The 56,604-nt window shown below is 65.8% G+C and carries 55 protein-coding genes and 3 tRNA genes (1 of these 58 only partly in view); 48 read left to right on the top strand and 10 right to left on the bottom strand.

Translation table 11 applies throughout. The annotated features are described in order from the left end of the window. The 9 genes from GPA27_RS14815 to GPA27_RS14775 form a co-directional block, all read left to right on the top strand. Positions 1-236, top strand: partial view of a bifunctional 3-phosphoshikimate 1-carboxyvinyltransferase/cytidylate kinase gene (locus tag GPA27_RS14815; RefSeq protein ID WP_169141381.1) — the 3' end only. The gene continues 1,699 nt to the left of window position 1, outside the view; the window shows 236 of its 1,935 coding nt (coding positions 1,700-1,935); its start codon lies beyond the left edge, outside the window; the stop codon is at positions 234-236. 141 nt (positions 237-377) lie between these two features. Beyond that, entirely contained in the window at positions 378-2,054 is a 1,677-nt protein-coding gene (rpsA, locus tag GPA27_RS14810; RefSeq protein ID WP_169141380.1) for a 30S ribosomal protein S1, read from the top strand. Positions 2,055-2,066: 12 nt separating this feature from the next. Beyond that, entirely contained in the window at positions 2,067-2,351 is a 285-nt protein-coding gene (locus tag GPA27_RS14805) for an integration host factor subunit beta (protein ID WP_015437141.1), read from the top strand. 92 nt (positions 2,352-2,443) lie between these two features. Then, complete coding sequence (locus GPA27_RS14800) at positions 2,444-2,761, top strand: LapA family protein (protein WP_169141379.1); 318 nt, start codon at positions 2,444-2,446, stop codon at positions 2,759-2,761. Positions 2,762-2,766: 5 nt separating this feature from the next. Then, the gene (gene lapB, locus GPA27_RS14795) at positions 2,767-3,942 is read left to right on the top strand and encodes a lipopolysaccharide assembly protein LapB (RefSeq protein ID WP_169141378.1); all 1,176 of its coding nucleotides are present in this window, start codon (positions 2,767-2,769) and stop codon (positions 3,940-3,942) included. A gap of 74 nt (positions 3,943-4,016) precedes the next feature. Continuing rightward, positions 4,017-5,339: a UDP-glucose dehydrogenase family protein gene (locus tag GPA27_RS14790; RefSeq protein ID WP_169141377.1), complete on the top strand. Its 1,323-nt coding sequence runs from the start codon at positions 4,017-4,019 to the stop codon at positions 5,337-5,339. 114 nt (positions 5,340-5,453) lie between these two features. Then, on the top strand, positions 5,454-6,344 hold the full coding sequence (gene cysM / locus GPA27_RS14785; RefSeq protein ID WP_169141376.1) for a cysteine synthase CysM: 891 nt from the start codon (positions 5,454-5,456) through the stop codon (positions 6,342-6,344). 21 nt (positions 6,345-6,365) lie between these two features. Further along, entirely contained in the window at positions 6,366-7,160 is a 795-nt protein-coding gene (locus GPA27_RS14780; protein WP_169141375.1) for a 3'-5' exonuclease, read from the top strand. Between the two features lie 13 nt (positions 7,161-7,173). After that, the gene (locus GPA27_RS14775) at positions 7,174-7,416 is read left to right on the top strand and encodes a GlsB/YeaQ/YmgE family stress response membrane protein (RefSeq protein ID WP_169141374.1); all 243 of its coding nucleotides are present in this window, start codon (positions 7,174-7,176) and stop codon (positions 7,414-7,416) included. 80 nt (positions 7,417-7,496) lie between these two features. On the opposite strand, the gene GPA27_RS14770 is transcribed toward GPA27_RS14775, so the two are convergent. Beyond that, the gene (locus tag GPA27_RS14770) at positions 7,497-9,227 is read right to left on the bottom strand and encodes a nitrite reductase (RefSeq protein ID WP_211165011.1); all 1,731 of its coding nucleotides are present in this window, start codon (positions 9,225-9,227) and stop codon (positions 7,497-7,499) included. A gap of 65 nt (positions 9,228-9,292) precedes the next feature. Beyond that, positions 9,293-10,117, bottom strand: coding sequence for a uroporphyrinogen-III C-methyltransferase (gene cobA, locus GPA27_RS14765; RefSeq protein WP_169141373.1), 825 nt, complete (start codon positions 10,115-10,117; stop codon positions 9,293-9,295). 275 nt (positions 10,118-10,392) lie between these two features. Between cobA and GPA27_RS14760 the strand changes: the two genes are divergently transcribed. The 25 genes from GPA27_RS14760 (at position 10,393) to rpoS (ending at position 32,052) form a co-directional block, all read left to right on the top strand. Then, positions 10,393-10,710 (top strand): c-type cytochrome, encoded by a 318-nt coding sequence (locus GPA27_RS14760; protein ID WP_169141372.1) that lies wholly within the window; start codon positions 10,393-10,395, stop codon positions 10,708-10,710. Positions 10,711-10,756: 46 nt separating this feature from the next. Then, positions 10,757-11,944 carry a cytochrome D1 domain-containing protein gene (locus GPA27_RS14755; RefSeq protein ID WP_169141371.1) on the top strand — a complete coding sequence of 396 codons (1,188 nt, stop codon included), beginning with the start codon at positions 10,757-10,759 and terminating at the stop codon, positions 11,942-11,944. 1 nt (position 11,945) lies between these two features. Next, entirely contained in the window at positions 11,946-13,004 is a 1,059-nt protein-coding gene (gene ahbB / locus GPA27_RS14750) for a siroheme decarboxylase subunit beta (RefSeq protein WP_169141370.1), read from the top strand. Beyond that, on the top strand, positions 13,001-13,483 hold the full coding sequence (locus GPA27_RS14745) for an Lrp/AsnC family transcriptional regulator (protein WP_169141369.1): 483 nt from the start codon (positions 13,001-13,003) through the stop codon (positions 13,481-13,483). The genes ahbB (GPA27_RS14750) and GPA27_RS14745 overlap by 4 nt, the downstream gene beginning before the upstream one ends. Continuing rightward, positions 13,480-13,986 (top strand): siroheme decarboxylase subunit beta, encoded by a 507-nt coding sequence (gene ahbB, locus GPA27_RS14740; RefSeq protein ID WP_169141368.1) that lies wholly within the window; start codon positions 13,480-13,482, stop codon positions 13,984-13,986. The genes GPA27_RS14745 and ahbB (GPA27_RS14740) overlap by 4 nt, the downstream gene beginning before the upstream one ends. Positions 13,987-14,233: 247 nt before the next feature. Beyond that, positions 14,234-15,865, top strand: coding sequence for a nitrite reductase (locus tag GPA27_RS14735; RefSeq protein ID WP_211165014.1), 1,632 nt, complete (start codon positions 14,234-14,236; stop codon positions 15,863-15,865). Positions 15,866-15,936: 71 nt separating this feature from the next. Then, the gene (locus tag GPA27_RS14730; RefSeq protein WP_169141366.1) at positions 15,937-16,545 is read left to right on the top strand and encodes a NapC/NirT family cytochrome c; all 609 of its coding nucleotides are present in this window, start codon (positions 15,937-15,939) and stop codon (positions 16,543-16,545) included. A 47-nt stretch (positions 16,546-16,592) separates the two neighbouring features. Further along, complete coding sequence (locus GPA27_RS14725) at positions 16,593-17,462, top strand: ethylbenzene dehydrogenase-related protein (protein ID WP_169141365.1); 870 nt, start codon at positions 16,593-16,595, stop codon at positions 17,460-17,462. A gap of 93 nt (positions 17,463-17,555) precedes the next feature. Beyond that, positions 17,556-17,882: a cupredoxin domain-containing protein gene (locus tag GPA27_RS14720; protein ID WP_373322763.1), complete on the top strand. Its 327-nt coding sequence runs from the start codon at positions 17,556-17,558 to the stop codon at positions 17,880-17,882. A 105-nt stretch (positions 17,883-17,987) separates the two neighbouring features. Next, positions 17,988-19,193 (top strand): heme d1 biosynthesis radical SAM protein NirJ, encoded by a 1,206-nt coding sequence (gene nirJ, locus GPA27_RS14715; RefSeq protein WP_169141363.1) that lies wholly within the window; start codon positions 17,988-17,990, stop codon positions 19,191-19,193. Between the two features lie 12 nt (positions 19,194-19,205). Then, positions 19,206-20,798 carry a nitrite reductase gene (locus GPA27_RS14710; RefSeq protein ID WP_169141362.1) on the top strand — a complete coding sequence of 531 codons (1,593 nt, stop codon included), beginning with the start codon at positions 19,206-19,208 and terminating at the stop codon, positions 20,796-20,798. A gap of 102 nt (positions 20,799-20,900) precedes the next feature. Beyond that, positions 20,901-20,977 (top strand) — tRNA-Val (locus GPA27_RS14705). A gap of 170 nt (positions 20,978-21,147) precedes the next feature. Then, entirely contained in the window at positions 21,148-23,064 is a 1,917-nt protein-coding gene (gene thrS, locus GPA27_RS14700) for a threonine--tRNA ligase (RefSeq protein ID WP_169141361.1), read from the top strand. Positions 23,065-23,091: 27 nt separating this feature from the next. Next, positions 23,092-23,616, top strand: a complete 525-nt coding sequence (gene infC / locus GPA27_RS14695; RefSeq protein ID WP_169141389.1) for a translation initiation factor IF-3 — start codon at positions 23,092-23,094, stop codon at positions 23,614-23,616. Positions 23,617-23,758: 142 nt separating this feature from the next. Continuing rightward, complete coding sequence (rpmI, locus tag GPA27_RS14690) at positions 23,759-23,956, top strand: 50S ribosomal protein L35 (RefSeq protein WP_015437124.1); 198 nt, start codon at positions 23,759-23,761, stop codon at positions 23,954-23,956. A gap of 12 nt (positions 23,957-23,968) precedes the next feature. Next, positions 23,969-24,328, top strand: coding sequence for a 50S ribosomal protein L20 (gene rplT / locus GPA27_RS14685; RefSeq protein ID WP_018988925.1), 360 nt, complete (start codon positions 23,969-23,971; stop codon positions 24,326-24,328). A gap of 67 nt (positions 24,329-24,395) precedes the next feature. Beyond that, positions 24,396-25,427 carry a phenylalanine--tRNA ligase subunit alpha gene (gene pheS / locus GPA27_RS14680; protein WP_169141360.1) on the top strand — a complete coding sequence of 344 codons (1,032 nt, stop codon included), beginning with the start codon at positions 24,396-24,398 and terminating at the stop codon, positions 25,425-25,427. A 7-nt stretch (positions 25,428-25,434) separates the two neighbouring features. Next, a complete protein-coding gene (gene pheT / locus GPA27_RS14675; protein WP_169141359.1) occupies positions 25,435-27,813 on the top strand; it encodes a phenylalanine--tRNA ligase subunit beta in 2,379 nt (792 codons plus the stop codon). A gap of 7 nt (positions 27,814-27,820) precedes the next feature. Next, positions 27,821-28,132, top strand: coding sequence for an integration host factor subunit alpha (locus GPA27_RS14670; RefSeq protein WP_050417146.1), 312 nt, complete (start codon positions 27,821-27,823; stop codon positions 28,130-28,132). Further along, positions 28,113-28,493: a MerR family transcriptional regulator gene (locus GPA27_RS14665; protein ID WP_169141358.1), complete on the top strand. Its 381-nt coding sequence runs from the start codon at positions 28,113-28,115 to the stop codon at positions 28,491-28,493. Before GPA27_RS14670 ends, GPA27_RS14665 begins: the two co-directional genes overlap by 20 nt. 48 nt (positions 28,494-28,541) lie before the next feature. After that, a tRNA-Pro gene (locus GPA27_RS14660) sits at positions 28,542-28,618 on the top strand. A 165-nt stretch (positions 28,619-28,783) separates the two neighbouring features. Further along, on the top strand, positions 28,784-29,527 hold the full coding sequence (gene surE, locus GPA27_RS14655) for a 5'/3'-nucleotidase SurE (RefSeq protein ID WP_169141357.1): 744 nt from the start codon (positions 28,784-28,786) through the stop codon (positions 29,525-29,527). Continuing rightward, positions 29,524-30,180: a protein-L-isoaspartate(D-aspartate) O-methyltransferase gene (locus GPA27_RS14650; protein WP_169141356.1), complete on the top strand. Its 657-nt coding sequence runs from the start codon at positions 29,524-29,526 to the stop codon at positions 30,178-30,180. Before surE ends, GPA27_RS14650 begins: the two co-directional genes overlap by 4 nt. A 233-nt stretch (positions 30,181-30,413) precedes the next feature. Continuing rightward, a complete protein-coding gene (locus tag GPA27_RS14645) occupies positions 30,414-31,106 on the top strand; it encodes a murein hydrolase activator EnvC family protein (protein ID WP_444541839.1) in 693 nt (230 codons plus the stop codon). A gap of 10 nt (positions 31,107-31,116) precedes the next feature. Beyond that, on the top strand, positions 31,117-32,052 hold the full coding sequence (rpoS, locus tag GPA27_RS14640; protein WP_169141354.1) for an RNA polymerase sigma factor RpoS: 936 nt from the start codon (positions 31,117-31,119) through the stop codon (positions 32,050-32,052). Between the two features lie 27 nt (positions 32,053-32,079). Here the strand turns inward: rpoS and mltB are convergent, their stop codons facing one another. From mltB to GPA27_RS14620, 4 genes are all read right to left on the bottom strand, one after another. Beyond that, the gene (mltB, locus tag GPA27_RS14635; protein ID WP_169141353.1) at positions 32,080-33,090 is read right to left on the bottom strand and encodes a lytic murein transglycosylase B; all 1,011 of its coding nucleotides are present in this window, start codon (positions 33,088-33,090) and stop codon (positions 32,080-32,082) included. Further along, positions 33,087-35,036 carry a transglutaminase TgpA family protein gene (locus GPA27_RS14630; protein ID WP_169141352.1) on the bottom strand — a complete coding sequence of 650 codons (1,950 nt, stop codon included), beginning with the start codon at positions 35,034-35,036 and terminating at the stop codon, positions 33,087-33,089. The genes mltB and GPA27_RS14630 overlap by 4 nt, the downstream gene beginning before the upstream one ends. Further along, positions 35,029-35,901 (bottom strand): DUF58 domain-containing protein, encoded by an 873-nt coding sequence (locus GPA27_RS14625; protein ID WP_256222965.1) that lies wholly within the window; start codon positions 35,899-35,901, stop codon positions 35,029-35,031. The genes GPA27_RS14630 and GPA27_RS14625 overlap by 8 nt, the downstream gene beginning before the upstream one ends. A 146-nt stretch (positions 35,902-36,047) precedes the next feature. Further along, on the bottom strand, positions 36,048-36,965 hold the full coding sequence (locus GPA27_RS14620) for an AAA family ATPase (RefSeq protein ID WP_169141350.1): 918 nt from the start codon (positions 36,963-36,965) through the stop codon (positions 36,048-36,050). Between the two features lie 135 nt (positions 36,966-37,100). On the opposite strand from GPA27_RS14620, the gene GPA27_RS14615 reads away from it, so the two are divergent. From GPA27_RS14615 to bamC, 3 genes are all read left to right on the top strand, one after another. Next, positions 37,101-38,027 (top strand): histone deacetylase family protein, encoded by a 927-nt coding sequence (locus tag GPA27_RS14615; RefSeq protein WP_169141349.1) that lies wholly within the window; start codon positions 37,101-37,103, stop codon positions 38,025-38,027. A 133-nt stretch (positions 38,028-38,160) separates the two neighbouring features. After that, a complete protein-coding gene (gene dapA / locus GPA27_RS14610) occupies positions 38,161-39,039 on the top strand; it encodes a 4-hydroxy-tetrahydrodipicolinate synthase (protein WP_169141348.1) in 879 nt (292 codons plus the stop codon). 24 nt (positions 39,040-39,063) lie between these two features. Then, positions 39,064-40,203, top strand: a complete 1,140-nt coding sequence (gene bamC, locus GPA27_RS14605) for an NlpB/DapX family lipoprotein (protein ID WP_169141347.1) — start codon at positions 39,064-39,066, stop codon at positions 40,201-40,203. A 164-nt stretch (positions 40,204-40,367) separates the two neighbouring features. On the opposite strand, the gene GPA27_RS14600 is transcribed toward bamC, so the two are convergent. Then, positions 40,368-40,655: a hypothetical protein gene (locus GPA27_RS14600; RefSeq protein ID WP_050417131.1), complete on the bottom strand. Its 288-nt coding sequence runs from the start codon at positions 40,653-40,655 to the stop codon at positions 40,368-40,370. A 155-nt stretch (positions 40,656-40,810) separates the two neighbouring features. Further along, positions 40,811-41,299, bottom strand: a complete 489-nt coding sequence (locus GPA27_RS14595) for a DUF7931 domain-containing protein (protein ID WP_169141346.1) — start codon at positions 41,297-41,299, stop codon at positions 40,811-40,813. A gap of 142 nt (positions 41,300-41,441) precedes the next feature. Here GPA27_RS14595 and rlmD point away from each other — a divergent pair, with 142 nt between their 5' ends. The 11 genes from rlmD to motD all read left to right on the top strand — a co-directional run bounded on the left by rlmD (position 41,442) and on the right by motD (position 52,457). Continuing rightward, the gene (rlmD, locus tag GPA27_RS14590) at positions 41,442-42,743 is read left to right on the top strand and encodes a 23S rRNA (uracil(1939)-C(5))-methyltransferase RlmD (RefSeq protein WP_169141345.1); all 1,302 of its coding nucleotides are present in this window, start codon (positions 41,442-41,444) and stop codon (positions 42,741-42,743) included. A 35-nt stretch (positions 42,744-42,778) separates the two neighbouring features. Next, positions 42,779-42,866 (top strand) — tRNA-Ser (locus GPA27_RS14585). A 60-nt stretch (positions 42,867-42,926) separates the two neighbouring features. Next, positions 42,927-43,535 carry a pseudouridine synthase gene (locus GPA27_RS14580; protein ID WP_169141344.1) on the top strand — a complete coding sequence of 203 codons (609 nt, stop codon included), beginning with the start codon at positions 42,927-42,929 and terminating at the stop codon, positions 43,533-43,535. A gap of 63 nt (positions 43,536-43,598) precedes the next feature. Next, on the top strand, positions 43,599-44,054 hold the full coding sequence (locus tag GPA27_RS14575) for a DUF192 domain-containing protein (RefSeq protein WP_246261131.1): 456 nt from the start codon (positions 43,599-43,601) through the stop codon (positions 44,052-44,054). A 169-nt stretch (positions 44,055-44,223) separates the two neighbouring features. Then, positions 44,224-45,363: a flagellar biosynthesis protein FlhB gene (gene flhB, locus GPA27_RS14570; RefSeq protein ID WP_169141343.1), complete on the top strand. Its 1,140-nt coding sequence runs from the start codon at positions 44,224-44,226 to the stop codon at positions 45,361-45,363. Positions 45,364-45,401: 38 nt separating this feature from the next. After that, positions 45,402-47,504, top strand: a complete 2,103-nt coding sequence (gene flhA, locus GPA27_RS14565) for a flagellar biosynthesis protein FlhA (protein WP_169141342.1) — start codon at positions 45,402-45,404, stop codon at positions 47,502-47,504. Between the two features lie 133 nt (positions 47,505-47,637). Further along, positions 47,638-49,104, top strand: a complete 1,467-nt coding sequence (gene flhF, locus GPA27_RS14560; RefSeq protein WP_169141341.1) for a flagellar biosynthesis GTPase FlhF — start codon at positions 47,638-47,640, stop codon at positions 49,102-49,104. Between the two features lies 1 nt (position 49,105). After that, a complete protein-coding gene (locus GPA27_RS14555) occupies positions 49,106-49,921 on the top strand; it encodes a MinD/ParA family ATP-binding protein (protein WP_169141340.1) in 816 nt (271 codons plus the stop codon). 110 nt (positions 49,922-50,031) lie between these two features. Continuing rightward, a complete protein-coding gene (locus tag GPA27_RS14550; RefSeq protein ID WP_169141339.1) occupies positions 50,032-50,811 on the top strand; it encodes an RNA polymerase sigma factor FliA in 780 nt (259 codons plus the stop codon). A 25-nt stretch (positions 50,812-50,836) separates the two neighbouring features. Then, positions 50,837-51,577, top strand: coding sequence for a flagellar motor protein (locus GPA27_RS14545; RefSeq protein ID WP_169141338.1), 741 nt, complete (start codon positions 50,837-50,839; stop codon positions 51,575-51,577). A gap of 10 nt (positions 51,578-51,587) precedes the next feature. Further along, on the top strand, positions 51,588-52,457 hold the full coding sequence (motD, locus tag GPA27_RS14540; RefSeq protein WP_169141337.1) for a flagellar motor protein MotD: 870 nt from the start codon (positions 51,588-51,590) through the stop codon (positions 52,455-52,457). Between the two features lie 24 nt (positions 52,458-52,481). Here the strand turns inward: motD and GPA27_RS14535 are convergent, their stop codons facing one another. Then, entirely contained in the window at positions 52,482-54,188 is a 1,707-nt protein-coding gene (locus tag GPA27_RS14535; protein ID WP_169141336.1) for a cation:proton antiporter, read from the bottom strand. A gap of 139 nt (positions 54,189-54,327) precedes the next feature. Beyond that, a partial coding sequence (gene parC / locus GPA27_RS14530; protein WP_169141335.1) for a DNA topoisomerase IV subunit A occupies positions 54,328-56,604 on the bottom strand: 2,277 nt, incomplete at its 5' end.

Raw genomic sequence — 56,604 nt, 5'->3', positions numbered from 1 at the left:
TATTCCTGACGGCAACGGCGCAGGCGCGCGCCGAGCGCCGCTATAAGCAGTTGATCGAAAAGGGAATGGCTGCTAACATGGAAAGTCTTCTAAAGGATCTTCAGGATCGGGATGCGCGTGATGCCGCCCGGGCCGTGGCCCCCCTGCAGAAGCTGCCGGATGCGGCGCTGCTCGATACCACCGAAATGGGTGTCGAGCAGGCCGTCGGCTTTGTGCTTGACCGGGTTCGTTCCTGACGGAGCGTTTCCGCTGAAGGTGGGTCGCCGGCTCCGGATTCCGGGGCGATCCGTTCTTATCAATCTACCGCTGGTGGCCGCTTTCGGGTGGCTTTTGGATTTCAACTCTTTATGACCTCTGTTTCCTCCGTTTCCGATTCCATGGAAAATTTCGCCGCGCTGCTCGCCGAGAGTGAGGCCCGTCAGGATATGCGTCCTGGCGAAGTGATCACCGCCGAGGTGGTCAGCATCGACCACAATTTCGTGGTCGTGAACGCCGGCCTCAAGTCCGAGAGCTACGTTCCCATCGAGGAATTCCGCGACGACCGTGGTGAACTCGAAGTCCAGATCGGTGACTTCGTTCACGTCGCCATCGACGCCCTGGAAGACGGTTACGGCGAAACCCGCCTGTCCCGCGAGAAGGCCAAGCGTATCGCCGCCTGGAACGATCTCGAGAAGGCGCTCAACGAAGGCACGCTGGTCAAGGGCCTGATTTCGGGTCGCGTGAAGGGCGGTCTGACCGTCATGACCAACAGCATCCGTGCCTTCCTGCCGGGCTCGCTGGTCGACATGCGTCCGGTCAAGGACACCACGCCGTACGAAGGCAAGGAATTCGAGTTCAAGGTCATCAAGCTTGACCGCAAGCGCAACAACGTCGTCGTGTCCCGCCGTGCGGTGCTCGAGGAGACGATGGGCGAAGAACGCGAAAAGCTGCTGGCCAACCTCAAGGAAGGCACCGTCGTCAAGGGTATCGTCAAGAACATCACCGACTACGGTGCGTTCGTCGACCTGGGCGGCATCGACGGCCTGCTGCACATCACCGATCTGGCCTGGCGTCGTGTGCGTCATCCGTCGGAAGTGCTCAACGTCGGCGACGAGATCGATGCCAAGGTCCTCAAGTTCGATCAGGAAAAGAACCGCGTTTCGCTGGGTCTCAAGCAACTCGGCGAAGATCCGTGGGTGGGCATCGCACGCCGCTACCCGCAGGGTACCCGCCTGTTCGGCAAGGTCACGAACATCACCGACTACGGCGCGTTCGTTGAAGTCGAGCAGGGCATCGAGGGCTTGGTTCACGTGTCGGAAATGGACTGGACCAACAAGAACATCCACCCGACCAAGGTTGTCCAGCTGGGCGACGAGGTTGAAGTGATGATCCTCGAGATCGACGAAGATCGTCGCCGCATCTCGCTGGGCATGAAGCAGTGCATGTCGAACCCGTGGGACGATTTCGCGATCAACCACAAGAAGGGTGACAAGGTCCGCGGCCAGATCAAGTCGATCACCGACTTCGGCGTGTTCATCGGCCTGGACGGTGGCATCGACGGCCTGGTGCACCTGTCGGATCTGTCGTGGAGCGATACGGGCGAAGACGCTGTGCGCCGCTTTAAGAAGGGTGACGAAGTCGAGGCCGTGGTGCTGGCGATCGACGTCGAGCGCGAGCGCATCTCGCTGGGCGTCAAGCAGCTGGAAGGCGATCCCTTCACCAACTTCATCGCCACCCACGAGAAGAACAGCCTCGTGCGCGGCACCGTGAAGTCGGTCGACGCGCGTGGCGCCGTGATCGCGCTCAACGATGACGTCGAAGGCTACCTGCGTGCTTCGGAAGCGGCCGCCCATCGTGTCGACGATCTGACGACGGTGCTCAAGGACGGTCAGGAACTCGAGCTGATGATCATCAACGTGGATCGCAAGACCCGTTCGATCAACCTCTCGATCCGCGCGAAGGATCAGGCCGAACAGAGCGATGCGATGCAGAAGCTGGCTTCGGACACCGCCTCCAGCGGTACGACCAACCTGGGTGCGCTGCTGAAGGCCAAGCTGAACGAGCAGAAGCAGTAAATCTGATCGGTCATGACCAAATCGGAGCTGATTGCGAGGCTCGCGGCGCGTTTTCCGCAGCTCGTCGCAAAGGATGCCGATTACGCGGTCAAGATGGTGATCGATGCGATGTCCGATGCGCTTGCGCGCGGGGATCGCATCGAGATCCGCGGGTTTGGCAGCTTTGCGTTGAACTACCGCCCGCCGCGCGTCGGGCGTAATCCGAAATCGGGTGACAAGGTGCACGTGCCAGAGAAGTACGTGCCCCATTTCAAGGCAGGCAAGGAACTGCGCGAACGCGTGGATATCGCGGGTTGAGCGTGCAGTTCCGGAATTTGCCTCGTGATCGACAGGGAAGGCGGCGTGAGCCGCCTTCTTTTTTGTCATTTGCTCGGGGATAATTCAGACCCATGCGTATCCTGATGTGGTTCTTCCGCTTCCTGCTGTTCTTCCTGCTGTTCGGTTTCGCAGTGAAGAACGACCATCTGGTCGGCCTCCAGTTCTTCTTCGGAAGTGCCTGGCAGTTGCCGCTCGTGTTCGTGATCCTGGTGTCCTTCACTGCGGGGGCGCTGCTGGGGGTTACGGCCACCTTCGGTTCGCTGTTGCGCCAGCGGCGCGAGATCGGCCGTCTGCGCCGTCAGCTCGCCCGTGCCGAGCGTGATCGCCAGGCCCCCACGGGCGTCACAGCCCCGCCTGCACCCGAGATGCAGGCACCGGAAACCTTCTGAATCCGATGGACATTGAACTTTGGTGGTTTCTCGCCCTGCCGTTGTTTTTCGCGCTGGGCTGGCTGGCCGCGCGCATCGACATCCGTCAGGTCGTGCATGAGTCGCGCGCGCTGCCGCGTTCCTATCTCTCGGGCCTGAATTTCCTGCTCAACGAGCAGCAGGACAAGGCGATCGACGCCTTCATCGAGGCGGTGAAGATCGATCCCCAGACGATCGAGCTGCACTTCGCGCTCGGCAGCCTGTTCCGCCGGCGCGGCGAGACCGATCGCGCCATCCGCATGCACCAGAATCTCGTCGACCGCGAGGATCTGTCGGAGGAGCAGCGCCTTCAGGCGCTGGCCGAATTGGGGCAGGACTACCTCAAGGCCGGCCTGCTCGATCGTGCCGAGGCGGTGTTCGCGAAGTTGCGCGATTCGCGCCTCAACGACCTCGCCATGCGCTATCTGCTGGAGATCTACCAGCAGGAGAAGGACTGGGCGAAGGCCGTGGAGGCAGCCAAGGCGTTGCCCGACCACGAGAGCCTGATGTGGCGCAAGGAAGTGGCGAATTTCTATTGCGAACTCGCGACGTCGGCTCTGGCGAGTTCGAAGTACGAGGAAACGCAGAAGTATCTCGACGAGGCCTTTTCGATCAATCGGCGCTGCGTGCGTGCAAGCCTGGTCCAGGGCGATCTGTTTGCGGTGCAGGGGCAATACGAGGAGGCGATCGACGTATGGAAGCGCGTCGAGAGCCAGGATCCGATCTATCTCGCGCTGGTTGCGGAGCGCGTCATGGATGCGCACTCGAAGCTGGGTCGTGTCGAGCAGGGGCAGACCTTGTTGCGCTCGTGGCTCGAACGGCATGCCTCGCTGGACCTCCTCGACGAGGTCTTCCACTGGGAGCTGGAAAAGGAAGGTTCGCGCGCCGCGTATGACCTGGTGCGCGAGGAGTTGCGACGCAATCCGACGCTGCTGGGCCTCGACAAGCTGCTCGAGGCTGCGTTGCTGCATGCACCGTCGGAGCAGCGCGGCGACATCGAGATGGTGAAACAACTCATCCACGGCCATACGCGCCGGGTGGCGCGTTACCGCTGCGCCGAATGCGGCTTCAAGGCGCGGCAGTTCCAGTGGCGCTGTCCGGCCTGCGGCGGCTGGGAGACCTATCCGCCGCGGCGTACCGAAGAGTACGATCTCGCGCCGTGAGCGCCACGCGCTGATCGAGATTTCCGGCGGTTCGCGGCATGCGGACCGTTTTTCATTGCAAGTGGGGTTGAGACATGAAGATCACCGTGGTCGGTACCGGGTACGTGGGCCTCGTCAGCGGCGCCTGCCTTGCCGATGTGGGCAACGATGTGCTGTGCTTCGATGTCGACCCGGCGAAGATCCGTGTCCTCGAGGAGGGCGGGATCCCGATCCACGAGCCCGGCCTGCTGGAAATCGTGCGGCGCAACGTCGCCGCCGGACGTCTTTCGTTCACGACCGACGTGGCCTACGCCGCGAAATTCGGTGTGATACAGTTCATCGCGGTCGGTACGCCGCCGGACGAGGACGGGTCGGCGGACCTGCAGTACGTGCTGGCGGCAGCGCGGAATATCGGCCGCCATATGGACGGTTATCGCGTGGTGGTCGACAAGTCGACGGTTCCGGTCGGCACCGGCGACAAGGTCGGCGAGGCGATTGCGGCAGAGCTGCAGGCGAGGGGGGCCGACCTGCCCTACAGCGTGGTGTCGAACCCCGAATTTCTGAAGGAAGGCGCTGCGGTCGCGGACTTCATGCGGCCCGACCGCATCATCGTCGGCGCGAACGACGAGCGTGCGATCGTGCTGATGCGTGAGCTCTACGGGCCGTTCCAGCGCAACCACGAGAAGCTCCTCGTGATGGATGTGCGCAGCGCCGAGCTGACCAAGTACGCCGCGAACGCGATGCTTGCGACCCGCATCAGCTTCATGAACGAGCTGGCGAATCTCGCCGAAGTGCTCGGTGCGGATATCGAACTGGTGCGTCAGGGCATCGGTTCGGATCCGCGTATCGGCTGGCACTTCCTGTACGCGGGCTGCGGCTATGGCGGCTCCTGCTTCCCCAAGGACGTCAAGGCGCTGGTCAGCACCGGCCGCGAGCATGGGCACGACCTGTTGATCCTCAACTCGGTCGAGCAGGCGAACGAGGCGCAGAAGCTGAGGCTGGTGGACAAGATCGTCGCGCGCTTCGGCTCGGATCTTTCGGGAATGCATTTCGGGCTGTGGGGGCTTGCGTTCAAGCCCAACACGGACGACATGCGCGATGCGCCGAGCCGTGTGCTGATCGGGGAGCTGTTCCGCCGCGGGGCGACGGTATCGGCCTACGATCCGGTGGCGATGAGCGAGGCACGTCGCATCTTCGGCGACGAGGGGCGGCTGCGTTACGTCGATCGTCCCATGGCTGCGCTCGATGGGGCGGACGCACTGGTGATCGTCACGGAGTGGAAGGAATTCCGCAGCCCCGATTTCGAGCGCATCCGCGAACTTCTGCGTCATCCGGTGGTGTTCGACGGACGCAACATGTACGACCCGGCGACGATGAAGCGTGCCGGCCTCGAGTATCACGGAATCGGCCGGCGCTGATCCGCGGCCGCCGGGCGCCGCAGGGGCTATAAGCTTATACCGTGGCGCAGGTTATCGATTCGGGGGGCGGCGGCTTAAGATCGGGGCGGACCAACCATTCCGGAACAAGGCAAGATGGATTTCAAGACGCTCGATGACTACGTGGGTCAGACTCCGCTGGTGCGCCTGCAGCGCATCGGAGCGGGGCGTAACAATGTGATCCTCGCCAAACTCGAAGGCAACAACCCCGCGGGGTCGGTGAAAGACCGCCCGGCCCTGTCGATGATCGTGCATGCGGAGCGGCGCGGCGACATCCGCCCGGGCGATACGCTGATCGAGGCGACCAGTGGCAACACCGGCATCGCGCTGGCAATGGCTGCGGCGATCCGCGGCTATCGCATGATCCTGGTGATGCCCGAGAACCAGAGTGTGGAGCGTCGTCAGACGATGCGCGCCTTCGGCGCGGAGCTGGTGCTGACGCCGCGCGAAGGCGGCATGGAGATGGCGCGCGATGTCGCCGAGCGCATGCGCGACGAGGGCCGGGGCATCATCCTCGACCAGTTCGCCAACCCGGACAATCCGCTCGCGCACTACGAGGCAACCGGCCCGGAGATCTGGGAGCAGACGGGCGGCCGTATCACCCATTTCGTCAGCAGCATGGGAACGACGGGCACGATCATGGGCTGCTCGCACTTCCTCAAGGAGAAGAATCCGGCGATCCGCATCATCGGCTGCCAGCCCGAGGAGGGCTCGCAGATTCCCGGCATCCGCAAGTGGCCGGAGGCCTATATGCCGCGCATCTACGAGAAGCCGCGCGTCGATGCGCTGGAGTACGTGAGCCAGGCCGATGCGGAGGACATGACGCGGCGGCTTGCGCGCGAAGAGGGTATTTTTTCGGGCATTTCGTCGGGCGGGGCGATGCACGTGGCGGTGCGTCTTGCCGCGCAGCTGGAGAATGCCGTGATCGTTTCGATCGTCTGCGATCGCGGCGACCGTTATCTGTCGACGGGCGTCTTCCCGGGCTGACGATCTTTCTGGAGACTCGTAGTGCCGGTGCTCGTATTCGATATCGAAACCATTCCGGACGTGGCCGGCATCCGCGTGCTCAATGGCCTGCCCGAGGACCTGAGCGACTACGAGGTCGCCGAATTCGCGTTCCAGCAGCGCCGCGCCGCGGGCGGGAGTGATTTCCTGCAGCACCACCTGCAGCGCGTAGTGACGATTTCCTGCGCGCTGCGCGACGCGAACCAGTTCCGCGTGTTTTCGCTGTCTGAGCCGGACAGCGGCGAGGGCGAGATCATCCAGCGCTTCTTCGACGGCATCGAGCGCTACACGCCGCAGATCGTATCGTGGAACGGCGGCGGCTTCGACCTGCCGGTGCTGCACTACCGGGGACTGCGGCACGGCGTGTCGGCGCCGCGTTACTGGGACCAGGGCGAGGGCGACTACCACGACTCGCGCGATTTCAAGTGGAACAATTACATCGGCCGTTATCACAGCCGCCATCTCGACCTGATGGATCTGCTGGCGATGTACCAGCCGCGCGCGAATGCGCCGCTGGATGAGCTCGCGAAGCTGATGGGTTTTCCAGGCAAGCTCGGAATGGACGGCTCGGCGGTGTGGCCGGCCTGGCAGGAGGGGCGGATCGCGGAGATTCGTGATTACTGCGAGACCGATGTCGTGAACACCTACCTCGTGTATCTTGGTTTCCAGCGCATGCGCGGCCAGCTCGACACGGCAGCCTACGAGGCCGAGCTGGACGTGGTGCGCCAGTCGCTCGCGCGCATCGACGCGCCGCACTGGAAGGAGTTCCTCGCCGCCTGGACGGGGCCTAAACCGTAGGGAGGTATTTCCGGTGTCCCTGATCGCTACCATCGCCATCGGCTTCATCGCCGGACTGATCGCCCGCCTGCTGCATCCGGGAAAGGATGGACTGGGCATCATCATGACGACGCTGCTCGGTATCGCCGGTGCGATGCTGGCGGGCTATGGCGGACAATTTTTCGGCCTGTATCGGCCAGGCCAGCCCGCCGGCTTCGTTGGCTCGGTGGTTGGCGCGATCGTGATCCTGTTCATCGTCACGCGCCTCAGAAAATAGCCTTCCGCAGAAAATGAAAAGGCCAGCGCAAGGCTGGCCGTAGGCGTTGCGGCACGGGGCGGACGGGTCGCCCGGCGCGCTCAGTACACGTCGTGCTGCGTGTTGTACACGTTGAAGTGGCCAGTCGGCGTGATCAGTTTGGGATCCTTGATCACGGTCTTCAGCTGCAGGGTCTTGTCATCGACGACGACGATCGCCGATTCCTTGTCCTTTGCCGACCATACCGAGAACCACACCTCGTTGCCGTCCTTGTTGTACTCCGGCTGCACGACGCGCTTGGCGCCGTCGTCCTTGAGACCGGCCCATTCGCCGATCGGCAGGACCTTGTAGCCGGCCTGCAGGTTCTTCAGGTCATAGACGGCTACCGACTGGCTGACCTTGGCCTCCGGATGCAGCGGGTTATCCACGTACAGGTGGTTCGACTTCGGATGGGTCTTGATGAACAGGGAGCCGCCGCCCTGGCTCTTCAGGTTTTCTACGAGCTTCCATGCGTACTGCTTGTGGCCCTTCGGGTCGGTCCCGACGAGGGCGATCGTTTCGTCGCCGAGATGGCCGGTCGCCCACACCGGGCCGTACTTCGGATGGACGAAGTTGGCGCCGCGGCCGGGGTGCGGGATCTTGCCCACTTCGACCATGCCGGCGAGCTTGCCTTCCTTGGCGTCGATCGCGGCGATCTTGTTGGACTGGTTCGCGGCCACCAAGAAGTAGCGCTTCGACAGGTCCCAGCCGCCGTCGTGCAGGAAGCGCGCCGAGCCGATCTCGGTCATCTTCAGGTTGGTGATGTCGGAGTAGTCGACCATCAGCGTCTTGCCCGTTTCCTTCACGTTCACGACGAACTCGGGCTTGAAGTGCGAGGCGACGATCGAGGCCACGCGCGGCTCGGGGTGGTATTCCTGCGTGTCGACGGTGAGGCCGCGGGTCGACACGATCTTGAGCGGTTCGAGCGTGTCGCCGTTCATGATGACGAACTGCGGCGGCCAGTAGGCGCCCGCAATCGCCAGCTTGTCCTCGTAGCCCTTGAACTTGGACGTGTCCACCGAACGCGCTTCGAGACCGATGCGGATTTCGGCGACGTTGTCGGGTTTCTCCATCCACATGTCGATCATATTGACGCGTGCGTCGCGACCGATCACGAAGAGATAGCGCCCCGAAGCCGAGATGCGGGAGATATGCACGGCATAGCCGGTCTTGACGATGTTGATGATCTTCTTCGTGTCGCCGTCGATCAGCGCGACTTCACCGCTGTCGCGCAGCGTGGTCGAGAAGATGTTGGCGATGTTGTAGTTGTTCATCTTCTTCGTCGGCCGTTGCGCCGGCGGGACGATGACCTTCCATGTGTTCTTCATCTCGGGCATGCCGAATTCGGGCGGGGTCGGCGCCGTCTGCTGGATATAGCGGGCCATCAGGTCGACTTCGTCGTCGGTGAGTTCGCCTGACGTGCCCCAGTTCGGCATGCCCGCCGGCGAGCCGTACTTGATGAAGACCTTGAGGTATTCGGTACCGCGCGGCAGCGTGATGTCCGGGGTGAGCGGCTTGCCGGTTGCGCCCTTGCGCAGCACGCCGTGACAGCCGGCACAGCGCTGGAAGTAGATGTTGCGGGCCTTGTCGAATTCGGCCTTGCTCATCTTGGGAGCGTCGGGATTGGTGTCCTTGTACAAATCCACATCGGCGAGCGGCGAGCCGCCGGCGTGGTACTTGGCCTCGGTGTCCTCCACGTGCTTGTCGGTGCCCTGGGCGAAGGCTTGCGAGATGGCCAGCGGCAGGCTGGCGACGAGGAATGCACCGGTGATCCAGTTACTCTTCATGCTCATGACCTATCTCCTTTCAGGAAAGTACTTGTGCACGAGGATCGGCCAAGTACGTTATCGACGGGTGCTCATGCCGTCAGCGCAAGTTCTTCCGTTTGGCGTTCCTTGCCGAGCAGCGCATGGAGCGAAACGATCGAGCCGATCATGATCAGCGCCGGCGACTTGAGCCGGGCGCGTGTGACTGAGGCTGCGAGCCGGTCGAGCCGGTCCGTGAGGACGGTTTGCCGTTCCGTGGTGCCGGCATGCACGACGGCGGCGGGCGTGTCGCCGGGCAGGCTGTGGGCGATGAGTTCGCGGCAGATGATGTCGAGCGCGCCGAGACCCATGTAGATCACGACCGTCTGGTTGGGCCGCGCCAGGGCAGGCCAGTCGAGGTTCACCGTGCCGTCCTTGAGGTGGCCGGTCGTGAAGATCACCGACCGCGCATGATCGCGATGCGTGAGCGGCATGCCGGTACAGGCGGAGATGCCGCAGGCCGCCGTGATGCCGGGCACGACTTCGCACGAGACGCCGTGATCGAGCAGTTCTTCCATCTCCTCGCCGCCGCGGCCGAACATGAAGGGGTCGCCGCCCTTGAGGCGCACCACGTCGAGGCCGGTGCGCGCGAGCTCGACCAGGAGGTCGTTGATCTGATCCTGAGGCAGCGAATGATTGCCGGCCTCCTTGCCGACATAGATCATGCGGGCGTTGCGGTTGACCAGCGCGAGGACGCCGTCGCCGACGAGGTGGTCGTACACGACGACGTCGGCGCTGCCGATCAGGCGTGCCGCCTTGAGTGTGAGCAAGTCCGGGTCGCCGGGGCCGGCTCCCACCAGATACACTTTGCCGGTCGGGCGCGACGCGCCGCCCGCGCTGCACTGCCTGGGGTCGGCGACGCGATTGTGCATGCTCATGGATGGCTCTCCAGGACGCCGCGCCGACGTACCAGCGCGGCTGGTTCTTGTGTGGCAATCAGCTGATTCGCGCCGACACTGTATCCCTACTCGCCGTCCGGGAAATTAACCGATATCAAGGAGCGCAGAATGCTGTGTGCTTGATACTTGTCGCGCCGTCGCATGTTCGGGCATCGCGGACGTGTCGCGGTGCATGACGGGGCGGAGGATTCAATACTGGGGGTGGCGGCGTGTCGCATGGGGCGTATCGGGCGGTTTTCCTGGCATTTGTCGCAATGGTCGCGGGATTGCCGGCTGCAGCGCAGGATGCGTCCCCGCAGTTGCAGCCCCAACGTATCCGCGAACTGGTGCATCTGGTGCGCCAGGATTGCGGTTCCTGTCATGGCCTGACCCTGCAGGGCGGATTGGGGCCTGCGCTGACGGCCCCGGCCCTGCGCGACAAGCCACGCGAGGGCCTCGTCGCGACGATCCTGGGCGGTCGCCCCGGCACGCCGATGCCGCCGTTTCGCGGCATCGTCGCGGAAGACGAGGCCGCGTGGATCGTGGACCGGCTTGCCGAAGGATTTCCGGCGGATCCCGGCGCCTCGCGCTGAGCGGGGTTTTCGTCGTCCGTGCGGCTCGATATGAGATGAGGATCAAATGCTGCACCTGATCGTGAAATACATGTGGTGGGTCGTCCCGGTCCTGCTCCTCTCGGCGTGTGCGACGCCGCAGCCGACGCTGCGCGGCACCGGTGACCTCGGGGTGGTGATCGAGCGCGCGACGGGGCAGGTGCAGGTGATCGAGACCTCCGGCCGCAAGTCGCTTGCGCAGGTGTCGGGCCTCGGCGACCTGTCGCACGCGTCGGTGGTCTTCTCGCGTGACGGCCGCTACGCGTATGTTTTCGGGCGTGATGGCGGGCTCACCAAGGTCGACCTGCTGACCGCCACGATTGCCGGACGCGTCGTGCAGGCCGGCAATTCGATCGGCGGCGCGGTCTCGCAGGACGGTCGTCTGGTGGTGGCGCAGAATTACGAGCCGGGCGGCATCAAGGCCTTCGATGCCGCCACGCTGGAGCTCGTCGCCGACGTGCCGGCCGATTACGGCACCGAGGGCAAGCGGTCGAAGGTCGTCGGGCTCGCGGATCTGCCGGGGAACCGGTTCATCTATTCGTTGTTCGATGCGAACGAGATCCGCGTCACCGACCTGTCCGATCCGAAGAACCCGAAGACCGAGCGCTATCCTGCCGGCAAGCAGCCCTACGATGCGCTCGTGACGCCTGACGGCCGCTACTACATCGCCGGCCTCTTCGGCGAGGACGGTCTCTCGATGCTAGACTTGTGGCAGCCGGCGCAGGGCGTGCGCACCATCCTGCCCGGCTACGGCCGTGGCGAGCAGGCCTTGCCCGTATACAAGATGCCCCACCTGCGCGGCTGGGCGGTGGCTGCCGGACGCGCGTACCTGCCGGCAATCGGTCGCCATGAAGTGCTCGTCGTCGAGCTCGGGAGCTGGAAGGAGGTCGCGCGCATCCCGGTCAAGAGTCAGCCCGTGTTCGTGATGGCGCGGCCGGACGGGCGCGAGGTGTGGGTGAATTTCGCCTTTCCCGACAACGGCTGGATGCAGGTCATCGATACCTACACGAACCGCCTCGTCGACACCTTCCAGCCCGGCCGGGCGATCCTGCACCTGGAGTTCACGCCCAAGGGCGAGGCGGTGTGGATCTCGGCGCGGGACGACAACAGGGTCGTGATCTACGATACCGGTACTCGCCGCAAGCTGGCGGAGCTGCCCGCCGCGAGCCCGAGCGGCATCTTCTTCACCAGCCGCGCGTTCCGCACGGGATTCTGAGATGAGCTGTCACGGCGCGCGCATCGTAGATCTTGCCGCCGCGGGGATTCCCGGCGCCGCGGTCGGCTCGGGCACCTTCCGTCTCCTCAACGAATACCAGCGCACATTTCCGCTCGTCTCGCGACCGTTCGCCGCGATCGCGGCGGAATGCGGTCTTGGCGAGGACGAGGCGCTGCATGCGCTGCGAGCCTGGCAGGCTTCGGGCGTCGTCAGCCGTGTCGGCGCCGTGTTTGCGCCGCGGCGCATCGGTTCGAGCGCCCTTGCCGCCCTCGTCGCGCCCGCGGAACGGCTAGAGGAGATTGCCGCACGCGTGAGCGCCGTCGCCGAGGTCAACCACAACTACCAGCGCGAGCACGCCTACAACCTCTGGTTCGTCGTCACCGCGGCGTCGCAGGGACGGCTGCGCGAGATCGTCGCCGGAATCGAGCACGACACCGGCTGCCCGGTGATTGTGCTGCCGCTGGAAGAGGAGTTCCACATCGATCTCGGCTTCGATCTGGCCGGCGGTGCCACTGCGCGGGCGGCAGGCAAGGAGGCCGCGCCCGCACAGCCGCCCCCCGAGGCGGCCTGTGCGCTGCCCGGGCTGGAGCGTGCGCTCATGCATGCGCTGCAGGAAGGGCTGCCGCTGGAAGCGCGTCCTTTCGACGCGTTGGGGCGCAAGGCCGGGATCAGCGAGGGGATGGTCTTCGAGCTGATCGAACGCTGGCTCGCCGACGGTATCGTCAAGCGCTTCGGCATCGTCGTGCGGCATCATGAACTGGGCTTTCGTGCCAACGCGATGTGCGTATGGGACGTTCCGGACGAGGAGGTCAGCCGGCTCGGCCGCCTGCTCGCAACCGAGCCCGCTGTCACCCTGTGCTATCGCCGTCGCCGCGCGCTGCCGGGGTGGCGCTACAACCTCTTCTGCATGATCCACGGACGCTCGCGCGAAGCCGTGTGCGCGACCCGTGACGACATCGCCGGTCGCCTCGGCCTGGATCGCTGGGCGCACGAGGTGCTCTTCAGCTGCCGTCGCTTCAAGCAGCAGGGCGCCTGTTACCTGACGGATGCGGACGCATGAGCGGTCGCCGCACGCCCGCCGACGGTCCCGTTGCGCTGGATGACATCGATCGTGCGCTGATCAACGCATTGCAGGGCGATTTTCCGCTTTCCCGCCAGCCCTTTGCCGAGGTCGGCCTGCGCCTGGGTCTCACGGAGGAAGAGGTCCTCGTGCGCCTGCAGCGTCTGCTCGATGCGCGCGTGTTGACCCGTTTCGGCCCGATGTTCCAGATCGAACGCATCGGCGGCGCGTTCTGCCTGGCTGCAATGAGCGTTCCCGACGACGTCTTCGAACATGTCGCCGCGCAGGTCAACGCGTTCGCCGAAGTCGCCCACAATTACCGGCGCGTGCACGCCCTCAATATGTGGTTCGTGCTCGCGACCGAGCGTCCCGACGGCATCGCCGACTGCGCCGGGCGCATCGAAGCCGCAACGGGGCTGCCCGTGTTCCTCTTTCCGAAGGAACGCGAGTACTTCGTCGAAATGAAGCTGGAGGCATGACGGACGTGGCTGCCGACGAGCTCGAACGGCGCATCATCGTCGCGACCCAGGGCGGTCTGCCGCTGGTTCCCGACCCCTGGGGCGCGGTCGCTGGCGAACTGGGCATCCCGCCCGAGGAGCTGCTCGCACGCATCGGCTCCATGCTCGAGCGGGGCGTGATCCGGCGCATCGGGGCCGTGCCGAACCACTACGCGATCGGCTATACGGCCAATGGCATGAGCGTGTGGGACATCGATGACGCGGCGATCGAGGCGGTCGGCGAATGGCTTGGTGCGCTCTCCGCCGTCACGCACTGCTATCGCCGTCCCCGCCGTCTGCCGGACTGGCCGTACAACCTGTTCGCGATGGTGCATGGCCGCAGTCACGACGCCGTGCGTGAACAGATCGAGGACATCGCCGCCCGCCTCGAATCGCGTTTCCCCGCCACGTGTCGCGCCCGCGACGTGCTCTTCTCTTCCGCGATCCTGAAGAAGACCGGCCTGCGCATCCGCGACGCGGGCTGAATCCCTTTCCGTCCGCCTGGCGGCGATGCCGTCATGTTCCCTTCGACCAACGGTCGGAGCGCATCCGCACGTATGTCGAATGTCTATATCCCCGCACCGTCTGGGGAAATTTAAGACACATCAAAGATCCCCAAAGTCATCAGGTCAATACTCCGCGCCAGTTGTTTGACATTCCGTGTCGCTTAAGGAGAGAAAGGTGCAAAACCATAATTGGATCGGAAAGACCCTGGCTCTGGCGCTGCTGCCGATGGCAGTCGGCGCGGCGTGGGCGCAGTCAGCTCCTGAAATGACTGCCGACGAAAAAACGAAGGCAAAGCAGATCTATTTCGAGCGCTGTGCCGGTTGTCACGGCGTCTTGCGCAAGGGGGCGACGGGCAAGAACCTCGAACCCCACTGGGCCAAGACCGCGGCCGATGGCACCAAACTCGAAGGCGGCACGCTCAAGCTCGGCACTGCCCGGCTCGAGAAGATCATCTCCTACGGCACCGAAGGCGGGATGGTCAACTACGACGACATCCTGACCAAGGACGAGATCAACATGATGGCGCGGTACATCCAGCAGACGCCGGACGTGCCGCCCGAGTTCTCGCTCAAGGACATGAAGGACAGCTGGAAGTTGATCGTTCCGGTTGCCGAGCGTCCGAAGAAGCAGATGAACAACATCAACCTGAAGAACGTGTTCGCGGTGACGCTGCGCGATGCCGGCAAGCTCGCGCTGATCGACGGCGACACGCACAAGATCTGGAAAGTGCTCGACACCGGCTACGCGGTGCATATCTCGAGGCTGTCGGCATCCGGCCGCTACGTGTATACGGTCGGCCGCGACGGCCTGACCACCATCATCGATATGTGGTACGAGGATCCGAAGACCGTTGCGACGGTGCGCCTCGGTTCGGACGCGCGTTCGGTCGATACGTCGAAGTTCAAGGGCTTCGAGGACAAGTACCTGATCGGCGGCACCTACTGGCCGCCCCAGTTCTCGATCATGGACGGCGAGACCCTGGAGCCGATCAAGATCGTCTCCACCCGCGGCCAGACGGTCGACGGCGAGTACCACCCGGAACCGCGCGTCGCGTCGATTGTCGCTTCGCACATCAAGCCCGAGTGGGTCGTGAACGTGAAGGAAACCGGCCAGATCATGCTGGTCGACTACACCGACATCAAGAACCTGAAGTCCACGACGATCGAGTCCGCCAAGTTCCTGCATGACGGCGGCTGGGACGTTTCGAAGCGCTACTTCATGGTCGCCGCCAACGCGTCGAACAAGGTCGCAGCGGTCGACACGAAGACCGGCAAGCTCGCCGCGCTGGTAGATACGGCGAAGATCCCGCATCCGGGCCGTGGCGCGAACTTCATGCACCCGCAGTTCGGCCCCGTGTGGACGACGGGCCACCTCGGTGCCGACGTGATCTCGGTGATCTCGACGGCCTCGGATGACCCCAAGCACGCCAAGCACAAGGACAAGAACTGGAAGGTCGTGCAGGAGCTGAAGATGCCGGGCGCGGGCAACCTGTTCGTCAAGACGCACCCGAAGTCCACGCACCTGTGGGCCGACGCCCCGATGAACCCCGAGCGGGAGATCGCCGAGTCGGTATATGTCTATGACCTCAAGGACCTGAACAAGGCGCCGGCTCGTCTCGACGTGGCCAAGGATTCGGGTTTGCCGGAAAGCAAGGCAATTCGCCGCGCAACGCACCCCGAGTACAACGAGGCCGGGAACGAGGTGTGGATCTCGCTGTGGGGCGGCAAGACCGATCAGTCGGCGATCGTCATCTACGACGACAAGACCCTCAAGCTGAAGAAGGTCATCACCGACCCGGCAATCGTCACGCCGACGGGCAAGTTCAACGTCTTCAACACGATGCACGACGTTTATTGATCGGTTCTCCGGTCGCCTGCTGAGTCCCCCGCGCCTCGTGCGCGGGGGCAGGGAAGGGAGAAAGAAGTGTCATGACAGACAAAGACGACAAGCTGCCGGAAGGACGTAAGGGATTCTGGGCGTCATTGCGCCGCCCGAGCGCGAGGTATTCGTTCGGGGGTCTCCTGATCGCGGGATTCGCGATCGGCGTGCTCTTCTGGGGCGGTTTCAACACCGTGCTCGAAGCGACCAACACGGAGGCCTTCTGCATCTCGTGCCACGAAATGCACGACAACGTGTATCAGGAATACAAGAAGACCATCCACTACTCGAACCGCACCGGGGTGCGTGCGACCTGCCCCGACTGCCATGTGCCGAAGGACTGGACGCACAAGATGGTCCGCAAGGTGCAGGCCTCGAAGGAAGTCTGGGGCAAGCTGACCGGCACCATCGATACGCCCGAGAAGTTTGCGGCCAAGCGCCTCGAACTCGCCCGCAACGAGTGGAAGCGGATGAAAGCGGCCGACTCGCGCGAGTGCCGCAACTGCCACAGCCTCGAGAGCATGAATGCCGACTCGCAGAAACAGCGGGCGCGCAAGCAGCACGACATGGCGCGCGAGGACAACATGACCTGCATCGACTGCCACAAAGGCATTGCCCACACGAAGCCCGAAGGGATGACCGAGGAAGACGACCTGTAAGCCGCCCGCGGCACAGGCCTCCGACTGAATCAACTGAGGAATCGACGATGAAGAAAACGATAACTGCCGGCCTTGTCGGCGCACTCCTGGCTGGCATGACCGGCGCCGCGATGGCTGCAGCCCCCGACTGGAGCAAGGTCCCCGCGAAGGACATCACCGTGTTCTATCCCGGCGTGTCCCCGATCGAGTGGATCACCAAGGGTACCGACCACGGCGGCGCGCGTGGCATGAAGAAGGGTGAAACCTGCGCGGACTGCCACCATTCGGAAACGACCGACATGGGCAAGAAGATGGCGAGCGGGCAGAAGATCGAGCCGACTCCGATCGCCGGCAAGGCCCCTGCCATTCCGGTCAAGGTCCAGGCCGCGCGTGACGCGGACAACCTGTACGTGCGCTTCTCGTGGAAGCAGCCGCCCGCCTCCGGCGCAGCGAAGATGGATGCGAAGAACCCGGTCAAGGTCGCCTTCATGCTGGAAGCCGGCGGCAAGGTCGAACTCGCGGACCTCGGCGGCTGCTGGTCCACCTGCCACGTCGACTCGCGCACCATGCCGGGCGCCGCCGAGACCAAGCTGAAATACGTCAAGGGCGGATCGCTGGCGGACGGCAAGTTCTACGACCTGTACCAGTGGCGCAGCGGGGAGAAGAAAGGCTTCAACGGCTATGTCGCCGACAAGCGTGTAATGGAAGGCGGTCAAGCGCTCGTGAGTGCCGACGGCAAACTCGACGGCGACACCTGGACGGTCGTGTTCGCACGCAAGCTGGCGGGCGGGGAAGGCGATGTCGCCCTCGAATCGGGCAAGACGTATAACTTCGGCTTCGCGATCCACGACGACAGCGCCGCCGGTCGCTTCCATCACGTTTCGCTTGGCTACAAGCTCGGCATCGACACCAGCGCCGACATCACCGCGGCGAAGTGAGGCGCTCGCGCCCCTCTGACCGAAGCCGCCTTCCTCCGTCCGCGGAGGCGGCGGCTTCGTTCCGTTCGACAAGCACCTTTGCGAGGGATGATCGTGCGTCTCAAGACCAACGCGGCGGCCGTGGTCGCCCTGCTCGGAACGTTGCAGACCAGTATCGCCTGCGCTGCCGAACATGAAGTGTCCATCCTTGACTACAAGTACTCGCCCGCCGTGGTCGAAATCCGGGCGGGCGACACGGTCATCTGGGTCAATCACGAGAAACGGACCAGCCATTCGGTATTGTTCGAAGCGAGCGGCGAAGAGTCCGAGCGCTTCTTTCCTGGCGAGAAATGGTCGCGCACCTTTCCGCAGGCCGGGCGTTTCGAGTACCGCTGCGGTCCGCATCCCGAGATGAAGGGCGCCGTCGTCGTCGGCGAGTGAGTGTGGGGTGCGTCTGCGGTCCCCGCGGCCATCCGCCCGCCCTTGACCAGCGTCATTTTCCCGAAGGCTGCGGTTCGCTGTAATGGCAGCACTGAGGAGAGACCCATGTTCCGCATCTCGCACTTCATCCGCGAACTCGACCACCCGACACCCGTCGCCCCGCGCCGCAATCCCCCCGGTCCGGTCGTCATCTGGAACCTGATCCGTCGCTGCAACCTGACCTGCAAGCACTGTTACTCGATTTCCGCCGACAAGGATTTCCCCGGCGAGCTGCCGACCGCCGATGTATTCCGGGTGATGGACGACCTCAAGGCGTTCCGCGTGCCGGTCCTGATCCTGTCCGGCGGCGAACCGCTGCTCCGCCCCGACATCTTCGAGATCGGCCGGCACGCGAAAGAGATGGGCTTCTATGTCGGACTGTCGAGCAACGGCACGCTGATCAACGACGCCAATATCGACGCGATTGACGACACCGGCTTCGACTACGTCGGCGTCAGCCTCGACGGCATCGGCGCCACGCACGACAAGTTCCGCCGCCTCGACGGCGCCTTCGAGGCCTCGATGGCCGGCATTCGCCTGTGCCTCGCGCGTGGCATCAAGGTCGGCGTGCGCTACACGATGACCGAGGACAACGCCCACGACCTGACGGCGCTGCTGCGCCTCGTCGAGTACGAGGGCATCGACAAGTTCTACTTCTCGCACCTCAACTACGCCGGCCGCGGCAACAAGCACCGCGCCGACGACGCACGCCACCAGACCACGCGCGACGCGATGGACCTGCTCTTCGAAACCTGCCTTGACCTGCATCGGCGCGGCATCGAGAAGGACTTCGTCACCGGCAACAACGACGCCGACGGCGTCTACCTGCTGCACTGGGTCGCGCGGCGCTTCCCCGAACATGTCGAACACATCCGCGGCAAGCTCGCGCAATGGGGCGGCAACGCCAGCGGCGTGAACGTCGCCAACATCGACAACCTCGGCGTCGTCCATCCCGACACGATGTGGTGGCACGTGCCGCTCGGGAACGTCCGCGAGCGCAAGTTCTCCGAGATCTGGAGCGACCTGTCCAATCCGCTGATGGCCGGACTCAAGCAGCATCCGCGCGCGTTGTCCGGGCGCTGCGGCGCCTGCCACCATCTCGACATCTGCAACGGCAGCTCGCGCGTGCGTGCGCAGCAGATCACCGGAGACCCGTGGGCCGAGGATCCAGGCTGCTACCTCAGTGACGACGAAATCGGCGTGAAGGCCGGCGAGGTCGTTGGCGCGCGCGTCGTCACCACCCCCTTCGCTCCCCGTCAGCGCACCGCCTGATCCGAGGACCTCATGAAATCCACGCACACCCTGCCGTCGCCCGTCCGGCGCGTCCTGATCCTTTCCGGCTTCGTCGTCGGCGCGGCCCTCGCGCTGCATGCTGCCGATTCGAAGGGCGCAGACGGCCCCGCGGCGGTCTACCAGCAACACTGCGCCGCCTGTCATGGTCCGGACCGCCTCGGCGCAACCGGCCCCGCGCTGCTGCCCGAAAACCTCGCGCGCCTGCGCAAGGAGGAGGCCGCGACGGTGGTCCGCGACGGCCGCGCCGCGACCCAGATGCTGCCGTTCGGCGCCCTGATTCCCCAGGAACAGATCGCCGCGCTCGTCGCGTGGATCTATACCCCGGTCGTGCCCGCGCCGACCTGGAGCGAGTCCGACATCCGGGCCTCGCGCGTCGCCCACGTCGATCCGGCGACCTTGCCCGCGAAACCGGTGTTCGACGCCGACCCGATGAACCTTTTCCTCGTCGTCGAAACCGGCGACCATCACGTCTCGGTGCTCGACGGTGACAAGCTCGAGCGCATCCACCGTTTCCCGAGCCGCCACGCGCTGCATGGCGGGCCGAAATTCACGGCCGACGGCCGCTACGTGTTCTTCGCCTCGCGTGACGGCTGGATCACGAAATACGATCTGTGGAACCTCAAGGTCGTCACCGAGATCCGCGCCGGCATCAACACCCGGAACGTCGCCGTATCGCCAGACGGCGAGCACGTTGCCGTCGCCAACTATCTGCCGCACACCCTGGTGCTGCTCGACGGCGACCTCAACCTGCTGAAATCGATCCCGGTCACCGACCGCGAGGGCAAGAGCAGCTCTCGTGTCTCCGCAGTGTACGAAGCCACTCCGCGCAAGTCCTTCGTTGCTGCGCTGAAGGACGTCCCCGAGATCTGGGAAATCAGCTACGACCGCAAGGTCGAAGACATCCCGACCGGCTTCGTCCACGACTTCAAGTACCGCGAAGGCGCCTTCATCCCCGGCTACCTGAATCCGCGCCGCAGCAGCCTGGCCGATCCGCTCGACGACTTCTTCTTCACGCAGGACTACTCCACCGTCCTCGGCGCGTCGCGCGAAGGCGTAGGCCAGGTCGTGCACCTCGACGTGCGCCGCAAGATCGCCGATCTCGCGCTCGACGGCATGCCCCATCTCGGCTCCGGCATCTCGTGGGACTGGCAGGGGCGGCGCGTCATGGCGAGCACCAACCTCAAGGCCGCGGAAGTCACGGTCATAGACCTCAAGGACTGGAGCGTCGTCAAGCGCATCCCCACGCGCGGCCCCGGCTTCTTCCTGCGCAGCCACGAGAACAGCCGCTACGCCTTCGTCGACTCGATGATGAGCCGCGAGGCCAAGAACACATTGCAGGTCATCGACAAGCAGACGCTGGAGATCGTCAAGGAGCTCAAGGCGGCTCCGGGTCAGACCCTGGCGCACATCGAGTTCACGCGTGACGGCCGCTATGCGCTCGCGAGCCTGTGGGAGATGGACGGCGCACTGATCGTCTACGACGCCACTACGCTCGAGGAAGTGAAGCGCCTGCCGATGAAGAAGCCGGTCGGCAAGTACAACGTCTGGAACAAGATCACGCGTGAGGAAGGCACCAGCCATTGAGGCGCGCAATCCCCGCCGGATCGTGTGGAGGGGTGTCTGAAGAAATTTTCAAAAAGATGTTGCGCACCTCGATAGTGATGCCTATAATGCGCAGCTCTTAGCAGGCGCGTAGCTCAGCTGGTTAGAGCACCACCTTGACATGGTGGGGGTCGTTGGTTCGAGTCCAATCGCGCCTACCAACATATGGAGCTGGAAGATGATCTTCCGAACTACTACTGAAGCCAGAAACTGAAAAGTCGGGCTCCGCTGTAGTGCTCCAGGAAAAAAGTGCGGCCCGTCCGCACTTTTTTTTCGTCCACGTTTTTCATCATCCAGCTTTTTCGTCACTCCTTCTCGAGGCCTAGAGATCATGCCGAACATCACGCTCCCCGACGGTTCCGTTCGCAGCTTCGACCATCCGGTGACCGTGCTCGACGTCGCGGCATCGATCGGAGCGGGTCTCGCGAAAGCCGCGCTCGCGGGCAAAGTGGATGGCAGGCTCGTCGATCTCTCGCATCGCATCGAAAGCGATGCATCGCTTGCGATCGTCACCGACAAGAGCGAAGAGGGCGTGGATATCATCCGGCACTCGACCGCTCACCTGCTTGCGCACGCGGTGAAGGAGCTTTTTCCGGATGCCCAGGTCACGATCGGCCCGGTCATCGAGAACGGCTTCTACTACGACTTCTCGTACAAGCGCCCGTTCACGCCGGAAGACCTCGAATGCATCGAAAAGCGCATGGCCGAACTCGCCAAGCGCGAGATCCCGGTCGCGCGCGAAGTTTGGTCGCGCGACAAGGCGGTCGACTTCTTCAAGTCGCAGGGCGAGAACTACAAGGCCGAGATCATTGCCTCGATCCCGCAGGGCGAGGACGTCTCGCTCTATCGCCAGGGTGACTTCATCGACCTGTGCCGCGGTCCGCACGTCCCCTCCACGGGCAAGCTCAAGGTTTTCAAGCTGACCAAGCTGGCCGGCGCGTACTGGCGTGGTGATTCGAAGAACGAGATGCTGCAGCGCGTGTACGGCACCGCTTGGGCGAAGAAGGAAGACCTCGAGAGCTATCTGCATATGCTCGAAGAGGCCGAGAAGCGCGACCACCGCAAGCTCGGCCGTCTGCTCGATCTCTTCCATCTGCAGGAAGAGGCGCCCGGCATGGTGTTCTGGCACTCCAACGGCTGGACGCTGTGGCAGCAGGTCGAGCAGTACATGCGCCGCACCATCCTCGAAAACGGCTACCAGGAAGTGAAGACGCCGCAGATCGTCGATCGCTCGCTGTGGGAGAAATCTGGCCACTGGGGCATGTATTCCGACCTCATGTTCACGACGCAGTCGGAGAAGCACGACTACGCCGTCAAGCCGATGAACTGCCCGTGCCACATCCAGATCTTCAATCAGGGGCTGAAGAGCTATCGCGACCTGCCGCTGCGCATGGCGGAGTTTGGCTCCTGTCACCGCAACGAACCATCCGGCTCGCTCCACGGCATCATGCGCGTGCGTAACTTCGTGCAGGACGATGCACACATCTTCTGTGCCGAGGATCAGGTGCAGGCCGAATCGGCCGCCTTCATCCGTCTGCTCCAGAAGGTGTACGCCGATTTCGGTTTCAATGACATCCTGATCAAGTTGTCGACGCGCCCCGACAAGCGCGTCGGTACCGACGAGCAGTGGGATGCGGCCGAGGCCGCGCTCGCGGCCGCGCTCGACGCGCAAGGGCTCGCGTATGAGTTGCAGCCGGGCGAGGGGGCGTTCTACGGGCCGAAGATCGAGTTTTCGCTCAAGGACTGTCTCAATCGCGTGTGGCAGTGCGGCACGCTACAGCTCGACTTCAATCTCCCGGTCCGCCTCGGGGCCGAATACGTCGCCGAAGACAACGCCAAGAAGTATCCCGTGATGTTGCATCGCGCGATCCTCGGTTCCCTCGAGCGTTTCATCGGCATCCTCATCGAGCACTTCGCGGGAGCGTTGCCGCTATGGCTTTCCCCGGTGCAGGCTGTGGTGCTGAATATCTCGGAAGGCCAGTCCGAGTACGCGACGGAAGTCACAAAACGCTTGAAGCAGGCGGGTTTCCGGGTCGAGGCGGATTTGCGTAACGAAAAGATTACCTATAAAATTCGAGAACATAGCGTGCACAAGCTGCCCTACCAGATCGTCATCGGCGAGAAGGAAAAGGCAGCAGGCCTCGTTGCCGTGCGTGCCCGAGGGGGCCAGGATCTTGGCCAGATGACCCTCGATACCCTGATCGAGCGTTGGCAGCGCGAAGTTGAAGCGCGGTCGACCTCGATTTGATTTTTGGCATTCGTGGAGAACTGAACCATCGCTCAAGAAAAAAAGCAGCGCGTCAATGAGGAGATCAGCGCGCCCGAAGTTCGTCTGCTCGGTGAAGACGGCGAACCGATCGGTATTGTGTCCCTGAGAACGGCCCTCGAGGCAGCTGAAGAAGCCGGGCTGGATCTTGTCGAAATCGCGCCGATGGCGCAGCCCCCGGTCTGCCGGGTGATGGACTTCGGCAAGTTCAAGTATCAGGAGCAGAAAAAGGCCCACGAAGCCAAGCTCAAGCAGAAGCAGGTGCAGATCAAGGAAGTCAAGCTTCGCCCTGCAACTGACGAGAACGACTACCAGATCAAGCTGCGCAACCTCAAGCGCTTCCTTGAAGACGGTGACAAGTGCAAGGTGACGCTGCGTTTCCGCGGTCGGGAAATGGCGCACCAGGAATTCGGCCTGCGTCAGCTCGAGCGGGTCAAGGCCGATCTGGAGGAGTTGGGCCAGGTCGAGCAGATGCCCAAGATGGAAGGGCGTCAGATGGTGATGGTGATCGCGCCGGTCAAGAAGAACCGCTGAGCGCGACCGTGAATCTGCCTCCGGTCCTCGGGCTGGAGGCAAATCCCGGTGGGCACGCCTGCCGGAAAACAAGTGATGTCTGGTTGAAAACGCGCCGCATGGCGACGCTACCTGACGTCATTCATAAACTTTGGAGTTAGCAATGCCGAAGATGAAGACCAAGAGCGGAGCCGCCAAACGGTTCAAGGTCCGCGCTAGTGGTGGGATCAAGCGGTCCCAGGCGTTCAAGCGCCACATCCTTACCAAGAAGACCACCAAGAGCAAGCGCCAGCTGCGCGGCATGACGGAAGTTCACGCCGCCGACGAGAAGCTGATCCGCGCCATGCTGCCTTACGCTTGATAGGAGACCGCAATGCCCCGAGTTAAACGTGGTGTAACAGCCCGCGCGCGTCACAAGAAGGTTCTCGATCAGGCCAAGGGTTACCGCGGCCGCCGCAAGAACGTATACCGCATCGCCAAACAGGCGGTGATGAAGGCCGGTCAGTACGCCTACCGTGACCGTCGTCAGCGCAAGCGCCAGTTCCGTGCCCTGTGGATCGCCCGTATCAACGCCGCTGCGCGTGAAGTGGGCCTGACCTACAGCACCTTCATGAACGGCCTCAAGAAGGCCGCCATCGAAGTGGATCGCAAGGTTCTGGCTGACCTGGCCGTGTTCGACAAGCCCGCATTTGCGGCGCTCGCAGATCAGGCCCGGGCCAAACTCGCTGCGTAATCGAACGCAGCACGAAAAAAGGAGGCCTGGCCTCCTTTTTTTTTTCTGAATTTTCCACGGCAAGCAAATGGATAAGCTCGATCAACTCGTTCAACAGGCCACGGCCGAGTTCGCCGCGGCGGCGGACGGCGTCCAGCTCGAACAGGCCAAGGCGCGCTTTCTCGGCAAGACGGGCGTGCTCACCGAGCAGCTCAAGAGCCTCGGCAAGCTCGCGCCCGAAGAGCGCCGCGCTGCGGGCGCCGAGATCAACCGCGCCAAGGATGCGATCGAGGCGGCGCTCGAAGCCCGCCGCACTGCCCTGCGCGAAGCCGTCCTGCTCGCCCAACTCGCTGCCGAGGCTCTCGATGTGACCTTGCCGGGTCGCGGCACGTCCGTTGGTGGTCTGCATCCGGTGAGTCGCACGCTCGAGCGCATCGAACAGCTGTTCCGCTCGATCGGCTTCGTGGTTGCCGACGGTCCGGAGATCGAGACCGATTGGCATAATTTCACCGCGCTGAATACGCCGGAGAACCACCCCGCGCGCTCCATGCACGACACCTTCTACCTCGAAGGTAATGACGAAGTGCTGCTGCGCACGCACACCAGTCCGGTGCAGGTGCGCGCGATGCTCGATCATGCCGCCCGTCATGCCGGGCGCGAGCAGATGCCCGAGCTGCGCATCATTGCGCCGGGGCGCGTATATCGCGTCGATTCGGATGCCACGCATTCGCCAATGTTCCATCAGGTCGAAGGCCTGTGGGTCGGCGAGAACGTCAGCTTTGCCGACCTCAAGGGCGTGATCGCCGACTTCCTGCGCAAGTTCTTCGAGACCGAAGACCTGCAGGTGCGCTTCCGTCCCTCGTTCTTCCCCTTCACCGAGCCCAGCGCTGAGATCGACGTCGCCTTCATGAGCGGTGCGCTCAAGGGGCGCTGGCTCGAGATCGCCGGTTGCGGCATGGTGCATCCGAACGTCCTGCGCTTCGGCGGCATCGACCCCGAACGCTATACCGGTTTCGCCTTCGGCATGGGGCCGGATCGTCTCACGATGCTGCGCTACGGCGTCAATGATCTGCGCCTGTTCTTCGAAGGCGATCTGCGCTTCTTGAGCCAATTCAGGTAATCGAATCATGCAATTCTCGGAACAGTGGCTGCGGAGCCTCGTCAATCCTCCGCTCGACAGCGAGGCGCTTGGACATCTCATGACGATGGCCGGCCTCGAGGTGGAAGAATCGTCGCCCGTTGCGCCGCCCTTCACCGGCGTAGTCGTCGCCCGGATCGTCGAAGCGGAAAAGCATCCCAACGCCGACAAGCTGAAGTTGTGCAAGGTCGACGCGGGGCAGGGCGAACTGCTGCAGATCGTCTGCGGCGCGCCGAATGCGGCAGTCGGCATGAAGGTGCCGTGCGCCATCGTCGGTGCGAAGCTGCCCGGCTTCGAAATCAAGGCGGCCAAGCTGCGCGGTGTCGAGTCATTCGGGATGCTGTGCTCGGCCCGCGAGCTGGGTCTCTCGGAAGACCACGCCGGCTTGATGGATCTGCCTGCCGACGCCCCCGTCGGGATGAGCCTGCGCGAGTATCTGGCGCTCGACGACACGCTGTTCACGATCAAGCTCACGCCCAATCGCTCGGACTGCCTGAGCCTGCTCGGTGTCGGCCGCGAGGTCGCAGCGCTGACCGGGCAGCCGCTTTCCTTGCCTGAAGTCGTGGCGGTTCAGCCGACCCTCGACGACCGCCGCGAAATCGTGCTCGACGCGCCGGAGGCGTGTCCGCGCTACTGCGGGCGTATCGTGCGCGGCGTCGACGCGAAGGCGCCCACGCCGGACTGGATGAAGCAGCGCCTGCAGCGATGCGGCGTGCGCTCGATCAGTGCGCTCGTCGACGTCACCAACTACGTGATGCTGGAGCTCGGCCAGCCGCTTCACGCCTTCGACGATGCGCGCCTGTCCGGTGCAGTCCACGTGCGCTATCCGCGCGAGGGCGAGCAGGTGCTGCTGCTCAACGAGCAGACCGTCACTCCGGCGGCCGATACCCTGCTGATCGCCGACGAGAAGCGTGCGCTGGCGCTCGCGGGCATCATGGGCGGCGAGGACAGCGGCATTACGCTCGAGACGACCGACATGTTCCTCGAGAGCGCCTTCTTTGCGCCCGACGCGATCGCGGGTCGCGCGCGCAGCTACGGCTTCGTGTCCGATGCCTCGCACCGCTTCGAGCGTGGCGTGGACTTCGAGCTGGCGGCAAGCGCGATCGAGCGCGCGACGCAGCTGATCCTCGAGATCTGCGGCGGTGCCGCAGGCCCGGTCGTCGAGGCGGTGTCGAAGGCGCATTTGCCTGCACGCAAGCCGGTCCGTCTGCGTCCGGCACGTGCGCGCCGCCTGCTGGGTATCGATCCCGACAATGCCGCGATCGCCAAACTGCTCAATGGCGTGCACCTCGGTGTGCGCCACGAGGGCGAAGACCTGCTCGTCGTGCCGCCGTCCTTCCGTTTCGACATCGAGATCGAGGAAGACCTGATCGAGGAGATCGCGCGCCTTTACGGCTATGACAACATCCCGGCCCTGCCGCCGCAGGGTGGGCTGGCGATGCTGGACCGTTCCGAGTCCGGTCGCAGCGCCTGGGATGTTCGCCATCAGCTGGCCGGCCGCGACTACCAGGAAGTGGTCAACTACGCGTTCGTCGACGAAGCTTGGGAGCGCGATTTCTGTTCCAACGACACGCCGATCCGGCTCGCGAACCCGATCGCCAGCCAGATGAGCGTGATGCGCAGCAGCCTGATTCCCGGGCTCGCGGACAATCTCGTCGCGAACCGCAAGCGGCAGTTGAGCCGCGTGCGCGTGTTCGAGATCGGCCGCTGCTTCGAGCGCAAGGCCGATGGCGAGCCGGTCGCCGGCTTCCATCAGCCCGTGCGTGTCGCCGGTCTTGCGGCCGGCTCCGCGCTGCCCGAACAATGGGGTGCGCCGACCCGCAATGTCGATTTCTACGATGTGAAGGGCGACGTCGAGGCGCTCTTTGCGCCGCGCACCCTGAAGTTCGAGCCGGTTTCGGATCCTGCACTCCATCCCGGTCGCGCCGCGGCGGTGCTGCTCGACGGGCGTCGCATCGGCGTCGTCGGCGAGCTCCACCCGGTCTGGGTGCAGCGCTACGACCTCGGTACCGCTCCGGTCGTGTTCGAGCTCGACCTGGATGCGGCGCTGCGAGCCGATTTGCCCGCCTACGCGGAGATCTCGCGCCAGCCAGCGGTCACTCGCGACCTCGCCCTCGTCGTCGAGGAGGCACTGCCGGTCGCGCGCGTGATCGAGGTGCTGAACGAGTCTGCGCCCGCCATCGTGAAGGGTGTCGAGCTCTTCGATGTGTATCATGGCAAAGGCATCGATCCGGGGAAAAAGAGCCTTGCGTTCAGGGTGTTGATGCAAGATACTCAACGCACGCTTGAGGATGCAGAGGTGGATGCCGCAGTCACGGCGATTGTGCATCATGCTGAAACTGTGCTCGGCGCCCGCTTGCGTGGATAGTCCCAGTATGAACATTACCCTGACCAAAGCAGAGCTGGCCGATATGCTCTTCGAGCGTGTCGGCCTCAACAAGCGTGAAGCCAAGGACATGGTGGAAGGCTTCTTCGAGGAGATCCGCCTGGCCCTGGAAAAGGGCGAGTCCGTGAAACTTTCCGGATTCGGCAATTTCCAGCTGCGCGACAAGCCGCAAAGGCCCGGACGCAACCCGAAGACCGGCGAGGAGATTCCGATCACCGCTCGCCGCGTTGTCACCTTCCATGCCAGTCAGAAGCTGAAGGCAGCCGTGGAGCAGCTGAGCGATGCAGGCAAGCAGCCATAACGAGGCCTCCGGGCCGCTGCCGCCGATTCCGGCCAAGCGCTACTTCACGATCGGTGAGGTGAGCGAGTTGTGCGCGGTGAAGCCTCATGTTCTGCGCTACTGGGAGCAGGAGTTCACCCAGCTGAAGCCGGTGAAGCGGCGCGGCAACCGCCGCTATTACCAGCATCACGAAGTGCTGCTGGTGCGACGCATCCGCGAGCTGTTGTACGACGAAGGCTTCACGATCTCGGGGGCGCGCAACAAGCTCGGCGAGTCCGCCATCCATGAGCAGGAGGAGGCGGAAGAGTCCGACCGGCTGCGCGAAACGCTCGCCGGCGTGCGAGCGGAGATCATGGCGACGCTCGCCCTGCTGAAAGCGTGATTCTGGACTGGCAAAATCCGATAGCGCTGCTATAATGGCGCCTTGTGTCGGGGCGTAGCGCAGCCTGGTAGCGCACTTGCATGGGGTGCAAGGGGTCGCGAGTTCGAATCCCGCCGCCCCGACCAATAAATTCAAACAAGAACCGGCCGCTGGCCGGTTTTTGCTTTTATGCACTCCGTCGGGCTGGCCGGGTGACCGGGCGGGGGGCGTCGGTGTGCTAAGATGCTTCGCCGCTTCTGCGATACATCCGGCCCCGCATCGTGGTTTGTATCCCTCCGAACGGAAAAAACATGCGTATTCTGGTCAGCAACGACGACGGTTATTTTGCTCCTGGCATCGCCGCCCTGGCGGCGGCCCTCTCCGAGGTGGGGGACGTGACCGTCGTGGCGCCCGAGCGCGACCGCAGCGGTGCGAGCAACTCACTGACCCTCGATCGTCCCTTGTCGCTGCGCCGTGCAGCCAACGGCTTCCATTTCGTCAATGGCACGCCCACGGACTGCGTGCATCTGGCCGTGACCGGGATGCTGGATCATCTGCCTGACATGGTTGTGTCGGGGGTCAATCATGGCGCCAATATGGGCGACGACACGGTGTACTCCGGCACGGTCGCGGCGGCCACGGAGGGTTACCTGCTCGGCGTCCCGTCGATTGCAATCTCGCTCGTGAGCAAGCAGGCGAGCGATTTTTCCGCCGCAGCGCGAGTGGCGCGCGACCTGGCCGAGCGTTTCCTGCGTGAGCCGTTTCGCCAGCCCGTGCTGCTGAACGTGAATGTTCCGGATCGACCGTACGAGGAATTGCGCGGGCAGAAGATCACGCGTCTGGGCAAGCGCCACAAGGCGGAGCCAGTGATCCGCAGCACGACGCCGCGCAACGAGACGGTCTATTGGGTGGGTGCTGCCGGACAGGCGGCTGATGCCGGTGAGGGAACGGACTTCAACGCAGTGGCGGAAGGGTTTGTCTCCATTACGCCTCTGCAGATCGATCTGACGCATTACAACCTGATGCCGGGTGTTTCGGAGTGGCTGGCACGATGAGCCTGCGCCGGCCCGATGCAGGCCAGGCCGCGACACGCGCGCGGGCTCGCATGGTGGAGCGCCTGCGCGCTCAGGGCATCCGGGACGAGAAGGTGCTCGCGGCGATGATGCAGGTGCCGCGACACGCATTTGTCGAAGAGGGGCTGGCGTACAGCGCTTACGACGACACGGCACTGCCCATCGGCTACCAGCAGACGATTTCGCAGCCGTTCGTGGTCGCGAAGATGATCGAGACGCTGCGCGCCGGCCGCGAACTCGGTCGGACGCTGGAGGTCGGGGCAGGTTGTGGCTACCAGGCGGCGGTGTTGTCCTTTGTTGCCACGGAAGTCTATGCGGTGGAACGGATCCGTCCGTTGCTCGATGTGGCGCGCGAGAATCTCCGCCCACTGCGTTTGCCCAACGTGCGGCTGAAATGTGCCGATGGCACGATGGGTTTGCCCGAGGCCGCTCCGTATGACACGATTATAGTCGCGGCTGCTGCGGCGAGCGTGCCGGTGTCCCTCAAGGAGCAGCTTGCTTCGGGCGGGCGGCTGATGCTGCCGGTCGGTGGCGCGGACCAGAGGCTCGTGATGATCGAGCGGCAGGGGAATGTTTTCAGGGAGAGTCGCCTCGATGCTGTGCGGTTCGTCCCATTATTGACTGGTACGGAATGAGTGATTCAGTGAAGCTTGGTCATATGTGCCGCTGGCTGACGCTGTGCGGCGTTGTCGCGGTGCTGGTGGGGTGTGCGGCCCCGCGGCCCGCTCCCGTCAGGGACGGTACCCCTCCGCCCGCAGCCGAGCCCGCCTCGGATGCAGCGGGTGCGGTGCCGAAGACGGATGCCCAGACGCACGTGGTGCGTCCCGGGGACACCCTGTTGGGGATCGCGCGGCAGTACGGAGTGACGGTGAAGGATCTGGTCGGCTGGAACGGCCTCTCCGATCCTAACCAGATCCATGTCGGGCAGGCGCTGAGGGTGGGCGCTGCGCCGGCCGCCGGTGGCGCGCCGGCCGGCGCGGTGGCGCAGCCGATCGCGATCACGCAGCCGGTGGACGTCCAGCCGGTCAAGACTCCGGGCGACACCGCCCCGCCGGTCGCGGGCGGGTTCAAGCAGGAGCCCCGTGGGGGCAAGCAGCCGTATAGTGACGAGGCGTGGGCCTCGCTGAATCCGCGGGCGACGACCGTACCAGCCGCGCCGGCGCCCGCCGCGCCCGAGCCGGAGAAGGCGCCGGGCAATACCACGTGGCTGTGGCCGGCCGCGGGTCAGGTCATCGAAACATTCGACGAGGGCACGAACAAGGGCGTCGACATCGCCGGCAAACCGGGGGATCCGGTGGTGGCGTCGGCGGGCGGAAAGGTGGTGTATTCCGGAAGCGGCTTGCGTGGCTATGGAAAACTGGTCATCATCAAGCACGATGCGAATTACCTGACAGCCTATGCGCATAATCAGCAGTTGCTGGTGAAGGAAGGGGATTCGGTGTCGAAAGGCCAGAAAATTGCGGAGCTTGGCAGCACCGATGCGGATCGTCCCAAGGTGCATTTCGAGATCCGCAAGCAGGGCCGCCCGGTTGATCCGCTGAAGTATTTGCCTGCACGCTGACGAGGAGGCTATGTACGATCCGGCAAGTCATGACGATGTAGAGAGTCAGGAACCGGATCTGCCCCTCGAGGTGGAAGTATTCGTCGAGCGGGCCGCACCGGTTTTCGAGAACGAGTTTCTCAGCGACGTCACCCAGATCTACCTCAACGAAATCGGCGCCAATCCGCTGCTGACCGCGGAGGAGGAGGCGACGCTGGCGCGCCGCGTCAGGGTGGGCGACTTCCAGGCTCGCCAGACGATGATCGAGCGCAACCTGCGCCTGGTCGTCAATATCGCCAAGCATTACCTCAATCGCGGCATTCCCCTGCTCGACCTAGTCGAGGAGGGCAACCTCGGTCTGATGCACGCGCTGGAGAAGTTCGATCCCGAGCGCGGGTTCCGCTTCTCGACTTATGCGACCTGGTGGATACGCCAGAACATCGAGCGGGCCATCATGAACCAGTCGCGCACGATCCGGCTGCCTGTCCATGTGGTGAAGGAACTCAACCAGGTCCTGCGTGCCCAGCGCAGCCTCGAGGCGGCCGGGAACGGGGAGTTCACGCTGGAGCAGGTCGCGACGATGCTGGACAAGTCCGTCGACGAGGTGCGCGCAATCCTTTCCCTGAGCGAGCACACGGCCTCGCTCGATGCGCCGCTGGATATCGATCCGACGCTGTCGATCGGCGAATCGCTGGCCGACGACCAGGCGACGTCGCCCGATCTGTCGATCCAGGATGCCGAGGTCGAGGCGCTGATCCGCGAGTGGATCGGGATGCTCAACGAGAAGCAGCGCTTGGTCATCCGTCACCGCTATGGCCTCGACGAATGCGAGGTGATGACGCTGGAGGAGCTGGCTGCACGCCTGTCGCTCACGCGCGAGCGGGTGCGCCAGATCCAGCTCGAGGCGCTGAGCCAGTTGCGGCGCACCGTCAAGCGCCGCGGCATTTCGCGCGACGAACTGCTCTGACGCTTTTCCCGCTGATTGTGGTTGCGCCTACTGCGGTGCGGCGAGGTTCGCGTACTGGTCGCGCAGTGCGCGTGCCAGTTCGTACACGGCCATCGCGTAGAAGCTGCTCTTGTTGTAGCGCGTGATCACGTAGAAGTTGCGATAGCCGAGCCAGTATTCGGTCGGTGCGCCCGGGGTGGCGAGGTCGACGAGGGTCGCCGGGGCTGCCGGCGGATTGGCGCTGGCGGCGACGATACCGGCGGCGGCGATCGTCTCGGGCGCCAGCGTGGGTTCGATGCCGGCGTCGACGAGTGCCTGCGCATCGGCTTCGGGTGGCACAAGGGCGGGTATCGCGACCGTTTCACCGCGTACCCATCCATGCCGCGCAAGGTAGTTGGCGACGCTGCCGATGGCGTCGACGGGCTCGTTGTCGAAGTCGATGTGCCCGTTGCCGTCGAAGTCGACGGCATAGTTGCGGATGCTGCTGGGCAGGAACTGGGGGTAGCCGAGCGCGCCGGCGTAGGAGCCGTAGTACGACAGCGGATCGCGGACCTGTTCGCGCGCAAGCAGGAACAGTTGTTCCAGTTCGCTCAGAAAGAGTGCGGCGCGCGGTGGGTAGTCGAAGGCGAGGGTCGCTAGCGCGGAGACGGTCTCGAAGTTGCCTGTGTTGCGCCCGTAATAGGTTTCCACGCCGATGATGGCGACGACGATTTCCGGCGGGACGCCGTACTGATCGGCGGCCTTCTGCAGTGCGGCCGCGTGTTCCTGCCAGAAGACGATGCCGCCATCGATCCGCTTGCCGTCGAGGAAGCGTGCGCGATAACGCTGCCAGGAGCGGGTGCCGGGCGTCGCGGGCGGGCGGATGAGGTCGATGACGCGAGGTTCGGGGCGGGCCTGCGCGAGCGCTGCGAGCACAGCATCGCGGTCGAAGCCGTGTTTTTCCTGCATCGAGTCCGCGAAGCGGATGGCTTCGGGGTGCTCGGCGAAGGAGCCGCTGGCGAGACCCGGCAGTGAAATAAGTCCGAGGCTCATGACCGCGGCGGCGAGGGTACGTTTCATTTCAGCTTCAGTCTCCGGATGTGTCGGGCGAGCAGGCGAACGCTGTGCGGGTCGGCAGGCCCGATGCGGTAGCGCAGCCTGGCGTAGTCCTCGCTGATCGTGCGCAGCGGCTCGGCATGTTCAGGGAAGGTCATCGCCAGCCGCTTGCCGTAATCGAGCGGTCCTTCCCACGGATGCCGGGCCGCGCCGTGGCGGGCAAGCTTGCGGGAAAAACTGGTCCAGGCGGCGTCGAGCGGGTCGTGCTGGCGGCGCTGGGCAAAGGCCCATGCCAGGAGCAGCAGCATCAGGCCCGCCGCGGACACGCCCAGGAGCATCGCCAGCGTGCGCCAGTCGGGCTGCGGGAAGCCCATCCGCTCGAGCAGGTCGCGTTGCCGGTCGGGATTGTATCCAAGAACCCACTGGTTCCACGTATTGGACACGGCATCCCAGCGGTGCCGCAGGTCGCGCAGCCAGTCCATGCCGGGGCGCCGCAGCAACGGGAGGACGTCCCAATCCGGCAGGGCTGCGCTCAGGCCGGACTCGATGCGGGACGGGGCCGCCAGCGCCGTGGGGTCGACGCGAACCCAGCCGCGCCCGACGAGCCATACTTCCGCCCAGGCGTGGGCATCGGACTGCCGCACGACGAGGCTGCCGTCGACCGGATTGATCTCGCCGCCCTGATAGCCGGTGACGACGCGGGCCGGGACGCCTGCGGCGCGCATCAGGAACACGAAGGCCGATGCGAAATGCTCGCAGAACCCCTGTCGGGTGTCGAACAGGAATTCGTCGACTGAATGGGTGCCCAGGAGGGGCGGGCTGAGCGTGTACGTCAGGTCCAAGCCGCGCAGGCGTTCGAGGGTGAGTGCGAGGATCTCCGACGGGCCGGCCCCCTCCGTCGCGATTTCGCGTGCCAGGGCCCGGCTGCGCGGATTGACGTTGGCCGGAAGGCGCTGCGCCTCGGCAAGCACGATGGCGTCCTCGACCTTGCCCACCGCGGTTGCGGGATACGAGCGCAGGTCGAAGCGTGTGCGCATGCGCACGGGCTGTTCGGCGAGCAGGCGGAAGTCGCCGGCATAGCGCGTCTTCGGGATGTCCGCAGCCGGGAAATCGAGCGCGAGGAGCCAGGGCTGATTGTGCGGTTCGAGTGTGAGACGGTACTCGTAGGCGCGGCCCGAGGGTTCGTAACGGGGCTCCCTGGCGATCGTGCTGAAGCCCGGTCGCCAGCTTCGTCCGTCGTAGCGGGTGAGTACCGGGCCGCGCCAGTAGCGCTGGGAGGGCGGCGGCGGGGTGCCGTCGAATTCGGCGCGGAAGGCGATGGCATCCGACAGGCCGAGCTGGCTGATCGAGCCGGGTGTCATCGTGTCGGAAAGCCCGGTCATGCCGCTATAGGCATCCGACGGCAGGCCCCACAACGGGCCCTGCACGCGCGGGAAGAGCACGAACAGGACCAGCATGAAGGGCAGGCCCTGTGAGAGGAGCACTGCGCTGGTGCGCAGCTGGGCGACCGGCCGCGCGGCGGCGTCCTCGAGGCTCAGCAGGGTCGTCGTGGTCAGCAGCGCTCCGGCGAGCGCGAGCGCGGCGATGCCCGGTGTCTGGTTGTAGAAGAACAGGCCGAGCTGCAGGAAGTAGGCAAGCAGGACCGCCGCACGCAGGTCGCGCGTGGTGCGCGATTCGAGCAGTTTCAGGCACAGCAGCACGGCAAGCAGCGCGACGCCCGGATCCTTGCCGAAGAAATGACTGAATTCGAACCGCACCCCGATTCCCGCTGCGACCGCAACCAGCACGATGACGAGCTGGTGGGGCGGCTTCCCTCGTCGCCACAGCAGCGCGCTGCGGATGGCGATAAGGCTCGCGCACAGGATGGCGAGCCAGTAGGGGAGTTCGATCGCGTGTGGCGCGAGGGTCGCGGTCACCGCGGCGAGTAGCCAGCCGAACTGCGCGGGAGTGGGCGCGCGCGTGTCACGCATCGGCGGCGACGTCCGTTCCGAAGAGGGCAAGACGCTGCAGGCAGCTCGTGCTGTGTTGCGGCCCGCGCCCCGTCGCGATCCGCGTGTCGGGCAACGTGAGCGAAAAGGCGAGCCCTCGCCGTTCGGCTGCCATGATCCACGCGGTCATGCGCGACAGCCGGGCTTCGGTGCCGAGGTTCGCGGGGAGATCATTCCAGTCGAGATCGATCTCCCCGCCATCCATGCCGCTGAATTGCTTGGTGAGCATGGGACCGCCGCGGGCGAGCGTCTTCCATGCGACGTGGCGCGGCGAGTCCGCCGGCTGGTGCGTGCGCAGGCCGGCAAAGTCATCGTCGCCGGCCGCGCCGGCCCGCTGCCCGAGGTTGCGGGATGCGCCCTCGGGCAGCGGCGGGGGTGTCGGTTCGGGGGCAGGATACACGAGGCAGCGTTGATCGGGGACCAGTACGCTCCATGCACGGATCAAGCCGAGTGGATAGGTCGTTTCGATCCGCACGCGGCCGAGCGTCATCCAGCCGCGCGTTGCGGTCACGACCGGAACGGTGACGTCGGCGCCGTCGCCTGCGCCGATCTCGAACGGCACGGCCGCCCCGTGCGCCGTGAGACGCAGCGCAGGTCGCCGTGCAGGCCTGTGATTGGCTACGACGATGTGGAAGCAGGCACTTTCGCCGGCAAAGACCGGCTCGGCGCGTCCCGGTGAGAATGACAGGTGCAGCAGGTTGCGGAAGGCGTGCACGATGCTGGCGACAGACACGCCGCCGAGGAGGAACACCAGCGCGTAACCGAGGCTCAGGTTGTAGTTGATCGACGCGATCAGCATGACCAGGAGCGCGGCCGCGAAGGCCAGGCCTGCGGGGGTGGGTAACACGAAGATACGCCGCTGGCCGAGTACGATCGGGGACGGTTCAGGCGGTCCGACCCGAAACAGCCAGCGGTCGAGGTGTCGACGCAGGGTGACGAGATGACGACGCGAAGCGATGATGTGGTGACGCGAAGCGTCGGGGCGAGCCGGCATCAGACGACGGGAACGTCGCGGACGAGCTGGCCGAGCGCCTCGGGTGTGACGCTGCGTCCATCGCCAGCGGTGTGCAGGCGATGGGCGGCGACGTGCGGGAATACGGTCTGGATATCCTCAGGCAGGACGTGGTCGCGCCCCTCGATGAGCGCCCAGGCGCGGGCGGCGGCGATAAGGCCCAGGCCGGCGCGCGGGCTGAGGCCGGCCGCGAGCTCGGGGCTGTGGCGGGTGGTGGCGAGAAGCGCCTGGACGTAGTCGACGAGCCGTTCGGAAACGGTGATCGCGTGTGCAGCCTGTTGCATCGCGAGCAGGGCGTCGGGCTGGATTACGGCCGGCTGGCGTTCGAGGAGTTCGCGCCTGTCCTCGCCCATCAGCAGTGCCCGTTCGGCGCTGCGGTCCGGATAGCCGAGGCGGATGCGCAGCAGGAAGCGGTCGAGCTGGCTCTCGGGCAGGGGGAAGGTGCCGATCTGGTGAGACGGGTTCTGCGTCGCGATGACGAAGAACGGCTCGGGCAGCGGGTGCGTTTCGCTGTCCGCGGTGACCTGGCGCTCTTCCATGGCTTCGAGCAACGCGCTCTGCGTCTTGGGCGTGGCGCGGTTGATCTCGTCGGCGAGGATGAGCTGGCTGAAGATGGGGCCGGGGTGGAAGCGGAAGCTGCTCGCTTCGCGATCGAATATCGACACGCCGACGATGTCGGCGGGAAGAAGGTCGCTCGTGAACTGGATTCGCTGGAAGTGCAGGCCGATGAGGCGTGCGATGACGTGCGCAAGCGTGGTCTTGCCCACACCGGGGAGGTCCTCGATCAGCAGGTGTCCGCGCGCGATGAGGCAGGCGAGGGCGAGCCGCAGTTCTCGGTCCTTGCCGAGGATGATGCAGTTGGCTGCTTCGAGAACGCGAATCGCGTAGCGGTGGGGCATGGGGCGGACGTACTGTGAAATTCACCGGGAAGCGGTGATAATAGATCAAAGACTGACAGGCAGCGCCCTTCAAGGACGCGCCGATTCGAAGACAGGGATGCGGGAAGGTTAGCCCGCACGCGAGAGAGGGGGGGTATGACGACGACTGCGTTCATCACGCACCGCGATTGCTGGCTGCACGACATGGGAACCTTCCATCCGGAATGTCCGGATCGGCTGGCGGCCATCAACGATCGGCTGATCGCTGCCGGTCTCGACATGTATCTCTCATTCTATGACGCCCCGCTGGCGACGCAGGAGCAGATCGTCCGGGTGCATCCGGCGAACTATCTCGAGGAGCTCAACGCCAGCGTGCCCGATCATGGCATTCGCCATCTCGACCCCGATACCGCGATGAGCCCGGGGACGATGAAGGCGGCGTTGCGCTCGGCCGGTGCCGGCGTTCTTGCGACGGATCTGGTGCTGAAGGGCGAAATCGAGAATGCGTTCTGTGCGGTGCGCCCGCCGGGCCATCACGCCGAGCGCGGCAAGGCGATGGGTTTCTGCTTCCTGAACAACGTGGCCATCGCCGCGCGTCACGCGCTCGAGGCGCACGGACTGGAGCGCGTGGCGATCGTCGATTTCGACGTGCATCACGGCAACGGCACGGAAGACGCCTTTCGCGACGACCCGCGGGTGCTCATGGTGAGCATCTTCCAGCATCCTTTCTATCCGTACAGCGGTGCTGACTGCACGGCGCCGAACATGGTCAACGTGCCCGTGCCTGCGGGGACGCGCGGCGATGCCTTCCGCACCATCGTCGCCGAGCGCTGGATGCCTGCGCTGAGGGAGCATAAGCCGCAGATGGTCTTCATCTCGGCCGGGTTCGATGCGCATTACGAGGACGACATGGGCTCGGTCGGGCTGGTGGAGTCGGACTACGTATGGGTCACCGAGCAGATCAAGGCCGTGGTCGAGGAGTGCGGGCACAAGAACATCGTGTCCATCCTCGAGGGCGGCTATTCGCTGTCATCGCTGGCGCGCTCGGTCGTCGCGCACGTCAAGGCGCTTGCCGACCTTTGACCGCCGGGTTGCGGGGCGCCCGCGCCGAGGCGTGCGGGCGCGAGCCAGGTCCGGCGACCCGTCCTTCGAGCAAGCCACTGGCCGTCCGGCGTCGATCAGGTAGAATCGATTTTTTTAATTTTCGGCCGCTTCCATGATTACCGGATCGATTGTCGCCATCGTCACCCCGATGAACGAAGATGGCAGCCTGGACATTCCGCGCCTGCGCGCCCTGATCGACTTCCATGTTGCCGAGGGGACCGACGGGATCGTCATCGTCGGAACCACCGGCGAGTCGCCCACGGTGACCGTCGAAGAACACTGCGAGCTGATCCGCGTCGCGGTCGATCACGCGGCAGGACGCATCCCCGTGATCGCCGGTACCGGCGCCAATTCGACGGCCGAGGCCATCGAACTCACGCGCTTCGCGCAGAAGGCGGGTGCCGTGGCGCACCTGTCGGTGGTGCCGTATTACAACAAGCCCACGCAGGAAGGCCTGTACCGCCACTATCGTTCGATCGCCGAGGCGGTCGAACTGCCGCTGATCCTGTACAACGTGCCGGGGCGCACGGTGGCCGACCTGTCCAACGACACTGCGCTGCGGCTGGCGCAGATTCCCAACATCGTCGGCATCAAGGACGCCACGGGCAGCATCGACCGTGCGTGCGATCTGGTCGAGCGCGCACCCAAGGGGTTCGCGTTGTATACCGGCGACGACATGACCGGCATGGCCTTCATGCTGCTGGGTGGACACGGCGCGATCTCGGTGACGGCCAACGTCGCGCCGCGCGCGATGCACGAGATGTGTTCCGCGGCCATCGCCGGTGACGCGATCAAGGCGCGCGAAATCAATGCGCGTCTGGTCGGCCTGCACCGCGACTTGTTCTGCGAGGCCAATCCGATTCCGGTGAAGTGGGCGGTCGAGCAGATGGGCCTGATCAAGGCCGGCATCCGCCTGCCGCTCACGTCGCTGTCAGAGGGCTTGCACGAACGCGTGCGTGCGGCGATGCGTCGCGCCGGCGTGAACGTCTGATTTTTCCTGGAATTACCGAAACTCATGAATCGTACCTTGCGTACTGCGGCTTCGCTGCTCGGCGCTGCCATCGTCCTGTCGGGTTGTTCCGGCTCCCTCGTCGAATCCAAGAAGATCGATTACAAGAGCGCACGGCAGCTGCCGTCGCTGGAGATCCCGCCGGACCTCACGGCGCCGACACGCGACGACCGCTATGTGGTGCCGGACGTCTCGCCCAAGGGAGTGGCGACCTATTCGGCGTATGCGACCGACCGCGCGCAGCCCCAGCCGACTGCAGGCCAGCAGCAGGTGTTGCCGAAGGTGGAAAGCATGCGCGTCGAGCGTGCAGGCAGCCAGCGCTGGCTGGTGGTCCAGGGCTCGGCGGAAACCATGTGGCCCAAGGTCAAGGACTTCTGGCTCGAGACGGGTTTCATCCTCAACGTCGAGCGTCCTGAAGTCGGTGTGATGGAGACCGACTGGGCAGAGGACCGTGCGAAGATCCCGCAGGACTTCATCCGCTCGGCGCTGGGCAAGGTGCTCGACGGCGTGTTCTCGACGCCGGTGCGCGACAAGTTCCGCACGCGGCTGGAGGCGGGCAAGGATCCCGATACCGTCGAGATCTACATCAGCCATCGCGGCATGATGGAGATCTATCCCAACGAGGCCAAGGACACGACCGTGTGGCAGCCGCGTCCGGCCGATCCCGAGCTCGAAGCGGAAATGTTGCGTCGCCTGATGGTCCGGCTCGGCGCAGCCGAGGAGCGCGCGGCGGCAATCGTCGCAGCGGCGCCGGCGGCCGAGCGTGCCGCCCTAAAAGGGGCGACCGGCGGCAGCGTGACGCTGGCCATTGACGAGTCCTTTGACCGGGCGTGGCGTCGCGTGGGGCTCGCGCTGGACCGCATCGGCTTCACGGTCGAGGATCGCGACCGTTCGAAGGGACTCTTCTTCGTCCGCTACGTGGATCCGGATGCAGACGTGCAGACGAAGAAGTCCGAGGGCATCCTGTCCAAGCTCGCTTTCTGGCGCAGCAGCGAGCAGGTGGTGCAGAAGGGCGGCGAATACCGCCTGCGTGTCCGGGGCGAGGGGGATAAGTCGGTGGTCAGCGTGATGACCCGCGAGGGGGGCGAGGATTCGTCCGAAACCGCCCGCAAGATCCTGGGGCTGCTGCAGGAGCAGTTGCGGTAAGGCGTTCTGTCGCGCCTGTGGCGACGGCCCATGGCGGGCCGTTGCCGGAGGTCGCGGCCTTGTCCGGGGGGCGTCGCGCTGAACTACAGCGGACTGGATCGGGAAATGAGAGGCAACAAAAAAGCCGGCTCGAAAGCCGGCTTTTTTGCGTCGCTGGAAGAGCGTTACTTCTTGGCAGCGTCGGCGGCTGCAGCAGCTGCGTCCTTGGCGGCGTCGACGGCGGTGCCGGCAGCGGCAGCGCTGTCCTTGGCGGCTTCGACGGCCGTTGCAGCGGCTTCCTTGGCGGCTTCAGCCGGGGCTGCGGCGGGAGCAGCCGCCGGGGCAGCTTCCTGAGCAGGAGCAGCAGCAGCCGGAGCGGCAGCGGGGGCTTCAACCTTCGGAGCTTCGGCCGGCTTGCCGCAGGCGGCGAGGGCGAGGGCGAGCAGGGAAGCAACGAGGAGCGACTGTTTCATGTTCGATGTCCTTTCTTGTGGGGGCTAGATGGATGATCAGTTCCCGCCGGGCGGATGCAAACGGCCTTCCGTCCGGTGAACCTCAGGAAATTCTAGCATGTGATTCAGGTGTGCCAATAGTTTGTTGGTGCAATGCAATAAGGAAAAACGGTTGGTTAAATGCCAAGTGGCGTGCCGACTGCACTCGCCTCACCATTCACCCAGAATGTTCCGAATTGCGTAGCGAGCTGCGCCAGCGTGCCCGATGCGTCGGTGCTGCTCTTTCCCCGCGGCAGATCCTGGTGGAAGCGGGTCACGAGGTGGCGGTCGTCGGCGATCAGGAAGGGCTGGCTCCAGATGCGGGCACCCGCGTCCGCGGTACGGACACTGGTGCAGTGCGCGTAGTGGCTGAGCAGGCGCGTGAGGCGGGGGCAGTCCTTTTGCAGCCAGGTGGTGGAGTGCAGCAGGATGCGCAGGGTGTCGCGGCGCCTGCTCTGCGAACACAGGCGTTCCAGTTGCTCGATCCCTTGCGGGCTTTCGAGCCCGGTCTCGCGCAGGTCGGGATCGAGCACGATCACCGTCTGTTGTGCGTTCTCCAGGGCGCCGATGAGGGCCGCGCGGTATTCGCCGTAGCTGTCGAAAGTCTGTTCGCGTGGGGTATCCATGGCCAGGGCCTGCACGGTGGTCCGGGCGGGGGCGGAGGCCGGATGCAACCGCCTGTTCGCCGCCCGGTCGCGGCAATTATAGAACCCGACGGGTAAAGCACTCTGCGAGTAGGTAAAATCGCGCTCTTTTGGCGGACGCTTGATGCCTGTTGCTGTCATCGAATCACTGGACCATGAAGGGCGCGGTTTTACCCGTGTGGACGGCAAGGCGGTGTTCGTCGATGGCGCATTGCCCGGCGAGACGGTCGAATACCGGGTCGTGCGCCAGAGGCCGAGCTACGACCTGGCCGAACTGGAGCGCGTGCTCAGGCCCAGCGGGCAGCGGGTGGTGCCGCCCTGTCCCCATTACGGTACGTGCGGCGGCTGCTCGATGCAGCATTTCGACTCGGTGGCGCAGGCGGCGACCAAGCAGCGCGTGCTCGAGGATGCGCTGTGGCATATCGCCAAGGTCACGCCGGAAGTACTATATCCGGCGATCCACGGGCCGGCCTGGGGCTACCGCTACCGCGCGCGCATCGGCGTGCGGATGGTGCCGTCGAAGGGCGGGGTGCTGATCGGTTTCCACGAGCGGCGCAGCAGCTACATTTGCGACATGCAGAGCTGTGCGGTGCTGCCTGCGCATGTGTCGGCGCTGCTGCCTGCGCTGCACGAACTGGTCGCGGGACTGTCGATTCCCGACCGGCTGCCGCAGATCGAGATCGCGGTGAGCGAGGACGTCACGGTGCTGGTGTTCCGCAACCTGATGCCGTTCACGCCGCAGGACATCGCGCGCCTCGCGGCGTTTGCCGATGCGCACGGCGTGCAGGTGTGGCAGCAGCCGGGCAGCCCGGCAACGGCCAAGCCGCTGCATCCGAAGAAGGGACCGGGGCTCGCCTATACGCTGCCCGAGTTCGACGTCACGCTGGACTTCCTGCCGACGGATTTCACGCAGGTGAACGTCGACATCAACCGGCTCCTGATCCGGCGCTCGATGCAACTGCTTGACCCGCGGCCGGGTGAGCGCATCGCCGATCTGTTCTGCGGCCTGGGGAACTTCAGTCTGCCGATCGCCCGCCGCGGAGCGCATGTGATCGGGGTCGAGGGCAGCGACACGCTGGTCGCGCGGGCGCTGAAGAATGCCCGTCGCAACGGCCTGGCGGAACGGACCGAGTTTTACGCGGCGAATCTCTTCGAGGCCACCGAGGACAGCCTTGCCGCGCTCGGCCGCCTCGACAAGCTGCTGATCGATCCGCCGCGCGAGGGGGCGATCGCGGTGGTCAAGGCGCTCAGCGAGCAGCAGATGCCGCCGCGCATCGTGTATGTGTCGTGCAACCCGGCGACGCTCGCGCGCGATGCGGCGGTGCTGGTGCGCGAAAAGGGCTACGTGCTGCGTGGTGCAGGGATCGCGAACATGTTCCCGCAGACCTCGCACGTCGAGTCGATCGCGCTGTTCGAGCGGGGATGACATGCGAAGGCGGGGTGATATACTCCGCCGCTTCCGGAGGTGTGGCAGAGTGGTCGATTGCACCGGTCTTGAAAACCGGCAACGGGCAACCGTTCGTGAGTTCGAATCTCACCGCCTCCGCCAGATCCTGTCCATGTTCCCTGCATTTACCGGCGACGGGATCTTCCTCCTATCCTTCTCCGCATGTCCCGCGTCATTCTCCTCAACAAGCCTTTCGGCGTGATCTGCCAGTTCACGGCGGAGCCGGGGCGGCCGACGCTGAAGGATTTCGTGGCGGTGCTCGGTGTGTACGCGGCTGGGCGGCTCGATACCGACAGTGAGGGGCTGCTGCTGCTGACCGATGACGGCGCGCTGCAGCACCGGATCGCGGATCCGCGCCACAAGCTGCCCAAGACCTATGTCGTGCAGGTCGAGGGGGAGCCGGATGAAGACGCGCTGGCGCGGTTGCGCGGGGGCCTGGATCTGGGGGATTTCGTGACGCGGCCGTGCGAGGCGCGGCGCATTGCGGAGCCCGACTGGCTGTGGCCGCGCGATCCGCCGGTGCGTTTCCGCAAGAGCGTGCCGACGTCATGGCTGGAGATCGTGCTGCGCGAGGGGAAGAACCGCCAGGTGCGACGGATGACCGCGAAGGCGGGTTTCCCGACCTTGCGCCTGATCCGGGTGGCGATCGGCGAATGGTCGCTCGCGGGTCTGGCGCCGGGGGCATGGCGCGCCGAGGAGGTGGATGGCGGGCGCAGCGGCAGCGCAGCGCAGGGGCGCAGGCCCGGATCCTCACGCATCCGGCGTGCTTAACCGCGCTGCGGTGCGCGCGGTAGAATCGCGCTTTCCCATTTATTCCCTCAGGGTTTGCCGGCGATGAGTCTCCCGTCTCTTTTTGGCCGCTGTGCGGCGATCGTCGCGCTGGCCGCTGCCTGCCTGCCCGCTGCCCGTGCGGAATTGCCGATGGTCGAGCTGGGGGCGGGGATGCACCGCATCGAGGCGGAACTGGCGCATACCGATCAGGCGCGCCAGATCGGCCTGATGAATCGCAAGGCGATGCCGCTGCAGCGCGGAATGGTGTTCGTATTCACGCAGGATGCGCGCCATTGCATGTGGATGAAGAACACGCTGATTCCTTTGTCGGTGGCATTCATGGATCGCGACGGGCGCATCCTGAACATCGCCGACATGCAGCCGCAATCGGAGGTCAGCCATTGTGCCGCGGCGGCGGCGCGCTTCGCGCTGGAGATGAATGCGGGCTGGTTTGCCGCGCGCGGCATCGGCGCCGGTACGGTGATCCGCGGCATCGACCGGCTGCCTGCCGGGCGCTGAGGCGCCGATGGCGGCGCGTCGGCCGCCGCAGTTTCGAAGACGCGATTTAGGGCTGTTTTCCCGCGCTTATCCGGCGGCGGGGCTTGCCGGCGTGCGGCGATAATTGCCGCACGTCGCCGAGTGTCCGTGCTGAACGGGGCGCATCCGGCGTGCAGGCAAGGAGTCGGCCGTGGCCGAAGACAGCGATCTCGAGAAAACCGAACAGCCATCGTCACGCAGGCTGGAACAGGCCCGCGAGGAAGGGCAGGTTCCGCAGTCGCGCGAGCTGTCGACCTTTCTCGTCCTGATCGCGGGAATCGGCGCGCTGTGGATGATGGGGGAATGGATCTCGGGGCGCATCCTCGGCATGTTGCGCGCCGGCTTCGCGATCGAGCGGGCACGCGCCTTTGATGCGAAGCTGATGCTGGAGAGCTTCGGCGACCTGTTCACCGAAGCGCTGCTGACGATGATGCCGCTGTTCGGGATTCTGGTGCTTGCGGCGATTGCGGCGCCGGTCCTGATGGGGGGGTTCGTGTTCGCGCCCAAGATGCTGGGGCTGAAGCTCGAACGCATGAATCCCATCCAGGGCATCGGCCGAATGTTCTCGATGCACGGGCTGGCGGAGCTGGTGAAGTCGCTGCTGAAGGCGGCGGTGGTCGGGCTGATGGGCGTCTTCGCGGTGTGGCGCGAGCACGAGCACATCTTCGGCCTGACGGGCGAGGCGGTGGAAGCGGCGGTGCCGGACTTCCTCGAGATGGTGCTGTTCGCGACGCTGCTGATCATCATGGGGCTGGCGATCCTCGCGCTGATCGACGTGCCCTTCCAGCTGTGGCAGTACAACAAGAAGCTGCGCATGACGAAGGAAGAGGTCAAGCGCGAGAGCAAGGAACAGGAAGGCGATCCGCAGATGAAGGGGCGCATCCGCGCGATGCAGCGCGAGATGGCGCGCCGCCGCATGATGACGCAGGTGCCGAAGGCGGACGTGGTAGTGACCAACCCGACGCACTTCTCGGTGGCGCTGAAGTACGACGCGGACAAGATGCGCGCGCCTATCGTCGTCGCGAAGGGCCGTGGCGAGGTCGCGCTGAAGATCCGCGAGTTGGCGAAGGAACACAAGGTGCCGATGCTGGAGGCGCCGCCGCTGGCGCGTGCGCTGTACAAGCACTGCGAACTGGAGCAGGCGGTGCCGGGGGCGCTGTACACGGCGGTGGCCGAGGTGATGGCCTACGTGTATCAGCTCAACCACTGGATGGCCCACGGCGGACTTCCGCCCGCGGCGCCCGGCAAGCTGCCGGTGCCCGCAGACATGGACCCCGGCGCGCCCGACTGAGCGGGCGCGCGGAACGGACGATGCGATAGAGGCTGGCAATGAACGATGTCCTCAACCTGCGTGCGCTGCTGACGCCGACGAACCTGCGGATGCTGGGCGCGCCGATCTTCATCATCATGGTGCTGTCCATGATGGTGCTGCCGCTGCCGGCGTTCGCGCTGGACGTGTTCTTCACCTTCAACATCGCCGTGTCGGTGATGGTGATGCTGGTGGCGATGTACACGCGCCGGCCGCTGGAGTTTTCGGTATTCCCGACCGTGCTGCTGGTGACGACGCTGTTGCGCCTGGCGCTGAACGTCGCGTCGACGCGCATCGTTCTGCTCGAGGGCCACACCGGCCCTGACGCCGCGGGCAAGGTCATCGAGGCCTTCGGCCACTTCCTCGTCGGCGGGAATACCGCGATCGGCCTGGTGGTGTTCGTGATCCTCGTCGTCATCAACTTCGTCGTCGTGACGAAGGGTGCCGGCCGGATTGCGGAAGTGAGTGCGCGCTTCACCCTGGATGCGATGCCCGGCAAGCAGATGGCGATCGACGCCGACCTCAATGCGGGGCTGGTCGACGAGGCGGAGGCGAAGCGCCGGCGCAAGGAGGTCGCGCAGGAGTCGGAATTCTTCGGCGCGATGGACGGTGCGTCGAAGTTCGTGCGCGGGGATGCGGTCGCGGGCATCGTGATCCTGCTGATCAACATCGTGGGCGGGCTGCTCGTCGGCATCGTGCAGCACGACATGCCGGTCGGTATTGCGGTCGAGACCTACACGTTGCTGACGATCGGCGACGGCCTCGTCGCGCAGATCCCGGCCCTGATCATCTCGGTCGCGGCGGGCATGGTCGTGTCGCGCGTCGGCGACGACGCGGACGTGGGCGGCCTGGTGATCAACCAGGTGTTCTCGAATCCGCAGGTGTTGATGCTCACGGCGGCGATCATCGGTGTGCTGGGGCTGATTCCGGGTATGCCGAACCTGGTGTTCATCCTGATGGCCGGTTCGCTCGGTTGGCTGGCGTGGCGCCGGCTCGGCATCCTGCGCCAGGAGTCGGCTGCGGCCGCACGGGTGGCGCCCGAAGCTGCGGCAGCGGTGGCTCCGGCCGAGAGCCAGGAGGCGAGCTGGAACGACGTCGCTCCGGTGGACGTGCTCGGGCTGGAAGTCGGCTACCGCCTGATCCCGATGGTCGACAAGGGGCAGGACGGCGAGCTGCTGAAGCGCATCCGCGGGCTGCGCAAGAAGTTCGCACAGGATGTCGGCTTCCTGTCGGCGCCGGTGCACATCCGTGACAACCTCGAGCTCAAGCCGAATGCGTACCGCATCGCGTTGAAGGGCGTCGAGATCGGTTCCGGCGAGGCCTATCCGGGCCAGTTCCTGGCGATCAACCCGGGGCGCGTGACCGGTCCGCTCGCCGGTCGCGAGACGCGCGATCCGGCGTTCGACCTGCCGGCGTACTGGATCGACGCGAGCCAGCGCGAGCAGGCACATGCGCTGGGCTACACGGTCGTCGACGCGAGTACAGTGGTCGCGACGCACCTCAACCACCTGATCCTGAACCACGCGGCGGAGTTGCTCGGGCGCCAGGAGACGCAGGCGCTGCTCGATCACATCAGCAAGACGACGCCGAAGCTGGTCGAGGACCTCGTGCCGGCGCTGCTGCCGGTCGCGACGGTGCAGCGGGTGCTGCAGAACCTGCTCGAGGAGGGGGTCAATATCCGCGACATGCGGACGATCATCGAGACGCTCGCCGAGAATGCGCCGCGCACCCAGGATCCGCTCGAGCTCACGTCGCGCGTGCGCCAGGCGCTGGGCCGCTCGATTCTGCAGAGCCTCTTCCCGGGCAACGCGGATATCCAGGTGATGGCGCTCGATCCGGCGCTCGAACGTATCCTCATGCAGGCGATGTCGACGGGGGGCAGCGATGGCGGCGTCATCGAGCCGAGCCTCGCCGACGGCATGCTGCGCCACGCGGCCGAGGTGTCGCAGCGCCAGGAAGACATGGGGCTGCCGCCGGTGCTGCTGGTGCCGCCACAGCTGCGCTGGCTGCTGTCGCGCTTCCTGCGCCGTGCGGTGCCTTCGCTCAAGGTCATCGCGAACTCGGAGGTGCCCGAGACGCGCACGATCCGCGTCACGGCGATGGTCGGCGGCGCCGCGCGCTGAGCGCTTTTGAGGTAACCGTCGCGGGCCGGATTTGCGGGGGGAAACCGGGTCTATTCCGCGCTATCGATCCGCCTCCCCGCCACCATAATCGGTTCCATGCTGCGCACAGAGCGCGGTAGTCGGGAGAACCACCATGAACGTCAAGCGCTACTTTGCCCCCTCCGCCCGCGAGGCCCTGCGTGCCCTGAAGGCCGAACTCGGTGCCGATGCCATCGTGCTGTCGAACCGCGCGGTGGAGGGTGGCGTCGAGATCCTGGCCCTGCCGGCGGACGACGTCGGAGCGTTGCCGGGGGCTTCGCGCGCTGCTGCGCCCGCCCCCCAGCCGACCGCCCGGCCGGCGCCGGCTGCGCCTTCGGCCGAGGACGACGACTTCCAGGTGAGCCTGTCGGGACGTGCGCCTGCGGCTCCGGCCGCGACGCCGAAACCGGCAAGGATCATTCGCCCGTTCAATCCGCCGCGCATGGAGACGGCCGATTACGTGATGCGCTCGCGCGCCGCGGCACTGAGCGAGCAGTATTCGATCGACGACTGGAGCGCTCCCGAGACTGCGGTGCGTCCGCTTGCCGCGGAAACGGTGCCTGCCCCGAAGCAGCCTGTGCCGGCGGCGCCGCAGGTCCGCGCTGCCGAACCCGCACGCGCGGTCGAGGACGAGCGCATCCGTTCGCTGCAGGAAGCGAACGTCCAGCTGATGAAGGAAATGGCCGGTATCCGCAGCATGATCGAGCGCCAGCTCGCGGGTTTCGCCTGGGGCGAGACCCGGCGCAAGGCGCCCGCACGGGCGGATATCGTCGGCGAGCTGCTCGAAGCCGGTTTCTCCAGTGTGCTCGCGCGCCGGCTGGCCGAAGCCGTGGATGAGGAGGCCTCGCCGGAGGACGCCCGTGCCGCGGTGAAGAACGCCCTCGCGCGCGACCTGCGTGCGGTCGCGTCCGATGCGGACATCATTGATCGTGGCGGCGTGTATGCGCTGGTGGGGCCGACCGGCGTGGGCAAGACCACGACGACGGCAAAGCTCGCGGCACGCTGCGTGGTGCGCCACGGCGCCGAACGGTTGGCGCTGATCACGACCGACGGCTACCGCATCGGCGCGCAGGAGCAGCTGCGCATCTACGGCCGCATCCTCGGCGTGCCGGTGTTCTCGGTGCGCGACGCGGCCGACCTGCGCCAGACGCTAGCCGAGCTGCGCAACAAGCACATGGTGCTGATCGATACGATGGGCATGAGCCAGCGCGACAAGATGGTGGCCGAGCAGGCGGCGATGCTGACCGGTGCCGGCGACGTGCGCCGCTTGCTGCTGCTCAATTCGACCTGCCGCGGCGACACGCTCGCGGACGTCGTGCGTGCCTATAGCGGGCCGGACCTGGCGGGCTGCGTGCTGACCAAGGTCGACGAGGCCGCGTCGCTCGCCCCGGCGCTGGATGTGGCCGTGCGCAACGAACTCAACGTGTTCTATGTCGCCAACGGCCAGCGCGTGCCTGAGGACCTGCACCTGCCGAATCGCGCCTACCTGCTGCATCGCGCGCTGCGCGAGCAGTCGGCCGAGTCGCCGTGGAAGCTGCAGGGCGACGAAGCGGCGCTGATGCTGGCGGCCGGCGGAGTCTGACATGATCGATCCGCGGGAAGACCAGGCGGCCGGGTTGCGGCGCCTGTTCCGGCGCGCGCCCCCGACGGTTGTCGCGCTGTACGCGACCGGACGCCGCCGTGCGCATGTCGCGCTGCAGGCGGCGCACCGCATCGCCGGACATAGCCAGCGCGTGCTGCTGCTCGACGAGGTGCAGGGCGAGGATTCGCTGGCCGGGGTGCTCGGCCTGCCCCCGGGCGGCGATCTGCTGGGCGTGCTCGGCGGCCGCAGTGTGGTGCGCGAGTTGCTGCAGCCGGTGCCCGGCCTGCTCGGGCGCGTTCCGGTGGGGGCCTGTGCCCTCGCGTTGCCGCTGCTCGACGGCGAGCGGCGCGACTGCGTGCTCGATGCCTTGCGTACGCTGCAGCGGCCTGCCAGCTTCATCCTGATCCATTCGGCGTGCGAGAGCGCTGCAGATCCGTCCCCCTTCGCGCTGGCGGCGCCGCGCCGCCTGGTCGTCGCCGAGGCGAGCCGCAGCGGTGCGACGGACGCCTACCAGGTGATCAAGGGGCTCGCCGCGGCCGGGGCGGGCTCGCTGCACGTGGCCGTGTGCGGTGCGCGTGGCCGTGCTGATGCCGCGGCGTTCTTTCGCAGCCTCAGCGAGCTCGTGCGCCGCCACGTCGGCGTGCCGCTCGCCTGGCTGGGCGAACTCGAGCGCGACGAGCTGGCTGCGGGGCTGGGGCACAGCGCCGCGGAAGCGTCGCCGCGCGATGCAGAGGCTGCCTTCCTGAGGCGTCTCGCGGCGTTCGGCAACACACGGGCCGGCGCTGCGCCAGTCCGCGGGAGGCAGGTATGGGACTGAGTGCGTACCCGTTTGGCAAAAGCGGTCCGGCAGGGGGACAATGGACATCCGCTGGTTTGCCCGCATGCCCGGAAACCCGTCCAGGACGGAAGAAGATACAGGCGAAGTGGATGTACGACGCAGCTGGTAATCTCGACAAGAACCACCTGGTGGAGGCCTACGCCCCGCTGGTCAAGCGCATCGCCTATCACCTGATGGCGAAGCTGCCGGCCAGCGTGCAGATGGACGACCTGATCCAGAACGGCATGATGGGCCTGCTGGATGCGATCAGCCGCTACGAGGACGGGCTCGGGGCGCAGTTCGAGACCTACGCGGTGCAGCGCATCCGCGGCGCGATGCTCGACGGCTTGCGCGAGAACGACTGGCTGCCGCGCAGCCTGCGGCGCGACATGCGCCGCATCGAGTCGGCGGTGCACGAGCTCGAGCAGCGCAACGGGCGCCAGCCGAGCGAGGTGGAACTCGCGGAGTTGCTGGGCATGCCGCTTGCCGAGTACCAGCGCATGCTGCAGGATGCGCGCGGCTACCAGCTCGTGCATTTCGAGGACTTCACCGACGGCGAGGGCGAGGACTACTTCGAGCGCCACCTCGGCGAGCACGAGTCGAACCCGGCCGACATCCTCGAGAAGGCCGACATGCGCAACACGCTCGTGCGCGCGATCGAGGATCTGCCCGAGCGCGAGAAACTGATGATGGCGCTGTACTACGACGAGGAACTCAACCTGCGCGAGATCGGCGAGGTGCTGGGCGTTTCCGAGTCGCGCGTGTGCCAGCTCCACAGCCAGGCTGTGGCGCGCCTGCGCTCGCGCATCCTGGGGACGGCGCGCCCGGCCGGCGCCACGACCGGGGCGCGTCGCGGACGTCCGCCCAAGAATCCGCCGTCCGGCGCCTGAGCGGGCCGGCCGGGGAACTGCTGACATGGACAAGATCAGCGTCGTCGGGCTCACCCTCGGCATTTCCGCCCTGATCATGGGGCAGGTGATCGAGGGCGGCCACATTGCGTCGCTCCTCCAGCCCACCGCCTTCCTGATCGTGATCGGCGGCACGCTGGGTGCCGTGATGCTGCAGAGCCCGCTGAAGGTCTTCCGCGAAGGCATCCGCATGACCCGATGGGTCTTCGTGCCGCCGCCGTCGAGCCACGCAGCGCTGATCCGCCAGGCGACGAGCTGGAGCCAGACCGCGCGCAAGGAAGGGCTGCTGGCGCTGGAGGCGCAGATCCCGCGCATCAGCGACGCATTCACACGCAAGGGGTTGCAACTCCTTGTCGATGGCGTCGAGCCGCAGCGGCTGCGCGAGGTGCTGGAGGTCGAGATCGACGCCTGGGCGGCGCAGATGCGTCAGGGCGCGCGCATCTGGGAGGCGGCGGGCGGCTACGCGCCGACGCTGGGCATTCTCGGTGCAGTGCTCGGCCTGATCCACGTGATGGAGAACCTGACCGATCCGTCGAAGCTGGGCGCCGGCATTGCGGTGGCCTTCGTCGCCACCGTGTATGGCGTGGGCTTCGCCAACCTGGTATTCCTGCCGATGTCGAAGAAGCTGATGGCTTACGTGGCCGACGGGGTGTCGCAGCGCGAGATGCTCGTCGACGGCCTGGTCGGCATCGCCAATGGCGACAACCCGCGCATCATCGAGAGCCGCATGCAGGGCTACATCGCCTGAGCGTGCCGCGATGCGACGCCACCGCCGACACCGCCAGCTGGACGACGCGAACCACGAGAACCAGGATCGCTGGCTGGTGTCCTACGCGGACTTCATCACGCTGCTGTTCGCGTTCTTCGTCGTGATGTACTCGCTGTCGTCGGTGAACGAGGGCAAGTACCGCGTCCTGTCCGATTCGCTGATCAACGCTTTCCGCAACATCACCGTGAATGTGCCGGGCGACCCGGTGATCGCGCCGCCGCCGGCCGTCGCTCCGCCCAAGCCCGCGCCGCTGTCGCCGACCCCCGACGAAGAGGCCGAGAAGCGGCGTCGCGCCGAGTACAAGCGCATGACGACGATGGCCGAGGACATCCGTCGCGTGCTGGATCCGCTCACCCAGGGCGGGCAGGTCCGCGTGTCCGAGGGCGCGCGCGGGATATCGATCGAGATCAACGCCCGGGTGCTGTTCGCGCCGGGCGACGCGGTGCTCGCTGCGCCCGCCGTGGCGGCCCTGCGGGCCGTGGCCGAGGTGCTGGCGCGTGCCGAGTTCCCGGTCACGGTCGAGGGGCACACCGACAACGTGCCGATCCGTAACGGGCGTTTTCCATCGAACTGGGAGCTGTCCGCGGTGCGCGCCTCGACGGTCGTGCGGCTCTTCATCGAGTCGGGGGTGCGCGGCGATCGCCTCACGGCGGCCGGCTACGCGGACCAGCGGCCGCTCACCGACAACGCCAACGAGGAAGGCCGCGCGCGCAACCGGCGCGTGACGATCCTGATCGAGTCGATGGTCGGCGAGTCGCCGCCGCGCGCGCCGGGGCAGATCCGGGACGGCGATCCGATCCGCGCGATCCTCCCCCCGGGCGAGGCCGCCGGGAACGAGGAAGCGCCGCCGGCCCGCTGAGGTTCGCCATCGTTTTCCGGCGGTTCAGGCGGGCATGCGCGGCGCGAAGCGTTCCAGCACGTGCCCCGTCATGCCCTTGGCGAGTTCCTCCTCGCCGTAGAAAACCGTGCCGATGCCTTCCTTGCGCAGCAGCCGGGAGTCGTCCTCGCTGTGGGTGCGCAGGACGACCTCGATGGCGGGGTTGAGCGCGCGCGCCGTGGCGACCATGGGGCGAACGTTGACCGGGTCGGGGGTGGCGATCACCAGCATCGCCGCATGGGCGATGTGGGCCTGGATCAGTACCGACGGCTCGGACGCGTCGCCGGCGACCGCCGCCACGCCCTCGCTGCGCAGCTGTTCGACCTGCTCGCGGTTCTGCTCGGCGACGACGAAGGGGATGCCGCGCGCGGCGAGGGCCTGTGCGATGCGCCGGCCGACCCGCCCGTAGCCGACCAGCACGACCTGGCCTTCGAGGTACTTGCTCTCGGTGCTCGTCGGCAACTCGGCGTACGGGTCTTCGCGGCGCTCGAGCCGCCGCGCGAACTCGGAGCGCTTCAGCGTCCACGCGCGGATCGGCCCGACCGTCGCGAACACCAGCGGATTGAGCGCGATCGAGATCAGCGCGCCGGCGAGCACGAGGCTCATCCCGGTCTGTGGCAGCAGGCCCAGCGTGAGCCCCAGGCCGGCGAGGATGAAGGAGAACTCGCCGATCTGCGCGAGGCTCGCCGCGACCGTCAGCGCCGTGTTGAGCGGGTAGCGGAATGCGAGCACCAGCGCCATCGCGGCGAGCGACTTGCCGACGACGATGATGAGCACCACGGTGAGCACCTGCAGCGGATAGTCCGCGATCACGGTCGGATCGAAGAGCATGCCGACGGCGACGAAGAACAGCACCGAGAAGGCGTCGCGCAGCGGCAGCGACTCTTCGGCGGCGCGGTGGCTGAATTCGGACTCGCGCATCATCATGCCGGCGAAGAAGGCGCCCAGCGCGAAGGACACGCTGAAGAGCTGGGCCGCGCCATAGGCGATGCCGATGGCAGTAGCGATCACCGACAGCGTGAAGAGTTCGCGCGAGCCGGTGCGCGCGACCTGCCACAGCAGCCAGGGCAGGAGGCGCCGGCCGGCGATCAGCATCAGCGCGATGAAGGCGGTGACTTCCAGCAGGGTCTTGCCGATGGTGCGCCACAGCGGGTCGCCGGCGTCGCCGAGCGGGGTGGTGGTCGCGCCGAGCGTGCCCGCGAGCGGCGGCAGCAGCACGAGGATCACGACGGTGGCAAGGTCCTCGACGACCAGCCAGCCGACCGCGATGCGGCCGTTCATGGTGTCGAGCACGCCGCGCGCTTCGAGCGCCTTGAGCAGCACCACGGTGCTCGCGCACGACAGCGACAGTCCGAACACCAGCGCCGCACCCAGGCTCCATCCCCACCACCATGCGACGCCCGTGCCCAGCACCGTCGCGAAGCCCATCTGCACGACGGCGCCGGGCAGCGCGATGCGTCGCACCGCGAGCAGGTCGTCGAGCGAGAAATGCAGGCCGACGCCGAACATCAGCAGCATCACACCGATCTCGGAGAGCTGGGAGGCGGTATGGATGTCGGCGACGAAGCCCGGGGTCGCGGGGCCGATCGCGATGCCGGCGACGAGGTAGCCGACGAGCGCCGGCACTTTCAGGCGCTCGGCGATGAAGCCGAAGATCAGCGCGAAGCCGAAGGCTGCGGCGACCGTGGTGATGAGGGAGATGTCGTGGTCCATTCGGAGTCTTGGTTATGAGGGATGGAACAGCCACAACGACACACGCCGGCCTCGTGCGAGGCCGGCGTGTGTCGGGTGCGCTTCCTGAAAGACTACGTGGGGGCGAATGGGTTCCGGCCGCCGTTGCGCGGCCGGCGAATCAGGCCGTCGTCAGGGCCGCGGGCGCGACCTTGGGCGTGAGCGCCATGCCCTTGCGCGCGCGGCGGTGGACGAGCGGCACGAGTTGGCTCGGCTTGAGCTCGACGGCGATGGTCTTGCCGCCACGACCGGTGCCTTCGACCCTGAGCGTCGCGTCGTCGGGCGGCACGGCCACCGCGACCAGCGCCTCCTTGTCGTCGAGCGCCATCACGATGACGCCGCGTCCGCCGGCCTGCACCTTCATCTCGCTGCGCATGAAGACCAGGATGCGGCCGTGCTCGGATACCGCGGCGATGCGCTCGCCCACGACGCGCGCCGGCACCAGCACTTTCTCGCCCTTCTCTAGCGTCATGAAGGCCTTGCCCGCACGCTGGCGGCTGGTCGCGTCGGCGAGCGTGCAGATGAAGCCGTAGCCGCCGGAGTTGGCGAAGAACCAGCTCGACTCGGGCTCGGCGGTGAGCACCTGCGCCGTCTTGCCGCCGTCCTGGAAATCTACCAGCGTCGCGATCGGCGCGCCGTCGCCGCGCCCGCCTGGGAGATCCGACACGCGCACGGTGTAGGCGCGGCCGTTGGTGTCGATGACGACCAGCGGCCAGGTGGTGCGCGTCTCGATCACGGCGAAGGCGAAGTCGCCCGCCTTGTAGCTGATCGCCGCGGCGTCGATGCCGTGGCCCTGGCGCGAGCGCACCCAGCCGTTCTTCGACACGATCACGGTGACCGGCTCGTCGGCCACGCTGATCTCGGCCGGCGCGACTGCGGCGACGGCTTCGATCACCGTGCGGCGGTTGTCGCCATACTTCTTCGCGTCGTCCTCGATCTCCTTGAGGATCAGGCGGGTCATCGCGGCGCGGCTGTCGAGGAGGTGCTGCAGGCCGCTGCGCTCGTCCTTGAGTTCGGCCAGTTCCTTCTCGATCTTGAAGCCTTCGAGGCGCGCGAGCTGGCGCAGGCGGATCTCGAGGATGTCCTCGGCCTGCACGTCGGAGAGGCCGAAGGCCGCGATCAGCGCGGGTTTGGGCTCGTCCGACTCGCGGATCACGCGGATCACTTCCTCGATGTGCAGGAAGGCGATCATGCGGCCTTCGAGGATGTGGATGCGGCGATCGACCTCGTCGAGGCGGTGGCGGGTGCGGCGTTCGACGGTGACGTAGCGGAAGTCGATCCACTCGCGCAGGACCTGCACGAGGTTCTTCTGCTGCGGCCGGCCGTCGCGGCCGATCATCGTCATGTTCACCGATGCCGAGCTTTCGAGGCTGGTGTGCGCGAGCAGCACCGCCATGAACTCGTCGCGGCTCTGGCGGGACGAGCGCGGCTCGAGCACGATGCGCACGGGCGCCTTGTCGCTGGATTCGTCGCGCACCGTCTCGAGCACGCCGAGCACGAGCTGCTTGAGGTTCTTCTGTTCCTGGCTGACTTCCTTCTTGCCGGTGCGCGGCTGCGGGTTGGTCAGCGTTTCGATTTCGGCGAGCACGCCGGCGGCCGACACGCCGTGCGGCAGCTCGTCGATGATGACGCGCCACTGGCCGCGGGCGAGCTCCTCGACATGCCAGCGTGCGCGCACGCGCAGGCTGCCGCGCCCGCTCGCGTAGGCGTCGCGGATCGCCTCGGGCGAGGAGATGAGCTGGCCTCCGCCGGGGAAATCGGGGCCGGGCAGCAGCGGCAGGACATCGTCGAGGCCGGCGTCCGGGTGGCGGATGAGGTGGCAGGCGGCGTCGGCGACTTCGCGCAGGTTGTGTGGCGGGATCTCGGTCGCCATGCCGACCGCGATGCCCGAGGCGCCGTTGAGCAGCACAAAGGGCAGGCGCGCGGGTAGGAGCTGCGGCTCCTCGAAGGCGCCGTCGTAGTTCGGCACGAAATCGACGGTGCCGCGGTCGATCTCGGCGAGCAGCAGTTCGGCGATCGGCGTCAGGCGGCATTCGGTGTAACGCATCGCCGCCGCGGAGTCACCGTCGCGCGAGCCGAAGTTGCCCTGGCCGTCGACCAGCGGATAGCGCAGCGAGAAGTCCTGCGCCACGCGCACCATCGCGTCATAGACGCTGGAGTCGCCGTGCGGGTGGTACTTGCCGATGACGTCGCCGACGACGCGCGCGGACTTCACGTGCTTGGACGTGGCCGACAGGCGCATCTCGTTCATCGCGTAGAGGATGCGGCGCTGCACCGGCTTCATGCCGTCCTCGACCTGCGGCAGCGCGCGTGACTTCACGACGCTCATGGCGTAGGCGAGGTAGGCGCGCTCGGCGTAACGGTCGAGCGCGAGGGTGCCGTCGTCGGGGGGCGGGGC

The organism is Aromatoleum toluolicum (assembly GCF_012911005.2).
In the GTDB taxonomy this organism is placed as follows: Bacteria; Pseudomonadota; Gammaproteobacteria; order Burkholderiales; family Rhodocyclaceae; genus Aromatoleum; species Aromatoleum toluolicum.
Note: the sequence above shows the minus strand (reverse complement) of the source record. Positions and strands in the feature narration are given on the sequence as shown.

Bases quoted from the DNA above. Each gene is read 5' to 3' on its own strand.
- GPA27_RS14755 (WP_169141371.1), top strand. From the start codon at position 10,757: ATGCTGCACCTGATCGTGAAATACATGTGGTGGGTCGTCCCGGTCCTG.
- GPA27_RS14550 (WP_169141339.1), top strand. From the start codon at position 50,032: ATGTACGACGCAGCTGGTAATCTCGACAAGAACCACCTGGTGGAGGCC.
- GPA27_RS14555 (WP_169141340.1), top strand. From the start codon at position 49,106: ATGATCGATCCGCGGGAAGACCAGGCGGCCGGGTTGCGGCGCCTGTTC.
- dapA (WP_169141348.1), top strand. From the start codon at position 38,161: ATGATTACCGGATCGATTGTCGCCATCGTCACCCCGATGAACGAAGAT.
- GPA27_RS14600 (WP_050417131.1), bottom strand. From the start codon at position 40,655: ATGAAACAGTCGCTCCTCGTTGCTTCCCTGCTCGCCCTCGCCCTCGCC.
- rpmI (WP_015437124.1), top strand. From the start codon at position 23,759: ATGCCGAAGATGAAGACCAAGAGCGGAGCCGCCAAACGGTTCAAGGTC.
- lapB (WP_169141378.1), top strand. From the start codon at position 2,767: ATGGACATTGAACTTTGGTGGTTTCTCGCCCTGCCGTTGTTTTTCGCG.
- GPA27_RS14575 (WP_246261131.1), top strand. From the start codon at position 43,599: ATGAGTCTCCCGTCTCTTTTTGGCCGCTGTGCGGCGATCGTCGCGCTG.
- GPA27_RS14650 (WP_169141356.1), top strand. From the start codon at position 29,524: ATGAGCCTGCGCCGGCCCGATGCAGGCCAGGCCGCGACACGCGCGCGG.
- GPA27_RS14805 (WP_015437141.1), top strand. From the start codon at position 2,067: ATGACCAAATCGGAGCTGATTGCGAGGCTCGCGGCGCGTTTTCCGCAG.
- rlmD (WP_169141345.1), top strand. From the start codon at position 41,442: ATGCCTGTTGCTGTCATCGAATCACTGGACCATGAAGGGCGCGGTTTT.
- GPA27_RS14710 (WP_169141362.1), top strand. From the start codon at position 19,206: ATGAAATCCACGCACACCCTGCCGTCGCCCGTCCGGCGCGTCCTGATC.
- GPA27_RS14730 (WP_169141366.1), top strand. From the start codon at position 15,937: ATGACAGACAAAGACGACAAGCTGCCGGAAGGACGTAAGGGATTCTGG.
- flhF (WP_169141341.1), top strand. From the start codon at position 47,638: ATGAACGTCAAGCGCTACTTTGCCCCCTCCGCCCGCGAGGCCCTGCGT.
- GPA27_RS14770 (WP_211165011.1), bottom strand. From the start codon at position 9,227: ATGAGCATGAAGAGTAACTGGATCACCGGTGCATTCCTCGTCGCCAGC.
- bamC (WP_169141347.1), top strand. From the start codon at position 39,064: ATGAATCGTACCTTGCGTACTGCGGCTTCGCTGCTCGGCGCTGCCATC.
- rpsA (WP_169141380.1), top strand. From the start codon at position 378: ATGGAAAATTTCGCCGCGCTGCTCGCCGAGAGTGAGGCCCGTCAGGAT.
- GPA27_RS14615 (WP_169141349.1), top strand. From the start codon at position 37,101: ATGACGACGACTGCGTTCATCACGCACCGCGATTGCTGGCTGCACGAC.
- rpoS (WP_169141354.1), top strand. From the start codon at position 31,117: ATGTACGATCCGGCAAGTCATGACGATGTAGAGAGTCAGGAACCGGAT.
- cobA (WP_169141373.1), bottom strand. From the start codon at position 10,117: ATGAGCATGCACAATCGCGTCGCCGACCCCAGGCAGTGCAGCGCGGGC.
- surE (WP_169141357.1), top strand. From the start codon at position 28,784: ATGCGTATTCTGGTCAGCAACGACGACGGTTATTTTGCTCCTGGCATC.
- GPA27_RS14665 (WP_169141358.1), top strand. From the start codon at position 28,113: ATGCAGGCAAGCAGCCATAACGAGGCCTCCGGGCCGCTGCCGCCGATT.
- GPA27_RS14790 (WP_169141377.1), top strand. From the start codon at position 4,017: ATGAAGATCACCGTGGTCGGTACCGGGTACGTGGGCCTCGTCAGCGGC.
- nirJ (WP_169141363.1), top strand. From the start codon at position 17,988: ATGTTCCGCATCTCGCACTTCATCCGCGAACTCGACCACCCGACACCC.
- ahbB (WP_169141368.1), top strand. From the start codon at position 13,480: ATGACGGACGTGGCTGCCGACGAGCTCGAACGGCGCATCATCGTCGCG.
- ahbB (WP_169141370.1), top strand. From the start codon at position 11,946: ATGAGCTGTCACGGCGCGCGCATCGTAGATCTTGCCGCCGCGGGGATT.
- GPA27_RS14595 (WP_169141346.1), bottom strand. From the start codon at position 41,299: ATGGATACCCCACGCGAACAGACTTTCGACAGCTACGGCGAATACCGC.
- GPA27_RS14725 (WP_169141365.1), top strand. From the start codon at position 16,593: ATGAAGAAAACGATAACTGCCGGCCTTGTCGGCGCACTCCTGGCTGGC.
- GPA27_RS14535 (WP_169141336.1), bottom strand. From the start codon at position 54,188: ATGGACCACGACATCTCCCTCATCACCACGGTCGCCGCAGCCTTCGGC.
- pheT (WP_169141359.1), top strand. From the start codon at position 25,435: ATGCAATTCTCGGAACAGTGGCTGCGGAGCCTCGTCAATCCTCCGCTC.
- GPA27_RS14760 (WP_169141372.1), top strand. From the start codon at position 10,393: ATGGTCGCGGGATTGCCGGCTGCAGCGCAGGATGCGTCCCCGCAGTTG.
- motD (WP_169141337.1), top strand. From the start codon at position 51,588: ATGCGACGCCACCGCCGACACCGCCAGCTGGACGACGCGAACCACGAG.
- cysM (WP_169141376.1), top strand. From the start codon at position 5,454: ATGGATTTCAAGACGCTCGATGACTACGTGGGTCAGACTCCGCTGGTG.
- mltB (WP_169141353.1), bottom strand. From the start codon at position 33,090: ATGAAACGTACCCTCGCCGCCGCGGTCATGAGCCTCGGACTTATTTCA.
- pheS (WP_169141360.1), top strand. From the start codon at position 24,396: ATGGATAAGCTCGATCAACTCGTTCAACAGGCCACGGCCGAGTTCGCC.
- GPA27_RS14630 (WP_169141352.1), bottom strand. From the start codon at position 35,036: ATGCGTGACACGCGCGCGCCCACTCCCGCGCAGTTCGGCTGGCTACTC.
- GPA27_RS14545 (WP_169141338.1), top strand. From the start codon at position 50,837: ATGGACAAGATCAGCGTCGTCGGGCTCACCCTCGGCATTTCCGCCCTG.
- GPA27_RS14670 (WP_050417146.1), top strand. From the start codon at position 27,821: ATGAACATTACCCTGACCAAAGCAGAGCTGGCCGATATGCTCTTCGAG.
- rplT (WP_018988925.1), top strand. From the start codon at position 23,969: ATGCCCCGAGTTAAACGTGGTGTAACAGCCCGCGCGCGTCACAAGAAG.
- GPA27_RS14620 (WP_169141350.1), bottom strand. From the start codon at position 36,965: ATGCCCCACCGCTACGCGATTCGCGTTCTCGAAGCAGCCAACTGCATC.
- GPA27_RS14745 (WP_169141369.1), top strand. From the start codon at position 13,001: ATGAGCGGTCGCCGCACGCCCGCCGACGGTCCCGTTGCGCTGGATGAC.
- GPA27_RS14735 (WP_211165014.1), top strand. From the start codon at position 14,234: ATGGCAGTCGGCGCGGCGTGGGCGCAGTCAGCTCCTGAAATGACTGCC.
- GPA27_RS14580 (WP_169141344.1), top strand. From the start codon at position 42,927: ATGTCCCGCGTCATTCTCCTCAACAAGCCTTTCGGCGTGATCTGCCAG.
- thrS (WP_169141361.1), top strand. From the start codon at position 21,148: ATGCCGAACATCACGCTCCCCGACGGTTCCGTTCGCAGCTTCGACCAT.
- flhA (WP_169141342.1), top strand. From the start codon at position 45,402: ATGAACGATGTCCTCAACCTGCGTGCGCTGCTGACGCCGACGAACCTG.
- GPA27_RS14800 (WP_169141379.1), top strand. From the start codon at position 2,444: ATGCGTATCCTGATGTGGTTCTTCCGCTTCCTGCTGTTCTTCCTGCTG.